This window comes from Deltaproteobacteria bacterium (genome assembly GCA_021737785.1).
Classification (GTDB): Bacteria; Desulfobacterota; DSM-4660; order Desulfatiglandales; family Desulfatiglandaceae; genus AUK324.
In genome coordinates this window covers 57,672-115,342 of record JAIPDI010000007.1, presented here as the reverse complement: position 1 = coordinate 115,342, position 57,671 = coordinate 57,672, and the positions used below count along the sequence as shown (strand labels likewise).

General features: G+C 54.4%; 54 protein-coding genes and 1 pseudogene (2 of these 55 cut by a window edge). 28 read left to right on the top strand and 27 right to left on the bottom strand.

Annotated features, from left to right (window positions below):
- The 12 genes from K9N21_05840 to rplU form a co-directional block, all read right to left on the bottom strand.
- Positions 1–2,732, bottom strand: the 5' portion of a protein-coding gene (locus K9N21_05840) for a DEAD/DEAH box helicase (GenBank protein MCF8143424.1). Its footprint begins 259 nt before the window's first position; 2,732 of the gene's 2,991 nt are visible here — the first part of the coding sequence; its start codon is at positions 2,730–2,732; its stop codon lies off the left edge, out of view.
- Entirely contained in the window at positions 2,729–2,962 is a 234-nt protein-coding gene (locus tag K9N21_05835) for a DUF3089 domain-containing protein (protein MCF8143423.1), read from the bottom strand. The genes K9N21_05840 and K9N21_05835 overlap by 4 nt, the downstream gene beginning before the upstream one ends.
- Before the next feature lie 228 nt (positions 2,963–3,190).
- Positions 3,191–4,243: an HD domain-containing protein gene (locus K9N21_05830; GenBank protein ID MCF8143422.1), complete on the bottom strand. Its 1,053-nt coding sequence runs from the start codon at positions 4,241–4,243 to the stop codon at positions 3,191–3,193.
- A 327-nt stretch (positions 4,244–4,570) separates the two neighbouring features.
- On the bottom strand, positions 4,571–5,866 hold the full coding sequence (locus tag K9N21_05825) for a class II fructose-bisphosphate aldolase (GenBank protein ID MCF8143421.1): 1,296 nt from the start codon (positions 5,864–5,866) through the stop codon (positions 4,571–4,573).
- Between the two features lie 227 nt (positions 5,867–6,093).
- Positions 6,094–7,509 carry a M48 family metalloprotease gene (locus K9N21_05820; GenBank protein ID MCF8143420.1) on the bottom strand — a complete coding sequence of 472 codons (1,416 nt, stop codon included), beginning with the start codon at positions 7,507–7,509 and terminating at the stop codon, positions 6,094–6,096.
- Positions 7,506–7,874 (bottom strand): ribosome silencing factor, encoded by a 369-nt coding sequence (gene rsfS / locus K9N21_05815; GenBank protein MCF8143419.1) that lies wholly within the window; start codon positions 7,872–7,874, stop codon positions 7,506–7,508. The genes K9N21_05820 and rsfS overlap by 4 nt, the downstream gene beginning before the upstream one ends.
- A 275-nt stretch (positions 7,875–8,149) precedes the next feature.
- On the bottom strand, positions 8,150–8,794 hold the full coding sequence (gene nadD, locus K9N21_05810; protein MCF8143418.1) for a nicotinate-nucleotide adenylyltransferase: 645 nt from the start codon (positions 8,792–8,794) through the stop codon (positions 8,150–8,152).
- Between the two features lie 20 nt (positions 8,795–8,814).
- Positions 8,815–10,071: a glutamate-5-semialdehyde dehydrogenase gene (locus K9N21_05805; GenBank protein ID MCF8143417.1), complete on the bottom strand. Its 1,257-nt coding sequence runs from the start codon at positions 10,069–10,071 to the stop codon at positions 8,815–8,817.
- Positions 10,053–11,234 (bottom strand): glutamate 5-kinase, encoded by a 1,182-nt coding sequence (gene proB / locus K9N21_05800; protein ID MCF8143416.1) that lies wholly within the window; start codon positions 11,232–11,234, stop codon positions 10,053–10,055. Before proB ends, K9N21_05805 begins: the two co-directional genes overlap by 19 nt.
- Positions 11,235–11,255: 21 nt before the next feature.
- Entirely contained in the window at positions 11,256–12,275 is a 1,020-nt protein-coding gene (obgE, locus tag K9N21_05795; protein MCF8143415.1) for a GTPase ObgE, read from the bottom strand.
- Between the two features lie 34 nt (positions 12,276–12,309).
- Complete coding sequence (gene rpmA / locus K9N21_05790) at positions 12,310–12,564, bottom strand: 50S ribosomal protein L27 (protein ID MCF8143414.1); 255 nt, start codon at positions 12,562–12,564, stop codon at positions 12,310–12,312.
- A complete protein-coding gene (gene rplU, locus K9N21_05785; protein MCF8143413.1) occupies positions 12,554–12,916 on the bottom strand; it encodes a 50S ribosomal protein L21 in 363 nt (120 codons plus the stop codon). The genes rpmA and rplU overlap by 11 nt, the downstream gene beginning before the upstream one ends.
- Before the next feature lie 375 nt (positions 12,917–13,291).
- On the opposite strand from rplU, the gene K9N21_05780 reads away from it, so the two are divergent.
- The 4 genes and pseudogenes from K9N21_05780 (at position 13,292) to K9N21_05765 (ending at position 17,304) form a co-directional block, all read left to right on the top strand.
- Positions 13,292–14,662: a TIGR04283 family arsenosugar biosynthesis glycosyltransferase gene (locus K9N21_05780; protein MCF8143412.1), complete on the top strand. Its 1,371-nt coding sequence runs from the start codon at positions 13,292–13,294 to the stop codon at positions 14,660–14,662.
- Between the two features lie 151 nt (positions 14,663–14,813).
- Positions 14,814–14,978, top strand: a pseudogene (locus tag K9N21_05775) (DUF2950 domain-containing protein).
- Between the two features lie 57 nt (positions 14,979–15,035).
- A complete protein-coding gene (locus tag K9N21_05770; protein MCF8143411.1) occupies positions 15,036–16,526 on the top strand; it encodes a transporter substrate-binding domain-containing protein in 1,491 nt (496 codons plus the stop codon).
- A 268-nt stretch (positions 16,527–16,794) separates the two neighbouring features.
- Positions 16,795–17,304 carry a zeta toxin family protein gene (locus K9N21_05765; protein MCF8143410.1) on the top strand — a complete coding sequence of 170 codons (510 nt, stop codon included), beginning with the start codon at positions 16,795–16,797 and terminating at the stop codon, positions 17,302–17,304.
- 104 nt (positions 17,305–17,408) lie between these two features.
- On the opposite strand, the gene K9N21_05760 is transcribed toward K9N21_05765, so the two are convergent.
- Positions 17,409–18,149, bottom strand: coding sequence for a DUF3047 domain-containing protein (locus tag K9N21_05760; protein ID MCF8143409.1), 741 nt, complete (start codon positions 18,147–18,149; stop codon positions 17,409–17,411).
- A 409-nt stretch (positions 18,150–18,558) separates the two neighbouring features.
- Here K9N21_05760 and K9N21_05755 point away from each other — a divergent pair, with 409 nt between their 5' ends.
- From K9N21_05755 to K9N21_05705, 11 genes are all read left to right on the top strand, one after another.
- A complete protein-coding gene (locus K9N21_05755; protein MCF8143408.1) occupies positions 18,559–19,290 on the top strand; it encodes an MEDS domain-containing protein in 732 nt (243 codons plus the stop codon).
- Between the two features lie 211 nt (positions 19,291–19,501).
- Positions 19,502–20,266 carry a DUF547 domain-containing protein gene (locus K9N21_05750; protein MCF8143407.1) on the top strand — a complete coding sequence of 255 codons (765 nt, stop codon included), beginning with the start codon at positions 19,502–19,504 and terminating at the stop codon, positions 20,264–20,266.
- Between the two features lie 23 nt (positions 20,267–20,289).
- A complete protein-coding gene (locus K9N21_05745; protein ID MCF8143406.1) occupies positions 20,290–21,756 on the top strand; it encodes an FAD-dependent oxidoreductase in 1,467 nt (488 codons plus the stop codon).
- 61 nt (positions 21,757–21,817) lie between these two features.
- Positions 21,818–22,729: a decarboxylating 6-phosphogluconate dehydrogenase gene (gene gnd / locus K9N21_05740; protein MCF8143405.1), complete on the top strand. Its 912-nt coding sequence runs from the start codon at positions 21,818–21,820 to the stop codon at positions 22,727–22,729.
- 99 nt (positions 22,730–22,828) lie between these two features.
- Positions 22,829–24,391 carry a glucose-6-phosphate dehydrogenase gene (zwf, locus tag K9N21_05735; protein ID MCF8143404.1) on the top strand — a complete coding sequence of 521 codons (1,563 nt, stop codon included), beginning with the start codon at positions 22,829–22,831 and terminating at the stop codon, positions 24,389–24,391.
- A gap of 26 nt (positions 24,392–24,417) precedes the next feature.
- A complete protein-coding gene (locus K9N21_05730) occupies positions 24,418–25,155 on the top strand; it encodes a TVP38/TMEM64 family protein (GenBank protein ID MCF8143403.1) in 738 nt (245 codons plus the stop codon).
- Positions 25,156–25,428: 273 nt separating this feature from the next.
- Positions 25,429–27,138, top strand: a complete 1,710-nt coding sequence (locus K9N21_05725) for a glucose-6-phosphate isomerase (protein MCF8143402.1) — start codon at positions 25,429–25,431, stop codon at positions 27,136–27,138.
- Between the two features lie 77 nt (positions 27,139–27,215).
- Positions 27,216–28,232, top strand: coding sequence for a radical SAM protein (locus tag K9N21_05720; protein ID MCF8143401.1), 1,017 nt, complete (start codon positions 27,216–27,218; stop codon positions 28,230–28,232).
- Positions 28,233–28,501: 269 nt separating this feature from the next.
- Positions 28,502–29,392 carry an ABC transporter substrate-binding protein gene (locus tag K9N21_05715; protein MCF8143400.1) on the top strand — a complete coding sequence of 297 codons (891 nt, stop codon included), beginning with the start codon at positions 28,502–28,504 and terminating at the stop codon, positions 29,390–29,392.
- Positions 29,392–30,198: an ABC transporter permease gene (locus tag K9N21_05710; protein ID MCF8143399.1), complete on the top strand. Its 807-nt coding sequence runs from the start codon at positions 29,392–29,394 to the stop codon at positions 30,196–30,198. The genes K9N21_05715 and K9N21_05710 overlap by 1 nt, the downstream gene beginning before the upstream one ends.
- Positions 30,195–30,986 carry an ABC transporter ATP-binding protein gene (locus tag K9N21_05705; GenBank protein MCF8143398.1) on the top strand — a complete coding sequence of 264 codons (792 nt, stop codon included), beginning with the start codon at positions 30,195–30,197 and terminating at the stop codon, positions 30,984–30,986. Before K9N21_05710 ends, K9N21_05705 begins: the two co-directional genes overlap by 4 nt.
- Before the next feature lie 68 nt (positions 30,987–31,054).
- Here the strand turns inward: K9N21_05705 and K9N21_05700 are convergent, their stop codons facing one another.
- Complete coding sequence (locus tag K9N21_05700; GenBank protein ID MCF8143397.1) at positions 31,055–31,912, bottom strand: sterol desaturase family protein; 858 nt, start codon at positions 31,910–31,912, stop codon at positions 31,055–31,057.
- A 33-nt stretch (positions 31,913–31,945) separates the two neighbouring features.
- Positions 31,946–33,373 carry an adenylosuccinate lyase gene (gene purB / locus K9N21_05695; protein ID MCF8143396.1) on the bottom strand — a complete coding sequence of 476 codons (1,428 nt, stop codon included), beginning with the start codon at positions 33,371–33,373 and terminating at the stop codon, positions 31,946–31,948.
- 516 nt (positions 33,374–33,889) lie between these two features.
- Between purB and K9N21_05690 the strand changes: the two genes are divergently transcribed.
- Together K9N21_05690 and K9N21_05685 are read left to right on the top strand one after the other, a co-directional pair.
- On the top strand, positions 33,890–34,876 hold the full coding sequence (locus K9N21_05690) for a prolyl oligopeptidase family serine peptidase (GenBank protein MCF8143395.1): 987 nt from the start codon (positions 33,890–33,892) through the stop codon (positions 34,874–34,876).
- 156 nt (positions 34,877–35,032) lie between these two features.
- The gene (locus K9N21_05685) at positions 35,033–35,467 is read left to right on the top strand and encodes a DUF2780 domain-containing protein (GenBank protein ID MCF8143394.1); all 435 of its coding nucleotides are present in this window, start codon (positions 35,033–35,035) and stop codon (positions 35,465–35,467) included.
- A gap of 99 nt (positions 35,468–35,566) precedes the next feature.
- On the opposite strand, the gene K9N21_05680 is transcribed toward K9N21_05685, so the two are convergent.
- Positions 35,567–37,243 (bottom strand): radical SAM protein, encoded by a 1,677-nt coding sequence (locus K9N21_05680; GenBank protein MCF8143393.1) that lies wholly within the window; start codon positions 37,241–37,243, stop codon positions 35,567–35,569.
- Positions 37,244–37,534: 291 nt separating this feature from the next.
- Between K9N21_05680 and K9N21_05675 the strand changes: the two genes are divergently transcribed.
- A complete protein-coding gene (locus tag K9N21_05675) occupies positions 37,535–38,365 on the top strand; it encodes a nitrilase (GenBank protein ID MCF8143392.1) in 831 nt (276 codons plus the stop codon).
- On the opposite strand, the gene K9N21_05670 is transcribed toward K9N21_05675, so the two are convergent.
- A complete protein-coding gene (locus K9N21_05670) occupies positions 38,359–39,675 on the bottom strand; it encodes a YcaO-like family protein (GenBank protein ID MCF8143391.1) in 1,317 nt (438 codons plus the stop codon). The genes K9N21_05675 and K9N21_05670 overlap by 7 nt on opposite strands.
- Before the next feature lie 272 nt (positions 39,676–39,947).
- Here K9N21_05670 and K9N21_05665 point away from each other — a divergent pair, with 272 nt between their 5' ends.
- A complete protein-coding gene (locus K9N21_05665) occupies positions 39,948–40,271 on the top strand; it encodes a hypothetical protein (GenBank protein ID MCF8143390.1) in 324 nt (107 codons plus the stop codon).
- A gap of 124 nt (positions 40,272–40,395) precedes the next feature.
- Here the strand turns inward: K9N21_05665 and K9N21_05660 are convergent, their stop codons facing one another.
- Both K9N21_05660 and cobB read right to left on the bottom strand, forming a co-directional pair.
- The gene (locus K9N21_05660; GenBank protein ID MCF8143389.1) at positions 40,396–40,713 is read right to left on the bottom strand and encodes a TusE/DsrC/DsvC family sulfur relay protein; all 318 of its coding nucleotides are present in this window, start codon (positions 40,711–40,713) and stop codon (positions 40,396–40,398) included.
- 101 nt (positions 40,714–40,814) lie between these two features.
- Positions 40,815–42,242: a hydrogenobyrinic acid a,c-diamide synthase (glutamine-hydrolyzing) gene (cobB, locus tag K9N21_05655; protein ID MCF8143388.1), complete on the bottom strand. Its 1,428-nt coding sequence runs from the start codon at positions 42,240–42,242 to the stop codon at positions 40,815–40,817.
- 400 nt (positions 42,243–42,642) lie between these two features.
- On the opposite strand from cobB, the gene dsrA reads away from it, so the two are divergent.
- The 5 genes from dsrA (at position 42,643) to K9N21_05630 (ending at position 46,894) form a co-directional block, all read left to right on the top strand.
- Positions 42,643–44,061, top strand: a complete 1,419-nt coding sequence (dsrA, locus tag K9N21_05650) for a dissimilatory-type sulfite reductase subunit alpha (protein MCF8143387.1) — start codon at positions 42,643–42,645, stop codon at positions 44,059–44,061.
- Between the two features lie 12 nt (positions 44,062–44,073).
- Complete coding sequence (gene dsrB, locus K9N21_05645) at positions 44,074–45,261, top strand: dissimilatory-type sulfite reductase subunit beta (GenBank protein MCF8143386.1); 1,188 nt, start codon at positions 44,074–44,076, stop codon at positions 45,259–45,261.
- Between the two features lie 36 nt (positions 45,262–45,297).
- Positions 45,298–45,528: a dissimilatory sulfite reductase D family protein gene (locus K9N21_05640; GenBank protein ID MCF8143385.1), complete on the top strand. Its 231-nt coding sequence runs from the start codon at positions 45,298–45,300 to the stop codon at positions 45,526–45,528.
- Between the two features lie 93 nt (positions 45,529–45,621).
- A complete protein-coding gene (locus K9N21_05635) occupies positions 45,622–46,242 on the top strand; it encodes a tetratricopeptide repeat protein (GenBank protein MCF8143384.1) in 621 nt (206 codons plus the stop codon).
- Between the two features lies 1 nt (position 46,243).
- Positions 46,244–46,894: a YkgJ family cysteine cluster protein gene (locus K9N21_05630; protein ID MCF8143383.1), complete on the top strand. Its 651-nt coding sequence runs from the start codon at positions 46,244–46,246 to the stop codon at positions 46,892–46,894.
- Here K9N21_05630 and K9N21_05625 read toward each other — a convergent pair.
- The 4 genes from K9N21_05625 to K9N21_05610 all read right to left on the bottom strand — a co-directional run bounded on the left by K9N21_05625 (position 46,857) and on the right by K9N21_05610 (position 49,686).
- The gene (locus K9N21_05625) at positions 46,857–48,044 is read right to left on the bottom strand and encodes a hypothetical protein (protein ID MCF8143382.1); all 1,188 of its coding nucleotides are present in this window, start codon (positions 48,042–48,044) and stop codon (positions 46,857–46,859) included. The genes K9N21_05630 and K9N21_05625 overlap by 38 nt on opposite strands.
- Positions 48,041–49,162, bottom strand: a complete 1,122-nt coding sequence (locus K9N21_05620) for a PBS lyase (protein MCF8143381.1) — start codon at positions 49,160–49,162, stop codon at positions 48,041–48,043. The genes K9N21_05625 and K9N21_05620 overlap by 4 nt, the downstream gene beginning before the upstream one ends.
- 6 nt (positions 49,163–49,168) lie before the next feature.
- Positions 49,169–49,363, bottom strand: a complete 195-nt coding sequence (locus K9N21_05615; protein MCF8143380.1) for a hypothetical protein — start codon at positions 49,361–49,363, stop codon at positions 49,169–49,171.
- Positions 49,364–49,440: 77 nt separating this feature from the next.
- Positions 49,441–49,686, bottom strand: a complete 246-nt coding sequence (locus K9N21_05610) for a zinc ribbon domain-containing protein (GenBank protein ID MCF8143379.1) — start codon at positions 49,684–49,686, stop codon at positions 49,441–49,443.
- A 62-nt stretch (positions 49,687–49,748) separates the two neighbouring features.
- Between K9N21_05610 and K9N21_05605 the strand changes: the two genes are divergently transcribed.
- Positions 49,749–50,606 carry a hypothetical protein gene (locus tag K9N21_05605; GenBank protein ID MCF8143378.1) on the top strand — a complete coding sequence of 286 codons (858 nt, stop codon included), beginning with the start codon at positions 49,749–49,751 and terminating at the stop codon, positions 50,604–50,606.
- Positions 50,607–50,638: 32 nt separating this feature from the next.
- On the opposite strand, the gene K9N21_05600 is transcribed toward K9N21_05605, so the two are convergent.
- The 4 genes from K9N21_05600 to K9N21_05585 all read right to left on the bottom strand — a co-directional run bounded on the left by K9N21_05600 (position 50,639) and on the right by K9N21_05585 (position 54,516).
- Positions 50,639–51,037: a secondary thiamine-phosphate synthase enzyme YjbQ gene (locus tag K9N21_05600; protein ID MCF8143377.1), complete on the bottom strand. Its 399-nt coding sequence runs from the start codon at positions 51,035–51,037 to the stop codon at positions 50,639–50,641.
- A 25-nt stretch (positions 51,038–51,062) separates the two neighbouring features.
- Positions 51,063–52,256: a hypothetical protein gene (locus K9N21_05595; protein MCF8143376.1), complete on the bottom strand. Its 1,194-nt coding sequence runs from the start codon at positions 52,254–52,256 to the stop codon at positions 51,063–51,065.
- A complete protein-coding gene (gene pyrR, locus K9N21_05590; protein MCF8143375.1) occupies positions 52,253–52,801 on the bottom strand; it encodes a bifunctional pyr operon transcriptional regulator/uracil phosphoribosyltransferase PyrR in 549 nt (182 codons plus the stop codon). Before pyrR ends, K9N21_05595 begins: the two co-directional genes overlap by 4 nt.
- A 251-nt stretch (positions 52,802–53,052) precedes the next feature.
- Positions 53,053–54,516: a CoA-binding protein gene (locus tag K9N21_05585; GenBank protein ID MCF8143374.1), complete on the bottom strand. Its 1,464-nt coding sequence runs from the start codon at positions 54,514–54,516 to the stop codon at positions 53,053–53,055.
- 235 nt (positions 54,517–54,751) lie between these two features.
- On the opposite strand from K9N21_05585, the gene K9N21_05580 reads away from it, so the two are divergent.
- The 3 genes from K9N21_05580 to K9N21_05570 form a co-directional block, all read left to right on the top strand.
- Positions 54,752–55,909, top strand: a complete 1,158-nt coding sequence (locus K9N21_05580; protein MCF8143373.1) for an acyl-CoA dehydrogenase family protein — start codon at positions 54,752–54,754, stop codon at positions 55,907–55,909.
- Between the two features lie 155 nt (positions 55,910–56,064).
- Positions 56,065–56,949 carry a branched-chain amino acid ABC transporter permease gene (locus K9N21_05575; protein ID MCF8143372.1) on the top strand — a complete coding sequence of 295 codons (885 nt, stop codon included), beginning with the start codon at positions 56,065–56,067 and terminating at the stop codon, positions 56,947–56,949.
- Positions 56,950–57,047: 98 nt separating this feature from the next.
- Positions 57,048–57,671, top strand: the 5' portion of a protein-coding gene (locus K9N21_05570; GenBank protein ID MCF8143371.1) for a branched-chain amino acid ABC transporter permease. It continues 420 nt past the right edge of the window; only the first 624 of its 1,044 coding nucleotides appear in the window; its start codon is at positions 57,048–57,050; the stop codon falls past the right edge of the window.

The window sequence follows — 57,671 nt, the reverse complement described above, 5'->3', positions numbered from 1 at the left end:
GCCACCAGGTCGATCCCCACGCCCCCGGCCTTGAGGCTCCCCAGATAGACCCGGCAGCCCGGGTCATCATTGAACCGGGCGATGATCTCCCCCCGGTTCCGGCTTTTCCCGGTAAGGGCGACAAAACCCACACCCAATTCCTTCAGGAACAGCTCCATGATGGATATCATTCCGATAAACTGGCTGTACACAACCACCTTCTGTCCGCTGTCGAGGGCCTCTGCCAGGATCTCCTTAAAGAGCTCCCACTTGCCTGATTCCAATTTGTCATAGTCATTCGCCTGTCCATTCATCAGGCAGGGGTGGTTGCAGATCTGCTTGAGGAGGTTGAGGAGGGCAAAGATGTGGATATAGGGGATGGTCTCCCCCTCGTTCTGGAGGGACCGCAACAATCCGCCACCCCTGGATGCGATGGCGTCCCGATAGAGCTTGACCTGATCCTCACTTAGCAGGCAGTTCCGGAGGTCCTCGATCTTGGGGGGAAGATCATTGAGGACCGTCTCCTTTCGTCGCCGAAGACTGAACGGCGAAATGAGCCTCCCCAATGCCTCGGCCCTGGGGCTGGCAGGGTCCGTCTCAATGGGTTTTACGAAATCGTTTTCAAAATCGCGGTCCGTTCCCAGATATCCCGGAAGGGTCAGGTCAAAGAGGGCCTTCAATTCCATGAGGCGGTTCTCGATGGGCGTTCCTGTCAACCCCAGCTTCACCGGGGCCTTGATCTCCTTTGCGGCCTGGTACGCCAGGGTTTCCGGGTTCTTGAGATTCTGGATCTCATCAAAAAACGCACCCCCAAAGGCGATATTCTTTAACCTCTCTATGTCCCTCCTCAATATCCCGTAGGATGTCAGCAGGACGTCGCCGGCATCTACCGCTGCCTCAAGGTCCCGCTCGCTGCCGTGATAGATGACCGGCCTGAGAGTGGGGGCATGGGCGCGGATCTTATGGTCCCAATGACTCAAGACCGTGGTGGGACATACCACCAGGAAAGGGCCGCACGCCTCTTCCCGCTCCTGGAGACCCACCATAAAGGCCATGACCTCGTGGGTCTTGCCCAGGCCCATATCGTCGCAGAGAAGCCCGCCAAAACCGTTTTCAAAGAGAAAATGGAGCCACTCCACGCCCCGCTCCTGGTAGGGTCTGAGCGAAGAGGCCAGGCCCTTCAGCCTCGGCAGGTCACGGCCGGGCTTGAGTTCAACCATCTTCCGAAAGAGGTCCGTATCATCATTGTCGCCCGATATGTCAACGGGACGGCCGGCCCCGGCATAGACGCGGAGGAGGTCCATTCGGGACAGCCCGATGTTCCCGGCCTCACCGGATACCGGGTCCTCTTTGAACCGGTGCAGGATGGGGGTGAGGCCGTCGAATTCCGCGGATTCACAGTCGATCCATCCCCCTGCGGTGCCGATGTACCGGAGGCCCTCCTTCTTGGCGCCCAGTATCTCCGCCAGAGAAATGGACCGGTTTCCGAATCCATAGTCTGCGGAGAGCCAGCACCAGTCCCTGCCCAGGGATGCGGGGGTGATTTTCAGCCGGTCAAAGGTCCGTATCATGCGAAGGGGCCTTAGGTCCTCATCCACCAGGGCCGAGGAACCATCGGCCTCATGGCCGAATTCCTCAAAAAAGCTGGGGACCTGTGACTTTTTCAGGACCATCCGGACCGGCGCCTGGAATTTGCGTTGGGTCAACCCTTCAGGCTCCAGTTCGGCAAGGAGACCCATTTCTTTGATATAGATCAGATTCCCATACCTAAACTTCTCCAGGTCTTCTCTTTCAAAGAAGCGGGTCTCGCCGTTTTCCTGGATCAACTGAATCAGGGGCCTGACCTCCAGGTCCAGTTGCGTATTCGGACTCACCTTGAAGATGGATTTCAACGGGACGGGGTGAATGGCGAAGTGGTGCTGATTTGGGAGAAGGTCTTGAAAGGTCCGCAGCAACGACCTGACCTTGTGGCGTGGAATCACCATGCGAAAGAGCATCTCCCCGTTGCTGTCTCTGACGCCAACGGTGAATGCGCCCGTATTCTCTTCTATGGCCGGATAGAAGGCACACCCCTCCCGGCCGAATTCGCGGTACCCATGATACGCCATCCGGTACCAGAATGATCCCTCCAGAACCTGCCTGCGCGTCTTGAAGCCCCTCTCGCGCATCAACCGTTCATTTTCCGTGAGGGTCATGAGGGCCAGGCGATCGAGAATCATGCCCCTGTTGGGAACCGCATCCCGATCCGACGTGCCCACGCAACGCTCCATAAACCTGACCCTGGCAGGTCCCTTTAGGTAAGAGCGGACCATCTCCTCCCCGGAGGCATCGATCACCCGGGTTACATGCCCTCCATTTCGATCCAGGACCTCCATGGTCACGACGGTATCCGGCCTTTCCCTGCATTTGTCCGACAGGATTTCTGCGAGACGATACCAGATGCTTGGCCTGAAATCCTCCACAGGCGTCTTTCCGTCAAGCCTTTCGGTGAGTGTCCTGGCCAGTTTGGTCAGCCTCTGAACATGGGTGCATGTCCGCTTTTTATATACGGAACAGGAGCAGAATCGCTGCCTGAGGCCCGACTTCTCATCTTCCACAAGAACGGCGATGCCCGGTCGCTTGTCCTCCGGGGCCGGGAACAGGGCCAGGCCATGGCGATGAAACTCAAGCCGGTGAATATCAGCGCTTGAAAATCCTTTGCCTGCCTGTTTGGCGATCTGCTTTTCGGCAGGTTTCTTTCTTGTCGTCGTCATAGGGCAGCATACATAAATTCAGGGTGGTCGGAAACGTCCATGTTCGGCGGGGTTTTTGCGACATGGATGGTGGGGTAGACATAAAACACATCAACAGGCTTGTCGATGCTGATTGATTTGGCAACCCAGGAATTGTCGTCCACATAGTTGGGTTTTTGGGGAATGGTCGTGCACCCTGTCAGAATGAATAGTGCTCCTATGAAGCAGTTAACAAAGTTTTTGTATCTCATCGTTCGATCCTTCCTTTGCATCTATTAGACGACAAAAATATATTTCTTGTCCTATGATATCAACCGGTTGTCACATGAAAAGAGCGACCGGGCAGGGACAAGCACGACCACGGGCAGCTTTTCCGGTACCACGTCGTTCCCGGCGAGGCTGAGCGGCTCTTTTCTCCTCTGCCCCATTCGCTGAAGACCGAGGTTAGGGGTGGTTATGATGCCGTGGGTGAGAGAACGCTACAGATCCCGAGGGGATGAAAAGAGGGTGCCCTGCCGGTTGTCGGTCGTTTCAGGCCCTTGTGAGGTCGTTTGGGCCGGTTCTATCTCGCCCTTGAGGAAGTACCTGCCGAACATCCTGTTGAAATCGGTCCAAGACCCCTCGTGCCGGTCCCTTTCCATGAACCGGCCGAGACCGTTTATCTTGGCATCGAGATCGTCTATCAGATGGAGGGCAAAGGCCTCCAAGAACTTGGGCGCCTTGGGGGACCCGAAATCGTACTGGCCGTGGTGACTCAGGATCAGATGTCTTAATCGAACGGCCAGTCCCTGTGGAAAATCAGGGAATCCCTTCAACTTCTCATCGACCATGCCCGCACCCAGTACCAGATGACCGACCAATCGTCCTTCATCCGTATAGTCGATGAGAAGATCGTATGTAAGTTCCCTGATCTTGCCGATATCGTGGAGAAAGGCCGATGTGATGAGGAGGTCCCGGTTCAGCTGGGGATAATGATCGACCGCATGTACGGCCATTCGACAGACCGACAAGGTATGCTCCAGGAGGCCCCCTAAATAACCGTGGTGAAAGGTTTTTGCAGCCGGGGCCCTTTTAAACCGGGCCATAAACTCCCGATCCCCCAGGAAACTGTCCACCAGTCCTCTCAGATGCACATCCTGTATCCCCCGGAGAATTTCCCGGAGGGCGCGGACCATGGTCGACGGATCTTCGGGACTTTTCTCAAGAAAGATTTCCGGATCCGGCGGTTCATTGAACAGATCCAGGCCGGAGACGGTGATCTGGATCTGATCACGGTAGGAACCGGCCTTCCCTTCCACCTGGACGATATCTCCCTCATGAAAAAGCCCTGAAACCGACTCAGCGTTTTCCCAGATCTTTGCCGATATCTCGCCGGTCCTGTCCGCCAGGGTCAGGCTCAAAAATGCATTTCCATTACGCGTCTTTGCCACGCGCTTTTCCTTGACCAGGTAACAGCCCGAAACCCGGTCTTCCACCTGAATGGCATCGATCCAGTGATGGGGGAAGCGATTCTCAGTCTGGTTTTTTGTCATTGTCACAACCAAAATTTTTCACACAAAGGCACCAAGACGCCAAGGTCCCGCCTTCTTACAAGGGGGTGACCGATAATAATCCACTTGCCTGTCCGAAAGCTTTAGATATGCCCCCATCCAGCATCTCCAATATCCAGTATCGAGCATCCAGAATCAAATACCAGAAGTCAGAAGTCGGATGTCAGATGTCAGAAAAAATGCACTATCCCAGCAACCATGAGCTATGAGCCGTCAGCCAGGCGCCTGTATCCCTAAACCAGCTACGAGTAACCAGTTTCAAGTATCCAGCACCCAGTATCCAGTATCGAGCATCCAGCATCCAGACCCCTAATCATCAAAATTGCCTGCACCGCCTTTTTTCGCACCGAACCCGGCGGCCCTCTCCCGTATCCTGGCCTCTGTCCATTGGGCCGGATCCTCGATCCGATTCCCTTTGGGACCCAGATCATGGGAACCTGCCTTCAAGATGGCCTCTATGCCCAGAGGAGCGGTATCCCGGGCGTTAAAAACATTGACCAGAAGGTCATAGACAAAGTCCTCCACCCCCTTTACCATCCTCTCCCGGATCTCCCGGGGAAGGCCCAGCAGCTTGTTCTCAAAGGGGAGATTGAGCTTCTTATAGTTCCCCCCCTTAAGTCCTTCTTTCTTGGCATAAGCCACCATCTGTCCCCACATCTCATCGGTCACGCCGTTGGAGGAGACCTTCAGGAATTCGCCGCTGTCGTCTAAGATGGCATTGCCGAATTCATTGACCTGCACCCCCCACGAAATCATCTGGAGGGCCGTTGCCACATTGGCCTTGGTGGTACGGGTCTGTTGGGTAATCTCTCTGAGACGTTCGGAGCTGTTGCCGGAGGTCCCATGCTGGGCGCCTGAGACATTGTATTTGGCCAGGGCGTTGTGGATCTCAACGGTCAGGGGCACCTGGATTCCCGCATCGCTTGCCTCGATCCCGTGGGTGGTCCCGTTATTGAGGGCGATCCAGTCCGGGAAGATGTCGTGGGCATTGAGACCCTGAATCAAGAACAATGCCTCGCCGGGGGTGGAGAGGCCCTCCTTCCCCTTTATCTCGCCCACCTCGGTCTCATATCCCGCCCACCGGGGCAGATAGGGACTCAAGGTCAGGCTGGCCAGAAGATTTTCATCGTCAGGCAGGTGTGATGCATCAATGGCCACCGAGGTGATGCCCGCGTCAAACATGGACGGGATCTCGGTCTTTGCCGCCTCCACGTCCTTGGCACCCTTGATGCCGTAATGATCCGCATGGATGGCTACCGGGACCGTAATGCCCAGCTCATTCATGATGGCATCCGTGTGGGTGGCCATGTTCCAGTAGTTGATTGCACAATAAGGGGTGGCGCCTCCCTCGGATTTGGCGATTTCGATGATAATGGCGGCATTGGCCCTCTGGGCCGCCTTGAGGGCCCCGTAAATCACAAACCGGTTCCGGCCGTTGGCCGCGATGGTCATGGCCTTTCCTTTTTTGGTGAGTGCCCGGTCAATCACCTTCCCGCTGACGATCAGGGCCCTGGAATGGGGGAATACGCCCTTGATGTTGGGTGGACGACCGATCTCGAGCGCCTTTTCAAATTCCTTTGAGTCATTTCCCGTATGAACAGTCATGGCTGACCTCCTTTCCTTCTAACGCGGCATCGCCGCAATCAATCCCGCCAGGGCGGGACTCACACAGAGACCAAAGCACACAAAGAATTTTTCGGTAAAGAAACGGAAACATGCCCTTTTCTCTGTGTTCTTTGCCTGCCCCGTGAAACCTTTTCTGTGTTGTTTCACTCGGGGTGGCTCCGTGTGAGTTTATAAAACAAGGCGTACTGAGATACAAAGCCCCGATTTCACGACGCTTCCCGTCCGGGCTCCTCTGTTTCTTTTTGGATTTTTTTCCGGAGGTCCGGATCTTCCCTGGCCAGCTCCCCGGCCTTTTTGAAATGGAATTCGGCCTTTTGAGTTTCCCCGATTCTCTTGAAATAGACTCCGAAATAATAGTGGGCGAGCGCCAGCCGCTTTTCCCTCCCGTACAAAAGGCCTAAGTGGTAAAATACGTCGTTTCTTACCGGCGGAAGATAGGAAAGCTTTTCAAAAAACCGGAGGGCCTCCCGATTCCGGCCGGCGCTTTCGTAGGTAACCCCCAAGAGGAAGAGAGCGGTCTTATCCCCATGGTCCAGTCTGAGGACCTTCTCCAATACGGCCTCGGCCTCTTTGTCCTGGCCGTTCATCTGATAGACCTCTCCGAGAGCCCTCAAAGCAGGGATGAAATCAGGTTGCGCTTCAAGCGATTGCTTCAGCTCTTCGATGGCCCGGTCATAACTGGATTGTTCCATATACGCCATTCCGAGGCCGAAATGGGCGAGCGGAGCAGCGGGATCCTTCTCCAGCTCTTTTTTAAATACCCTTTCCGCATCGCGGGGATCGAGGCACTTGGCCGTGATCACGGTCTTGAATGCGGGAAAGCGGGACTCGAGCAGGGCGGCTTCCCGGCTCAATGTCTTCGAGGCGTTCTTATTCAGCATTGATTCTAAGTTGGCCATCCTTTCGGGACCCGTGGGATGGGTGAGGAGATAGGCCGGAATCTTGCCCGTGCCTAAATAGCTCCCTTTCTGGATCTTATTCAGGGCGTGAATCATTCCCTCCGGATCAAATCCGGTCGGCGTCATGTACTTGAAGCTCAGTTGGTCGGCCTGTCGTTCGTCCTCCCTGCTGTAATGCAGCTGCGCCTGCATTCCGGCCGCGATGGACCCGGTCATTATAGCCCCCGCAACCTCGCCCCCGAGGAGCATCCCGGCCAGGATCCCGGCCAGCGTCGCCAGCCCGATGGTCTTGCTCTGTTCAATTCGCTGGGACAGATGTCTTGCCGAGATATGGCCGATTTCGTGACAGATGACCGCAGCCAGCTCATCGATGCTGTCCATGGCCTCTATCAGCCCGGAAAATACGAAAATATGGCCTCCCGGCGCGGCAAAGGCATTCAAGGTAGGGTCTTTGATCACATAGAAATTAAAAGGGAAGCTCTTGGTTTCCAGAGGACGGATCAGGTATTGACCCAGGTCGTTGATGTATTGATTGACAAACGGATCATCCACGAGCTGGAGCTGGGCCAGCACCTGGGCCATGAATTCCTCCCCCATCTCGCGCTCGTCTTCAATGGAAAGGGCGGACGCCTCAGACACATATGGAGACGGCGCATACGACAACAGGGACAAGGTGCATGCAAAGACAACCCCGTAACGAAGGGCGCGGCATATCCTGTTCATGGGGCAACATCCTCTGAAGCCGCACCATCCGCCTCCACCTGCGGGGCCTCGCTCCAGAGCCCCTCCAGGTCATAAAATTCCCTGAGCGGCTGGTAAAATATGTGAATGATTACATCTCCGTAGTCCAAAAGAACCCACTGGCCCTCCTGTTCCCCTTCCGCGCCATAGCATCGAAGGCCTGCGTCCCGCAGGGTCCTCTGGAGATGGCGGGCAATGGCCTGAACCTGCCGGGTGGAACTCCCGCTGGTAATCAGAAAATAATCGGCAACCGATGTGAGGGCCTCCACATACAACAGGACCGGAACCAGGGCCTTCCGTTCCCTGATGGCCTTCAGACAGAGCCGTGCTTTATCAATGGATTGCATCATTCGTAATACAGTCTTTCCGTGCCGATGACGGATACATCAATCGGCAACGGCATCCGGGTGAGAATGACATATGTGAACGCCGGGTCTATGGACGTCCATCTGTCTTTATCTGGTACCCGAACGGAAACCCGGAAAATCAAGAAATAGTGAAATATGAGAAGAGGTTCTGTTAATGTAAATTTTGTTCCATCGGTTTTCAATTTTAAATTCTTGAATATTCAATAGTGCCTGAATCACGCCAAGGCGTGATTTTCGTTCAGGCACTATCTATCTTACCGATAAAGTCCGTTTTTGGCAATATATATGCCGACACTCTCAGGGACCAGGAAGCGAATCGACCTCTTGTCCCTTACCATCTCCCTGATGCGGGTGGAAGATATATCCATGAGGGTCGTATTCACCAACCGCACCGTCTTGCCGGACGGGGCCGTAAAAAAATCCGCACCTGTTGTTGCCGGTTGGGTCCCCATCCCCAGACGCGACACTGCCTCCCTGAGCTTGACTGTCTCAAAGCCGGGACGGTTGATGATGATGAAGTGGGCATAGTCAAACAGATGCTCGTATTCCTTCCAGGTGGTGATCTCCAAAAAGGCGTCCATGCCCAGGATAAAAAAGATGTCTACGTCCGGACCGACGATATGGTGGAGTTCCCTGAGGGTCTCAATGGAATAGGAATGCCCGGGTCGCCTTCCTTCCAGGTCCATGGCTTCAAGGCAGGGAGAAATATCTGCGGCCAGCCGGGTCATGGCCAACCGGTGATTGAATGGCGTAACGGCCTCGTCTGTCTTGTGCGGGGGGGATGCGGAAGGGATCAGATATACCTTTTCCAGATCCAGCCGCTGGCATATTTCCTCTGCAGAACGAAGATGCCCTAAATGAATCGGATCAAATGTCCCGCCCAAAATGCCGATTTTCAAAAAGCCCTCCTGATGGGCCTTTAATCTCTCGTCTGGCCTTGCCCGTAGACGATAAATTTGGTGGTGGTCAGTTCCTCCAACCCCATAGGGCCGAACGCGTGCAGCTTGGAGGTATTGATCCCGATCTCGGCGCCGAGTCCCAGCTGGTTGCCGTCGTTGAACCGGGTGGAGGCGTTGACCAGGACCACGGAGGAATCCACCTCTGCCAGGAACCGCTGGGACCGCTCATAATCGCGGGTAATAATGGCCTCCGTATGCCGGGATCCATAGGTTTCGATATGATCGAGGGCCTCATCCATATCGGTAACGATCTTGACGGCAAGGATCAGGTCCAGGAACTCCGCAGGCCAGTCGGCCTCTTCTGCCGGGCGGATGTCCGGGATGATGTCCAGACATCGGGGACATCCCCGGATCTCGACGCCCGCATCCCGAAACCGCTTCACCATTTTCGGCAAAAAATTCGGGGCTACGGCCTCATGCACCAGGAGGGTTTCCATGGCGTTGCAGACCCCGGGCCTCTGGACCTTGGCATTATAACAGATCTCCTCCGCCGTTTGGACGGAGGCGGACCGGTCCACATAGACGTGGCAGACGCCTTTGTAATGCTTCAATACCGGGATCCTGGAATGGCTGGTGACGAATCTGATGAGGCCTTCGCCCCCCCTTGGAATGATGACGTCGATCCACTCTTCCAGACCGATCAGGAGGGTAACGGCCTCCCGGTCGGTGGTCGGTATGACCTGGATGGCCTTTCGGGAAATCCCGGTCTCGGTCAAGGCCTCACCCAGGATGCGACCCAGGATCATATTGGAATGGATGGCCTCAGAGCCCCCCTTCAGGATCACTGCATTGCCCGATTTGAGGCACAGGCCTGCCGCATCCACGGTCACGTTGGGTCGGGATTCATAGATAAATCCGATAACGCCCAGGGGGATCCGGACCCGGCCTACCTGAAGCCCGTTGGGCCGTTTCCACATGCCCGTAATCTCCCCCACCGGATCGGGCAGGCCCGCCACCTCCCGAAGACCCCCCGCGATATCCGCTATGACCGAGGCATCCAGGGTCAGGCGGTCGATCATGGCCGTGGAGAGGCCTGTTTCTCTTGCCAGGGCCAGGTCCTTTTGGTTTTCCCGGACGATCTCTTCCTGGTGCTCCAGAAGCCGCGTTGCCATCAGCTCCAGGGCATCATCCTTCTGCCGCCTCCCCATTCTCCGGAGCTGCCGTGAGGCCTCCCGGGCCTCCCGGGCCATATTTTCCATCATATGCGAAAGCCGCATAGTTCCTCATCCTCCATCTGATCCGCCAGGACCAGGTTGTCCCGGTGGATGATCTCGTCATCGTGCTTAAATCCCAGCCTCGCCGTAATCTCGGTGCTTTTCGCACCCATAATTGTTTTGATGTCCCCGGAATGGTAATTGACCATGCCTACGGCAATCTCCTTCCCCGACTCATTCAGGAGGAGGACCGAATTGCCCAGGCTGAATCTCCCCCTCACCTCCCGAATGCCGGAAGGGAGAAGGCTCTTTCCCTCTTTCAAAATAGCGGTTTCAGCCCCCCTGTCAATAACAATTTCCCCCTTGGGAGACTTGGTAAAGGCGATCCAGTGCTTTCGACTGCACAGGGGCCGGCCCCCGGGTAGGAACAGGGTGCCTTCCTCCTCTCCGTCAAATATCCGTTTCAGGATACCCGGCGTCAACCCGTTGGCGATAAGGGCCGGGACCCCCCGAAGCGTGACCTTCTGGGCCGCCTTGATCTTGCTGGCCATGCCCCCCCTCCCCAGAAATCCGGGGATCGTGCTGGCAAACCGTGAGATCTTACGGTCCACCTTTTCCACCACCCGGATCAGCCTGGCGTCCGCGTGGTCGCGGGGGTCCTTATCAAACAGTCCGTCGATGTTGGTGAGGTTGACCAGGAGCTGCGCATCGGTCAGGTTGGTCACCATGGCGCTCAGGTTGTCGTTGTCGCCGAATTTGATCTCGTCCACTACTACGGTATCGTTTTCATTGATGATTGGGATGATTTTCCACGAAAGAAGGGTGAAAAGGGTATTCCGGGCGTTCAGGTATCGGCGTCGGTGGGTCAGGTCGTCGCGGGTCAGCAGGATCTGGGCCACTTTGTATCCACACTGGCCGAAGGCATGCTCATAGGCCAGCATGAGACTGCTCTGACCGATCGCTGCCATAGCCTGCTGCTGGGATACGGATTGGGGCCGCTTTTTCATGCCGATCTTCTTGAGACCCGATGCAATGGCCCCGGAGGAGACCAGTATGATTTCCAGCCCCCCCCTTCTGAGGCCGCACATGTCGGCGGTGATATTGTCGATTACGCCCATGTTGAGACCGTTGGCAGAGGTGAGAACACCGCTTCCCACCTTGATCACGACCCTCTTGACCCGTTTTAGCAGCTCTTTTCTGGCTGACTTTTCCGCTTCTGTTGTCATCTCCGAACCTCACCCACGCATTCAATCTGCCAACGCTGTTGTCTGCTTCCACTTCTCCAGGATCATCCGCTTCAGTTCATCAAGCCCCTCACCGGTCAGCGCCGACACAGAAAGGGATTCCATCCCCTTCTCTGCAAGGGCATCCCGAAGGGCTGCAGGATCCCGGTGCTCCGGCCGGTAGAGGTCCATCTTATTGATAACCACGAAACAGGGTTTATTCATAAGTGACGGGGCGAATGCCGCCATTTCTCGCCGGAGGGTCAGGAAATCTTCCAGAATGTCCCGGGCAGGCGTATAGGTAATGTCCAGGATATGCACCAGCAGGTTTGTCCGTTCGATGTGTTTCAGAAAACGATCTCCCAGACCCCGGCCTGAACTGGCCCCTTCAATCAGCCCGGGAATGTCTGCGATCACCAGTGCCCTGTCGTCATCAAAGTGGATAACGCCTAAATTTGGAAATATTGTGGTGAAGGGATAACTGTCCACCTTGGGACGTGCCATGGTAAGGCGGGAAAGGAGGGTTGATTTGCCTGCATTAGGGAACCCGATCAGGCCGATATCGGCCAGGAGCTTGAGTGTCAGCCTGAAGCGTTTCTCCTGACCCGGGAGCCCTGGCTGGGCCATCCGGGGGGTCTGGCGGGTTGATGTGGCGAAATGCTGGTTTCCTCTTCCTCCTTTTCCGCCGTGAAGGAGGGTGACTTCCTGATTGTCATGGATCAGATCGGCGACGATCTGGCCGCTCGTGTCGTCCTGAATGAGGGTTCCCACGGGCACTTCGATGACGCAAGGCCCGCTGTTCCTGCCCGACTGCTGTTTCCCTCTTCCAGGCTCACCGTTTCCCGCCTTGAAATACCGGCGACTGCCGAAATGACTCAGGGTGCGGTGCTGCTTTCCGGCCCTTGCAATGACATCGCCCCCATCGCCCCCATCGCCCCCGTCCGGGCCGCCCTTGGGGATAAACCGCTCTCTCCTGAAGCTGACACACCCCCTTCCCCCATCTCCCGATCTGGCCGTAATGACCACTTCATCCAGAAAAACCATAGGGTCGCTCTACAGGGGGCCGGCGGTCAACATCTCATACAGCGTAAACGCTGACCTTTTTTCGATCCCTGCCCATGCGCTCAAAGGCAACGGTTCCATCAATCTTGGCAAAGATGGTATAGTCCTTTCCCAGACCCACGTTGTTGCCCGGATGGATTTTGGTGCCTTTCTGGCGGACCAGGATATTTCCTGCCAGAACATTCTGGCCGGCATACCGCTTGATCCCGTATCTCTGTCCGGCGCTGTCCCTCCCGTTCCGGGAGCTGCCGCCTGCCTTCTTATGTGCCATTGTTTTGTACCTCTTGCCCTGAAGCCTCCGCATGGGCCCCTTTGATATCTTCGATCCGGACCAGCGTAAATTGCTGCCGGTGGCCCTTTTTTCGGCGGTAGTCCTTTCTCCGCTTGTACTTGAAGATCATGACTTTTTTGCCCTTGCCATGGTGGGTAATACGGCCGACCACCTTACTGTTTTCAACAAAAGGCCGGCCCACCTCGATGGTTTCGCCGTCCGAGGTGAGAAGAACCTCCTCAAAGTCGATGGTTTCCCCTACCTCGCCGTCCAACCGTTCGAATCTCACCTCGTCGCCCTTGGCAACCCGGTACTGTTTTCCACCTGTTTTGATAACTGCATATGCACACATGGTACGCCCCGCTCCTTTTCAACAAAAAATGAATTTATCAATTTATAGAAACCAGTTAGCCAAGTCAAGAAGAAAATTGCAAATTCCTATCCAAAGATACTTGAAATTTCCTCCTTTGACAAGAACTCACGGGCCGTTCCCCAGGATGCCGGATGGATAAGGAGGGCTTCTGTAAACCAGACCCTCCGACCCCTTCCCGTCCACCCCCGGTGACCGTCCAAAGGACGGTGTTCCGGACCCTATGGACAGGTCCTTTGAATTAGGATAACATTAAATAATGGAAAAAAGCCATTATTTTAAAGGAGCCTGCCATTCTGTCCGGGAACGCCACAAATGATTTCAGATGCCGCTTCTTTGAGGGTTTTGAATAGGTCATTGGACTTTTCATCACATTGTTACGCCATGACGTCCGGGATCCCCCACATTCTCATACTTGCCCGATACCCTGTTCCGGGCAGGGTCAAGACGCGTCTGGTCCGGGCCCTGGGACCTGGGGGATCGGCCCGGCTGCACCGGCGGATGACAGAGCATGTGGCGGGCGTTGCCCGTGGGGTAAGAGATGCCGAAGAAACAGGAACCGGCGTGGAAATCACCATCTGTTATACCGGCGCCTCCAGAAGGGACTTCCGGACCTGGCTGGGGATGGATTTCCAATATGCGCCGCAGGGCACTGGGGATCTGGGCGCCCGAATGGCACGGGCCTTTGACAGGGTTTTTCAAAAAGGGGCCGGGCCTGCTGTTTTGGTCGGTACGGACGTGCCCGGGATCACCTCCGATATCCTTCATCAGACGCTCCAAGCCCTTCGGGGGAACGACGTGGTCCTGGGCCGGGCCGCTGACGGGGGGTATTACCTTATCGGGATGAGATCTCCATTTCCGGGCGTATTTGACCCTATTGATTGGGGAACCGGCCGGGTATATGAACAAACGCGCAGCCGTATCCGGTCTCTGGGTCTCACCTGCGCGGATCTCCCGGTTCTTCAGGATGTAGATCGTCCCGAGGACCTGGGGCCCCTTCGCACGGACCCCCGCTTCTCGGATCTGTTTTCGGGCGGGCCCTTGGTTTCCGTTATTATTCCGACCCTTAATGAATATCGCACGATCAATCGCCTGCTGGATCGTCTGCTGCTTTCAGAGAAAATCGAACGTATCGTAGCAGACGGAGGGAGCGACGATGGCACCCGTGACATGGCGGCCCGGTCCGGGGCAACCGTGTTGGAGGTATCCGGGGGCCGGGCCTTTCAGCAGAACGCCGGCGCCGCCATTGCCCGGGGGCGTATCCTCTTCTTTCTCCATGCCGATACGCTGCCGCCCGAAGGATATGCCGGCAAGATCCGCGCGGCCCTGGATGATCCTTCGATAGCAGGGGGCGCATTCCGTTTCAAGACGGACGAGGACAGCCCCGGCATGCGACTGGTCGAATGGGTCACCAACCTTCGGTCCCGCGTGGTTCAACTGCCCTATGGAGACCAGGGGCTCTTTCTCGAAAAAAGGGTCTTTGACGAGATGGGCGGGTTCCCTCCCATGCCCATCATGGAGGATTTCGTGTTGATGCGTCGCCTTCGCATTCGCGGCAGGATTGTCACGCTTTCCGATGCGGCCATCACCTCGGCACGGCGCTGGCAACATCTGGGGGTCGTTCGCACAACTCTTGTGAATCAGGTCATGATCCTGGGATTCCTTGGCGGCATGCCGATTCAGATGCTCGAGCGACTCTATAGAAATCAATCAAGGCAGAAGTCGTGATGAGGGTTGATGGTTGGGTGCGCTTCAGTTATCAAGTTGATATTCGATTTCTGCGCGGAAGCCCATTGTTTTGATGATATCTATGCCAAGGTGCTGCCCGCTGAAGAGGAGGGACAGGAATCATCCGTCCGTCGGCACCGCATACTGAAGGCTCAGGGGGAAGGACGCGCCCGGCGGCGCACGCGCGCATGGGGTCGATGGCAAAATGATCGGCGGTTTTGCGCTGGTGGCCTTTCCGATACGATATGAGATATCCGGTGTGCTGACCTTTGTCGTGAACCAGGAGGGCGTGGTTTACCAGAAGGAACTGCCATGATGCTGTTTAACCTTGATAAGAGCTGAACAAAAAGTAAGTCGAATTGAAGAATATGCGATGAGGAGTAAGATGAAACAGGAAATCGTCTCTCTGACTGTGGCCCTCAATCTGGTATTTGCGGTGCTTGCCTTGGCGCAGACGCCGGACAAACAGGCGAATCAGCCTGCCAAGAAGTTCTATTCTCTGCCGGATATTACCCAGCAGAAATTGACCGGGGATTTCGATGCGATCATAAAGCGGCGTGTCATCCGCATCCTGGTAACCTACTCAAAAACCCATTTTTTTGTTGACAAGGCAACTCAGCGGGGGCTCACCTATGACATGGGCCGGCTTTTCGAGGACAGCGTCAACAAAAAGCTCAAAAAAAAGCATGTTCGCGTCCATGTTGTGTTCATACCCGTGTCTTATGATGAACTTATCCCGGCCCTGATTGAGGGCCGAGGGGATATGGCCGTCGCCAATCTGACGATCACCCCGGAGCGCCTCAAGCAGGTGGACTTTACCGAGCCGACGAGGAGGAATGTCTGCGAGATCGCGGTCACCGGTCCCGGGGCCGAGCCGATCTCTACCCTTCAGGACCTATCGGGGAAAGAGGTTTATATACGGAAAACGGCGAGCTATTACGAAAGCATCCAGAATCTCAATGCCGAGCTGAAAAAGGCAGGCAAGGCGCCGGTGAAGGTGAGGCTCGCGCCACCCGAGCTGGAGGATGAAGACATTTTGGAGATGGTAAATGCCGGTCTTGTGAAGTTCACGATTGTGGACAACCACATTGCCGAGTTCTGGAAGCAGATCTTCAAGAATATTGTCTTGCACCCGGAAGCGGCCGTCCGAACCGGTGGGGAACTCGGGGTCATGATCCGCAAGAACAACCCGAAGCTCAAGGCAGCGCTTGACGAGTTCCTTTCCCACTATGCTGAGGGCTCCAAGACACGCAATATATTGCTGCAGAAATATCTCAAGAACACAAAGCTTGTTAGGAACGCCACCTCCAAGGAAGATCTGGCCAGGTTCGAAGCTACCATCGAGTTTTTCCGGAATTACGGAGACAAATACCAACTGGATTACCTGCTCATGATGGCTCAGGGGTATCAGGAGTCGAGACTCGACCAGAATGCGCGAAATCCGTCGGGCGCCATCGGCATCATGCAGGTGCTGCCGAGCACGGGCAAGGAGATGGGGTTTGCCGACATCACCAAAATCGAACCCAACATTCACGCCGGCGTGAAATACATCCGCTTCATGATGGACCAGTTTTACGCCAATGAGCCCATGGACCCGCTGAATAAGGGGCTGTTTACCTTCGCCTCATATAATGCGGGCCCCGGCCGCGTCTCTCAACTTCGCAAACAGGCGGCCAAGCGGGGTCTCGATCCCAACAGGTGGTTCAATCATGTGGAAGTCATTGCCGCGGAAAAGATCGGCCGTGAAACGGTGCGGTATGTGAGCAACATCTACAAGTATTACCTGGCCTACAAAATGGTCATGGAACAGAGAGCCGAGCGTGCGAAGGTTAAGGAGGCGGAAAAAAAGGAAGTGGGGAAGTGACGGTGTCTATAACTTATCGAAATAAAAAAAAGAAACTATGAGGAGGAGAGATCTGGCGTGGTTTAGGCAGTTGCCTTGATCAGAAGAGTGCCTCCTATCCGAAGCAACTTCGACCGCCTTAAAAACCCTTTTATCCTGCTACAAACCCCAAAATGTCACCGGCATCAACAACCTGTGATATCTAAATCCCGGCGGCTTGTGCGAGCCTCGTAAAAGATTCTGACAGTCAACCAACGGCGCTGGCAAATCCACCTTTTACCGTCTTTTCCTGAAATCCCGCGGCATCAACCTGATCAACGCCGATATCATTGCCAGGACCATAAACCCTGTAAATAATGAATCTGCCAGCTATAAGGCCATGATCATCGCGGAAAGGCTTCGAGAGGACCTCCTGCGTCAAGGAATTTCCTTTTGTTTTGAAACGGTATTTTCACATCCCTCCAAGATAGATTTCATTGCCAGGGCAAAATCACTGGGCTACCACATCGTCCTTGTGTACATCCATTTAGAAACCCCGGAACTGAATGAGGCCCGTGTACATCAGCGTGTCGCTGAAGGCGGCCATAATGTACCTTCTCAGAAAATAAGGAGCCGCATCCCGAGGACGATGAAACATATCGCAAACGTCCTTCCCCTAATTGACGAAGCGCGGCTGCTGGACAACTCCCTGTTTGATGCTCCTTTCCGAAAGATTGCCGTTATTGAACGCGGAGCATTGATTGAGTCAGTAAGTCCGCTGCCGGGCTGGGCCAAAAAAATATTGAAAGCCTGCAGTTGAGACATTCCTGTAGGGTCGCGGAATGCCGTTCGCGTAGTCTTGACGCCTATGCGACTTTTTTGAATGCGTCACACCCCAAACAGATCTCTTTTCACTGGTTCTACTCATGGCCTCGCATGGAAAAAGAGGATGTCGCCGTAGTAGGCGGTGGCGGATTCTCCGGTGTTGTCCGTATCGGTCATGATCGCCACCCCGGAAATCATGGGGGGTTCGTCTTTGAACACTCTGCGGTAGTCCTCGTAGATATTTCTCTCCTCGGTCAGCCATCTGTTCAGATTCTTTTCCCCGCTTTGGACCACCACCATCATGGACCGATCGGCATAAGGGTTCGGAACCACCAGCCCTTCCGGTGCATTGGACGCCCAGATGTAGTTGATGGATGCCAGTGGGGGATATGCTCCGTAAAACAGCTTTGCGGTTTCGTATTTAAGCCTTTCAAAAAAGCCCAGTCTGTCCGGATCGTATTCGAAGAGGATATAGAGCCGGGCCGGGTAGTCGTCCCCATCTTTTCGATGCACGTTCCCCTTTTGAAGCACGTTGGACACCTTCCATCGCCATTGGACAATTGGATATTCCTTGGGATCAATGGAGATCCTGCGGATCAAACCCGAGGCCGAGGCGTCGGCCTTGGCCTGAACCACCACCTGCCCATCCGCTTCCACTAATCGGTAGTGGGTGTGGATTTTGATGTCTCTGAAGTGTAAGGGCTCCCACCGGGCTGGGAGACTGTTGCCGGCTTTTTCGGTTGAAAAGGCCCCCACTTCAAGAACGGATGAAGGTTCCCCCCGTACAATGCCATACCCGGTAAAAAGAACGATCCATACCCCAATGAGAACAACTCGCATGCTGTCTATCCCCCGGTTTGGATTCATCTGTTTTCCTTTTAATGCTGGAAATTTTGGCAAATTGGGCGATCCTCGACATTTTCCCCCACTTGACATCCGTTATTATAGATAATATTGTATAGCAAAGTAAAGTTGATATAGATATTTATTGCAATGTTTATTGGAATTGACCCATTAAAGTCCGTAACCGCCCGCCCCGGTTCGGCGCCACCCTCGAGCGGGGAGTTCAGTCGATGGTTTTGGCAGGAAACAGCCGCGGGCCGAATATTGAAGGCGGTTAAAGAAAGATGCCTGAAAAGTGAGGACCCATCCCTGAAAATGACCGGGGCCGTGTTCCTGATCCTATGGATCAGCGTTAAGAGAGGAAAATGGATTTATTTCAATACCACAAGGAGGAAAACCCTGACTGATGGAGCACCTCTTGAACATAAAAGAAGCGGCCCAGGTTCTGAATGTCTCCGAGATGAGCATAAGACGCTGGACCAATTCAGGAAAGCTGAACTGCTATCGGGTGGGTGGAAAGCGGGAGAGACGCTTTCACCTGCGTAACCTGGAGGAATTCCTTCACGATTCGGAGAATCATTCATTGAAGCCCCTGGGCATTGGAGGTCACAAGGTGCCGGACGGTTCCCACATGACTCATTTTTACTCAGGGAAATGCGAAGCGTTTGCGGTGTCCATACCTTACCTGCTTGAGGGGGCTAAACATGGAGAGAGTTTGCTTGTTGTCATGCCTCCCGACAGGAGCAGCGAACTCCTGGATGACATGAAACAACAAGGGCATCCTGTCGGGGATTGGCTCAAGCGCGGACGGTTGAGTATCAGCGCCGGGATGGATTCGCCCGAGGAAATGATACAATACCTGGTAGGATTCGCAGTTAGAACCCAGAAATTCAGGATACTGGGCGACATGATATGGACCGTTCGAAAAGGCTGGGACCTGGCTGGTCTCAGGGTTCTGGAGCAAGCGCCCACCCTTATGCCGCCTATAGAAAACGGGCTCTTGCTCTGTCAGTACAGCCTGGAGGATTTCTCCGGCGCAGCCATCATGATGGCGGCCGAGACGCACCGGCAAACCATTTACAAGGGAATAATGCAAGAGAGCCCGTATTGTCTTGAAAAGACAGGCGCCATTGAATGACCCTTGTACGACAGGGGGTTCTTGGCCTTTTTGATCAGTTTTTCAAAGCAAGCACCAAAATGAAAAGCCGGAAATTCTCATTTTGCGATTGATGATGCCACATATCCCGTTCGTAGTGTCGCCGTCAGGCGATCTTTCAGGGCCTAACGGCCCCACTACGGAGCGTATCACTGCGAAAAGCAAAATGAGAATTGCTGGTAAGGAGCCGACAATGAATTTCCAGAAATCGATCATGCGAGGATTTCTATTTTATTCCCTTTTCTTTGGGCTTGTGGGCTTTGTAACGCCGGCCTGGTCGGACGTCAGAGTCGATAATACCCCCTATGCTGAATTGCTGGATAAATATGTGAAGAACGGGGTTGCGGACTACCAGGGGTTCAAGAATGAGGAGGGGAAGCTGGATCGATATCTCAAAATCCTGGAAGAGACCGACCCGAAAAAACTTCCTCGAAACGAACAATTCGCCTTTTACATCAACGCATACAATGCCTGGACCATCAAGCTGATCTTGAGCGCCTATCCTGACATAAAGTCGATCAAAGATCTGGGCAGCCTGTTCAAGAGCCCGTGGAAGAAGAAAATCGCCCGTATCGACGGAGATGTCATGACCCTGGACAACATTGAACACGACATTCTCCGGCCCCGTTTCAAGGACCCCCGGATTCATTTTGCGGTGAACTGCGCATCCAAGGGCTGTCCGCCGTTGCGGTCGGAACCTTATCGGGGAGATAGGCTGGACAGGCAACTCACCCAAATGACGGAAGCTTTTATCAACACTCCGAAATACAACCGAATTCAAAAAAACACGCTTTATGTGAGCAGCATATTTAAATGGTATTCAGAAGATTTCAACGATGACATTGTCGGGTTTTTCAGGCAATATGCCCAAGGGAAACTAAGGGAAGAAATAAAGCAGCACGAAGGGAAAATCAACGTCAGATATCTTGATTACGACTGGTCTCTCAACGGAAAATGACCCCGGAGACAAGGAGAAACACCGTGGCGGCGTATGACTATGACATCGGCATTATCGGCGCGGGGGCGGCAGGCTTGACCGTGGCCTCCGGTGCGGCCCAGTTGGGCGCCAAAACCCTTCTGATCGAGAAGGAAAAGGAATTGGGCGGAGACTGTCTTCACTTCGGATGTGTTCCCAGCAAGACCCTGATCCGGACGGCTCAGGCCTATCACACCATAAAAAACGCCCAGGATTTTGGACTCCCGGCAGTAGAGGTGCCCCCGGTGGACTTCGTCAAGGTGAAAGAGAGAATCCAGTCGGTGATCGCAGCCATTCAAAAGCATGACTCGGAAGAGCGATTCTGCAGCCTTGGCGCCAGGGTGGAATTTGGCGAACCGGGCTTCACCGACGAGCACAGTATCCGACTGAACGGGCAGAGCATCTCCGCAAAAAGCTGGGTCATTGCCAGCGGCTCGTCTCCGCAAATCCCTCCCATCGAGGGTTTGAACAAAACGCCCCACATTACCAACAAAGAAATTTTCTCCCTGGATCGTCTTCCAGCCTCCATGATCATACTGGGCGCCGGACCCATTGCCATCGAAATGGCCCAGTCGTTTTGCCGTCTCGGGACAAAGGTATCCGTGGTTCAGCGAAGCGGGCAGATCCTCAGCAAAGAGGACAGGGACATGGCCGATGAGGTCATGGGGGTCCTGGCCGCTGAGGGGGTTATTTTTCACCTGAATGTGGCGGTCCTTGACGTGGGGGATTCGGGCGGCGACAAGGAAGTCCGCATCCAAAACAAGGGAGGAGAGGTCAGCACGCTGAGAGCCGAACAGATTCTGGTCGCCATGGGACGCTCTCCCAATCTGGAGGGGCTTCACCTGGAAGCGATCGGCGTTGAGTTCGACCGCAAGGGCATCCAGGTGGACGCGCGGATGCGAACCACCCAGAAGCATACCTATGCCGCAGGCGATGTAACGGGGAAATTCCAATTCACCCATGCCGCGGGCCATGAAGGCGGCATTGTGGTGAGCAATGCGATCTTTCATCTTCCCCGAAAGGCCGATTACACGTTCCTGCCCTGGTGTACCTACACGGACCCGGAACTTGCCGGCATTGGAATGAATGAAAAGACGGCAAAAGACGCGGGAGTCGAATACACGGTATTTTCAGGGGCCTTCCGGGACAACGACAGGAGCCTTGCAGAAGGGAATAAGACAGGAAAGATCAAGATGCTTCTCGATGCAAATGAAAAACCGATCGGGGTTCAAATCCTGGGCCCTCACGCCGGCGAACTCCTGAACGAGTGGGTCGCTGTTCTGAACGGCAAGGTGAAGCTCTCCACCCTGGCCGCCGCGGTCCATCCCTACCCGACCCTCGGGGAAATCAACAAGCGGGTCGCAGGCGCCTACCTGTCTCCCAAAATCTTTTCCGATACGGTCAAGAAGGGACTCAAGTTCTTCTTTCACCTGAAGGGGAGGGCCTGTGGACTGCAAGCACGCCGCGAATAGTGGTTCAGCCTGAAATATTGCCAAGGCTCGGAAGTTCAAAGCAGAGGAAAAGGAGACTTCGATGAAAATTGCAATGATCGGACTTGGGCGGATGGGGATGAATATGGCGAGGCGGCTTCTACAAGGCGGCCACGAGGTACTGGCCTACAACCGGACGCCTCAGAAGACCGAGGAGATTGCACGGGAAGGGGCGACCCCGGCCTATGCCTTGCCTGAGATCGCTCTGAAACTCACGGCGCCACGGGTGGTTTGGATCATGCTTCCAGCGGGATCTCCCGTGGATGAGCACCTCGATCAGCTAAAGGACATTCTTTCGCCCGGAGACATGGTGGTCGACGGCGGGAACAGCTGGTTCAAGGATGGTATCCGGCGGGCAAAAACCCTGGCGGAAAAGGAGGTACGTTTCATGGACGCGGGCGTCAGCGGCGGCATCTGGGGCCTGAAAATCGGCTATTGTCTGATGATCGGCGGGACACGGGAGACTTATGAATTCCTGGAACCCATATTCAAATCCCTGGCGCCGAAAGAGGGGTATCTCTACTGCGGCCCGGCAGGTGCAGGCCATTTCGTGAAAATGGTCCATAACGGCATCGAATACGGCTTGATGCAGGCGTATGCAGAAGGCTTCCAGATCCTGGAGGCATCGCCCTACGCCGAGACACTCCACTACGCCGAGGTGGCCCACCTGTGGAATCAGGGGAGCGTGGTGCGCTCATGGCTGCTGGAACTGGCAGAGGCCGCGTTTAAAAAGGATGCAAAACTGACCGGTATCCGTGGGGTTGTGGACGACTCCGGGGAGGGTCGCTGGACCGTGGATCAGGCCATTGAAGCGGGTGTTTCAGCCCCGGTCATTACCCTGTCTTTGATGAACCGGTTTCGTTCAAGGGATGAAAATCCTTTTGCAGACAGGGTGCTGGCCGCGCTCAGAAGAGAGTTCGGCGGTCATGCCGTGGTGGCATCGAAAAAGAAATAGGACGAGCCGGGTTCCTGCTCAAAGTGGAATATCTCTTCTATGATTGTGCCTTGAATCATTGAGCGAAACCTGCAAAAGGGGTAAATGATGAGCGATTCGATGAAAAGAGATAACGGGGTTTTCGAAGCTAAGATCGAGGGGATCGCAGAGGATGTAAGGCTTCCCAAAGATCAGTGCCTCCTTGACGGGGTGCTCGAACCTTGCACCCTGGTCATCATTGGGGCTTCGGGGGACTTGACTGCCAGAAAACTACTGCCCTCGCTTTTCAACCTTTATGTAAATGAGGGGCTCCCCGCCCCGTTTCTGATCGTGGGGTGCGGCCGGTCAAAAATGGGGGATGATGAATTTCGGGAGCGTATGAAGAAGTCCCTATCAAGAAGAGGCGGGCTGGATCAGAAGAAGTGGGAGGCCTTTGCCGCCTTGTTATCCTATCACCCCATCGAATATGATGACCCCTCCAGCTATGCCCATCTGACCGAATCCCTCCGTGAAATGGAAAGAAAATACCAAATCGGGGGAAACCGGATTTTCTACCTCGCCATTCCTCCGACCCTCTACGAGACAACGGCCCGGATGCTGGGGCAGGCCTCTCTTTCAGAAGAGGACAATGCGCGAGGGACATGGGCAAGGATCGTGGTGGAGAAACCCTTCGGTCACGATCTCGAGACCGCGCGCAAGCTGGATGCCGTTCTTCATCAGCATTTTCAGGAACACCAGATTTTCAGGATCGATCACTACCTGGCCAAGGAAACGGTCCAGAACATCCTCCTGTTCCGATTTGCCAATGCCATTTTCGAACCGATCTGGAACAGACGGTACATCGATCATGTGCGCATCATGGCAGCAGAGGCCCTGGGTGTGGAGCACCGGGCGGGGTATTATGAAAACGCCGGTGTGCTGCGGGATATGTTTCAGAATCATATGATGCAGCTTCTGGCGCTTTGTGCCATGGAGCCGCCTTCCCTTTTCGAGCCTGACAGGGTCCGTGACGAAAAGGTGAAGCTTCACCGCTCCCTGCGGCCTTTTCCTGTGGATCGCCTGGAGGACTATCTCGTTCTCGGGCAATATGGCGAGGGGACCATAAAGGGCAAGGCGGTTCCCGCTTATCGTGCAGAGCCGGGTGTGAGAGCGGATTCCCTCTCCCCGACTTTCGCCATGATGAAACTTTTCGTGGACAACTGGCGCTGGCAGGGGGTGCCCTTTTATCTCTGCTCCGGCAAGCGGTTGGCTGAAAAGCGGACCGAGATCCTGATTCAGTTCAAAGAGGTTCCCCACGCCATGTTCCGCCATAGTATCGGGCCGCAGATCGCGGGCAATCGCTTGACCCTGGGCATCTACCCTCAAGACAGAATAACTCTTACATTTCACACCAAAAACCCGGGGGCGAAGGTTTGTTTGCGGTCCGTGAAAATGGACTTCCACTATGATCAACCGGGTGAGGGTCCGGTTTTGGATGCCTATGAAAAGGTGCTGCTCGATGTGATGGCAGGAGATCATATGCTCTTCTGGCGGCAGGATGGGGTGGAGGTTTGCTGGTCCTTTCTGACCCCTGTCCTGGAGGGATGTGAGACATGCGGCAACCGTGCGCAGATGCTTTTGCCCTACAGAGCAGGAAGCTGGGGTCCCGATGCAGCCTGGAAGCTTCTGAAAAGGGAATGGTAGGTGCATATTTCTGAGTTCAGGTGGAGATGAGAAATAAGGTGGATGAAATAACCAGCAAAACACCCGCAAAAAATAAAAGGGGCGCCGTTCTCAAGGCGCTTGTCTTCGCAGCCTTCATCGTTGCGGCCGTTTATGTGGTGAGGTTCACACCGGTAAAAGAGTTTCTCACCGCGGAAGCACTTGGCCGGTTTCTGGATAGTGCGGGCATATGGGCGCCCATTGCCTACATGGCCGTCTATGCCGTCGGCGTATGCCTGTTTATGCCCGGCACCCTTCTCACCGGGTTGGGGGCCGCGATCTTCGGACCCTATTGGGGCTTTCTGTATGTGTGGGTCGGGGCCATGTTGGGCGCGAGCGGGGCCTTTGTCATCGGCCGGACCCTGGGGAGGGAGTTTGCCGCGTCTCTCATCGGAGACCGGTTGAAGAAATATGATGATGCCATCGAGCGAAACGGCTTTGCAACCGTGCTCTACCTTCGCCTCGTTTATTTCCCCTTCACCCCCATGAATTTCGGCATGGGGCTGACCAAGGTGCGGTTCTGGGACTATTTTTTCGGCACGGGCCTGGGCATTATCGTGGGGACCTTCATCTTCACGTTCTTCATCGGCACGATAAAAGAGGTATGGGCCTCGGGAAACTGGGGGGAACTCATCTCTTTCAAGGTGTTTTTCTCCGTCGCCCTGTTCATCTTCTCTTTCTTCATCCCGAAGATTATTAAAAAGATCAGGGGACAGGATACAACCGGCAAAGGATCTCCGTCATGAGGCTGTTGCCGGGAACCTGAGAAAACAGTGGGGATCGGTTTAAACCGATGACAGAGATAAAAACAACCACCGTGCTGGCCGGTGACACCGGGGGAAAGAAACCCATTTGGCCGTATTCAGCTCCGAGGTTCGGCAGGGAAGCTCGGGGCGGAAAAATAAAAGCCTGAATAACTCCGGGCAGAACAAACAAAGGAGGGAAAGATGACAAAGCTTAACGCATTGATGGCAAGCATTGCAGAGAAGCGGGATCGCCTCATATCCGGATCAACGAGAATGGTTTCTCTTTTGGGTCCTTATCAGTCTGATGTGGATCATGCACTTGAGGAAATGCGGGATAAACAGATCATGAACCGCATCTGGGATCATGATTATACGATATGGGGAGATGACCCTGATGAAATTGCCAACCGGCTTGGCTGGCTTCACAGTCCGGAAACAATGGCTGACGCCGTATCGAATATTGAGGCCTTTGTGGAGGAGGTGCGGGCCGAAGGGTATGATCGGGCGCTCCTTTTGGGCATGGGCGGCTCCAGTCTGGCGCCGGAGGTGTATCGCCGGGTTTTCGGGGTCAAAAACGGATATCTCGATCTGTCCGTTCTGGACAGTACGGACCCCGGCGCAATCCTGACCAGATGGGACGCACTCGACCCTGCCAAAACCCTTTTCATCGTCTCCACCAAGTCGGGCGGGACAGTGGAAACCATGTCCTTCATGAAATATTTCTATACCCGGACGGTGAAAGCCTTGGGTGTTAAAGAAGGGAAAAGGCATTTTACCGCCATCACCGATCCTGGAAGCGGCTTGGCGTCTGCTGCAAGAGACCTGGGCTTTCGGAAGATTTTTCTCAATGACCCGAATATCGGCGGCCGCTATTCGGCCCTTTCCTACTTCGGATTGGTCCCCGCAGCATTGATCGGCCTGGATCTTCACCTGCTTCTGAAGAGGGCCGATACCATGGCCTGCAATTCCGAGGGCTGCAACTGCCCGGTGGGTGGTGATAATCTTGCCGCAAGGCTGGGAGCAGTCCTGGGGACCCTTGCAAATGCAGGCAGGGACAAGCTTACGCTGGTGACTTCACCGGCCGTCTCCGCGTTCGGCCCCTGGGTGGAGCAGCTCATCGCGGAGAGTACCGGGAAGCAGGGCAAGGGCATCCTGCCCGTTGAGGGTGAAACCCCGGGCCCACCTGCCGTCTATGCCCGGGATCGCCTCTTCGTTTACCTGAGACTCGAAGGAGACGATGCCCTTGATGAGTGGATGAAGACCGTGTCGGATTCGGGGCATCCCGTCCTGGAGCTGAATCTCGACGATCTTTATGACCTTGGGGGCCAGTTCTTCCTCTGGGAAATGGCGACCGCCGTGACCGGGAAGTTCCTGGGGATCAATCCCTTTGACCAACCCAACGTGGAGTCCGCGAAGATTCTGGCCCGCAAGATGGTGGACGCCTTCAAAAACGAGGGGAGACTTCCGGAGCCCCAGGCGACGCTCACGATCGACGGGATAACGGTTTATACTGAAAAGGGCGCGGGCAGCCTCGAGGATGCCATCAGGGCATTCATGTCAACGGCCGACCCTGGAAAGGAAGAAGCTGCAGGCCGGAGTTATATCGCCATCCAGGCCTACCTGGCGCCTTCAGCGGAAACGACCGCGGATCTTCAGGAATTCCGTACGAGACTTCAGCTGTCTTATCGCATGGCCACGACCGTGGGATACGGCCCCCGCTTTCTTCACTCTACCGGGCAGCTTCATAAGGGGGACGCTGGAAACGGTATGTTTTTTCAGATCACGGCGGATACGGTGGAAGATGTTTCCATACCCGATCAGGCGGGTGAGGCGGCGTCGTCCATCACTTTCGGTATTCTGAAAACGGCCCAGGCCTTAGGCGACCGTCAGGCCCTGCTGGATGCCGGGCGTCCTGTAATTCGTTTCCATCTGGGGAAAGATATCGCGGCAGGCTTGATGCGGCTGGTGGGGGCAGTGGCATGATGAAGGCGGTCATCTTCCATCTGGACGGCACCCCGGTGCAGAGGGAAATCCTTTAGGCCATGGAGAGAAAATGAAAAATGGGATGGGAAATTTCACCACGGGTCGGCGACATACTGGATAAGGCTCGGGAATTTGCAGGAATCAGCAGGGATGACGCCCATTTTCTGCTGAGTCTTGATGTCGAATCCAAGGAGAGCTATGCGGTCATGGAGACGGCGAACCGGCTTTCCAGAAAACAGTTTAAGGGAAAAGGAGAGAACCATCTCCATATCGGGGTGAATGTGGCGCCCTGTCCCTTCAACTGCACCTTCTGCTCGCTCACGGCAAAGGCCGGGATTTTCAAAGAGAGCGTGAATTTCTCTGAGGAAAAAATCCTTTGCTGGGCCAGAATGGGGGAAGCCCAATCCGCAGATGGCCTGAACATTATGACCACCGGTACCTTCTCTTTTGAGAGGCTGCTGGAGATCGGAAGTCTCCTTAAAAAAGTAGTCTCGGTTCCCCTGGTGGCCAATACCCGCGACATCACCCACCGGGAAGGAGAGAGGCTCCTGGAAGCCGGTTTTGTCGGGGCCTATCATGCGGCCCGCCTGGGCGAAGGGATGGATACCCCCTTCAAAAGAGAGAAGCGCATCCAAACCATCCAGGTCCTCAATGACGTGGGCTTGCTGTGGATGAACTGCATAGAGCCGGTCGGACCGGAGCACCCTCTGGATGAGATCGTGGATCTCATGTTTCTGGCAAGGAAGCATCGGGCCGTGTACAGCGGGGTCATGCGGCGAATCAATTTCCCGGGCTCTCCCATGGAAGGGTTCGGCATGATCACGGAACGGGAGATGGCCCGGATGGTGGCGGTCAGTCGCCTCGTGATGGGGGATGTGCCCCGGGCCCACTGCACCCACGAGCCGCATTCGGCATCGCTGATGGCGGGGGCCAACCTCTTTTTCCCGGAGGTGGGCGCCAGTCCCAGGGACGGAATGGCCGACACAGGGGAAGGGAGGGGGAAGAGTCCCGCTGCCTGCCGGGAGATCTTCAAGGAGATGGGATGGGATCCGGACCTGCCGTCCAACTGTTTTCAGGGTGCGGCTTCCAGTTAACCGTTCATGATAACGGGGGTGGTCATGCCCGCACATAAGAAGTCCCTGTGAGAGCGGCATGTTGCCGCGACCGTCGAGGCTTAGCCTCTCTCACAGCACCCAACCTGGACAATATCTTCGTGGTAGGAATTCCATGTGTCAGTATCTTAAGACGGTTGCACAGACAATGCTGGCAGGACTGAAATCCGACCAGCCTGATGGAGGAAGAACTCATGTCTTGGCCAAAAAGATATTTCCGAGTAGTCCTCGGAGTGGCGGCCTGCATCCTGATGATCCTCACCGCCTCTTGGGCCGACGACATCCGGGTGGGGACCTGGAAGACGCCCCAGACCATACAGCCCTTCTTCTATGGGCGGTTTGTTCCCGAAAACCAGAAGGTGACGGTCTATTCCTTCACCAATCCGGCCGACCAGAAAACGGCCCTGCTGGCCGGGAGCCTCGACATGTGCGGTACTACCCTGGCCCATGCCATTCATTCGGCCTCAATGGGTCAACCCGTGGTGGTGGTGGCGGCCCTCTGCAACAAGTGCTCGGCCCTGGTGGTCAAAAAGGGAGGGCCGGTCAAGAAGATCGCCGACCTCAAAGGGAGGAAGATCGGCTATGTGCCGGGGACCATGCACGAGATCCTGTTGAGGGAAACCCTGAGCCGCCACGGACTTTCGCCCGATAGGGACGTTCACCTGATGCGGGTGGATTTCTTCGATATGGGGATGGCTTTGGCCCGGGGGGGCATCGATGCCTTTCTTTCCGGAGAGCCGTTTCCGACCCTGGCCGTGGACCAGGGGTACGGTGAAGTCCTCTCGTATCCGTACTACGACGAATCCATCGGCACCATCAATGCCGGGATGCTGGTCAGGCGGGACACGATCGAGAATCACGCGGAACGGGTTCAAACGCTGGTGAACGCCCACGCCCATGCGACAAAATACCTTCAGACCCATCCGGACGAATGGCTGAAGCGGGCCTCCTCATTCGGTGCCGAGCTTCGCGTTCTTAAGAAGGCCGCCCCCAACATGGAATTGGCTTGGCGAATGGATGCCGATTTTATAAAAAGGGCCCGTGCCCTGGGGCAACGGATGGAAGACCTGGGGGTCATCAGGAATCAACCCGATTACGATCTGCTTTTTGACCTCTCATTTGTGAACAAGGACGTGAAATGATGGGACCTGCCGAAAAGGGAACCGGCAGCAACACATGGTGGTTTCTGCCGTGGGCCATTCCATGCCTCCTCATCTCCCTCTGGTGGGCAGTGAGCGCTACAGGCGTGATGCCCGCCTATCTGCTGCCTCACCCCCTCGATATCGCTGAAACCGGTTATGGCTATGTCTTTGGAAGGCCGGAAGGAGGCCCTTATGCAGGCCGTTTCCTCTCGGATGCCGGAGCGAGCCTTTTGAGGGTCGGATGCGGGTTTTCGCTCGCCGTGGGGGTGGGTCTCCCCCTGGGGATTCTTTCCGGTCGTTTGTGGTTCATCCGGAAGCTCTTGAGCACATCGGTGAATGGGCTCAGAGCGGTCCCTGGCATTACCTGGCTTCCGCTGGCCCTGGTATGGTTTGGCATCGGCATGAAAACAACGATTTTTCTGGTGGCCCTGGCCGCGTTTTTTCCTGTCTATTTGAATGCCGCAGCCGGGGCCGGACAGGTCAACCCGCTCCTGCTCCAGGCCGGCGCCATGATGGGGGTGAGAAGACTTCGCGGCACCTTTGCCATTCTCCTTCCGGGAGCAATGTCGCACCTGATGACAGGTCTTCGGCTGGGCCTGGGAATCTCCTGGGCCTATCTCGTCCTGGGAGAGCTGACCGGGGTCCCCAATGGCTTGGGGGCGGTCATTATGGATGCGCGCATGCTGGGCCGCATCGATATGATTGTCGTCGGAATCATTATCATCGCCGTTATCGGCCGGATGAGCGACCAACTCCTTCAGGCGGGGATGCGATGCTGCTTCAAGAGCGCCAGGAGGATGGGATGAGACCGAACCTAAGGGCCGTGCCCCTGCCGGATCAAAAACAGAAGGAGACGATTCTTCACATCAATCGCCTCTCCAGGGTCTTCCACATGAACAGCGGATATCTCCCGGTCCTGGATAAAATCAGTTTCAAGGCCCAACGCGGAGATCTGATCTGCATACTGGGAAGAAGCGGGTGCGGCAAGTCAACCCTGTTGAAGATCATCGCCGGCTTTCTCTCCCCGAGTTCCGGAAGGGTCGTGCTTAATGAAAAACCCGTTACCACGCCGGGTCCGGATCGCTGCGTGATCTTTCAGGAGGACGCCCTGTTCCCCTGGCTGACGGTATGGGAAAACATCGCCTTTGGGTTGAAAGGAAAACAGCGGGATAAAAAAGTCGGGGCGCAAGAGGTGGAGCGGTTCCTGGCCCTTGTCGGGTTGAACGAATTCAGAAATTACCTTCCCAGGGAACTCTCCGGCGGCATGAAGCAGCGGGTGGCCCTCGCCAGGGTCCTCATCCTGCAACCGCAGGTCCTTCTCATGGACGAGCCGTTCGCCTCTCTGGACGCCCAGAGCCGGGAAGAAATGCAGAACCTTCTCCTGACGCTCTGGCAGAAACTGGCCCACACGATTCTTTTTGTGACCCATGACGTCAATGAAGCCGTGATTCTGGCGGATCGGATTCTACTTATGGGCAAGAACCCGGGGCGGGTCCGTCAAGAGATTCCAGTCGATTTGCCGAGACCCCGGGAAGGAGAAAGCAGCGCCTTCCTGAACGTCACCCGAAGGCTCAACCAGGCACTCAGGGGTTAGGTCGTCAGCGCAACCGGTACGACAGAATTGAAGGGGAAGGGCTTCTGGGAAGCGACGGGAGCGATGGATCACGTCTGATCATCGCTGCTTTTGGCGCCCCTTTTGCCGATGGCGTAGCTCCCGGTGGTGCCGATGAAGGGCAAGGCAAGGAGCCAGGGGAGGGTGAGGCGGGAAGGGTCGCGAAACTGATTCAGGCCGATGGTCATCTGTTCGTGACCCTTTCTGGGCTGGGACCGGTAGGTGCCGCACAGGCGGTCCCACCACGGGAGATTGAACCCGAAGTTGGTGTTGGTTTCATTCGGAAATACGGAATGATGGACCCGGTGCATATCCGGCGTGACCACCAGGAGCCGCAGCACCCGGTCGATACCCAGCGGGATAAAGAAATTACCGTGGTTGAACATGGCCGTCCCGTTGAGAAGGATCTCGAAGACGATGACGCCCACCGGAGGGGCCCCCAGCACTGTAATGGCGACCGCCTTGATTCCCAGGGAGATGATGATCTCGAGCGGGTGAAACCGGGTGCCGGTGGTAAGATCATAATCCAGGTCCGCGTGATGCATCATGTGGAGGCGCCACAGTACCGGGACCGCATGAAACATGACGTGCTGCATGTAGATGATGAAATCCAGGATGACGACCGTCAGCGCCACCTCCAGCCAGAAGGGCCATCGGATATAATTAAAGATGCCCCAGCCCTGATGTCCGATCCATACGGAGACCCCCACAGCGCCCGCAGGAACCAAGAGCCGCAACAGGAAGGTATTGATGAACACGATGCCGATGTTGCCGAACCATCGTGTCTTTTTGGACGTGGTCAGGACCCGGCGAGGGACCACACGCTCAACAAGGGCCACAGCCAGGAATATGCCGACGAAAAAGGCTATCCTTAAGCCCGCTTCATTTGTAGTCACGAATTCCGTCATGTTATCTTCTCCCAAATGAACCTTGTCCCTTATTCAGAGAATTTCCCCCGGTTCATACAGGGCCGCATCGGCATGGCGTTGAATCAGGGATTCGGCCCTGGATCGGACCTGCTGGATCTGCACCCTGGCGTTTCCCACAAAATGCCCGGTCTCCTTTAAGATGGCCTTGAGATGGGCCTCGGTGATGCCGGCCTCCCTGAATACTTCATCCTCGGCCAGTCTCCGGGAAAGCCGGGGGGGTGTCCCCTCCTGACGCATGGTCATGGCCTCTGCCACGGCGTGCCGCTTGATGGCCTCATGGGCCGTCTCCCTCCCCACCCCTGCCTGGACCGCGGTCATGAGGATCTCGGTGCTGGCCAGGAAGGGGAGATACCGATCCACCTCCTTCTGTATGACAACCGGATAGACCCCCATGTTGCAGAGGACCGTGAGCGTGGTTTCACACAGCCCGTCCGAGGCGTATAGGGCGTCGGGCATCACGATCCGCCGCACCACCGAACAGGAAACATCCCCCTCTTCCCACTGGTCCCCGGCCAGCCGGGAGGCGCCGTCCGCATACATCTTGATCAGGGTGGAGAACCCGCAGATCCGCTCCGAACTCCGTGTGTTCATTTTGTGGGGCATGGCGCTCGACCCGACCTGCCCCTCCTTGAAGCCCTCGGTCACCAGCTCATACCCGGACATGAGCCGCATCCCCTTGGCAAAGGTCTCGCAGGCCGTTCCCATGAATGCCAGATGGGACAGAAGGGCATAATCCAATGATCGTGGGTAGACCTGCCCGGGGCTGTCGAGGACCTTCTGAAAACCGAGACTCTCGGCCACCTGGTTTTCGAGCATCCGGACCTTTTCAGGGGTCCCGAGGAGGGTGAGCATGTCAAACTGGGTGCCCACCGGACCTTTGATCCCCCGAAGGGGATAGCCATTTAAAAAAGTCTCAAAATTCAGAAGATGGACCATGAGTTCTTCAGCCCACATGGCAAACCGCCTCCCCAGGAGGGTGGGTTGCGCGGCCTGATGATGGGTCCGGGCCGTAAGGACAATATCCTGATATTCCGACGCCCGATCCATCAGGTGTTTCAGGACCGACACATAGCGGCCCAGGATGATCCGGGAGGCCTTTTTGAACTGCATCTGTTCCACATTGTCGGTGAGGTCCCGGCTGGTCATGCCCTTGTGAATCTGTTCGGACATACCCGCGGCCTTGACAAAGGCCTCTATCCTGGCCTTGACATCGTGCTTGGTCTCCAATTCCCGCTGTTTGATGAAATCCAGGTCGATGCGGGGTTTGGCCGCCTCATACCCTTCGATCACATCGGCCGGAATCGAAATCCCCAGGCCTCTCTGGGCCTTCATCACGGCAATCCAGAGTTCCCGCTCGGCCAAAATTCTCCCCTCGTCGGAAAAGATTCGATTGATCTCAGGTCCGGCATAGCGCTGGGACAATACGTTGATATTTGACATTTCTCACCTCCGGACGGTCATTTTCATCTTTCAGCTGGATGTATAAGAGATTCGGGACCCTGACCCTGCTCAGCGGGAAACCTGGAACCTCCTAAGCCTTAAGCAGTTAACAACTAAATCTCGTGCAAAACGCACAAGAAGCATTCCCTTTGTTTTTCTTTTCGAGCCTTGCGCCTTTGTTTACCCCGCTTGCCTTGTGAAACCGGCTTTTTTGCATCTGTTTCACTGGGTAGTTTCGGCAAATGGTACTGGGGCGAGAGACTCTTCGGTTCCGGCTTGTCCAGGTTAGGGGTATTCGTGGATACTATATCTCGTTTCAATTTTTCGCAACTTCCTTTTGGGTGCCTCATTCCGGTTGTCATCGCCCGGCGTGACACGGCGCGTTTCGGATCTTCGTTTTCTCCAATCAGACCCTGACAAAATAGCTTGACCGTGTCTTGAGTCTTGTTCATTATGATTCTATGGAACGGCGCAAACGGAAATACCCAATCCACAGAAAATACTGAGGTCCAAGAGATGAAATCACTGATCCTGTCCGCATGCGTCCTGCTTTTTTTCCAGGGAGTTACCGGATGTGCCAAGGGGTTGCCGCAAGACCGGGGTTTCGGGCCGGAAACCTACGAAGTTACGATGGACATACAGGCAAACGGGTTCAACAGGACCTATCAGATCCGCATCCCGTCCGGTGGGCACGCCGAAAATCCGCTCCCCCTTGCTGTGGTGATTCACGGGGCCTTCGATACCGGGCTTGGCATGGAAAAATTCAGTGGCTTCAGCAAACTGGCGGATCGCGAGAATTTCATAGTCCTCTACCCGGACGGTATGGGCCTGTTCGGTTATCTGCAGCACTGGAATGCCGGTCACTGCTGCGGGAAGGCGGCCAAGGACAAGGTGGATGACGTTGGGTTTATCGCTGCGGCCATTGACGATGCCTGCCGGCGTTTGAATGTGGATCGAACCCGCATCTATATCCTCGGTTTTTCAAACGGGGGAATGATGGCCTACCGGTTCGCCGCTGAAAGGGCAGACATGCTGGCCGGGGCGGCCTTCCTGGCGGCCTCCTTAGGGGGCAAGGCATCGGAAGAAGAACCTGATTGGCGCATTCCGAATCCCCAAAAATCCCTTCCTGTACTGATCATGCACGGTCTGGAAGATCAGGATGTTCCATATAATGGCGGCATCAGCCCCCGCAGGGGCGGTCAGCGAACCTACTGGTCGGTCCCGGATTGTGTGGATTTCTGGGTAGATCATAACGGATGCAAGGGATCTCCCAATGAGAATCGGTTTCGCGAAGGCCGGGTGATTGTCAAATCATGGGACGACTGTGCTGACGGTGCGGCGGTCTCCGTCTGGCTGATCGAAGGCTGGGGCCATGACTGGCCGGGAATCCATTTCACCGGTAGTCTTCCCGACGATGAACCTCTGAAGGATTTTGACGCCGCGGAAATCCTCTGGGATTTCTTTGAAAATCACACTGCAACCCATGCCTCGTCCAATCCTTGAAACCCAGTTCAAGGTAAGCGGCCAGAGGGATTCCCTTTGACAACGACCGAATCAATTAGGTATGATTTTTCAAACAGTTACGATTGACCTTTTTCAGGAGGAAATGCCATGAAGAACTTGTTGGGTGTATGTTGCGCGTTGGCCCTTGGACTCATGATGATCGTCTGCGTAAACCCTGTTCATGCCGACAGCTCGGGACTGATCAGTCTGCTGACCAGCCGACTCGGTGTCACCGATGCGCAGGCCGAGGGCGGATCAGGCGCCATTCTGGGCCATGCCAAACAGAAGTTGAGTGCCGACGATTTTTCGAAGGTAACCGACGCCATGCCGGAGACGGAGTCTCTCATCGAGGCCGCGCCCGAGACAGAAGGAGGAGGGGGCCTGGCCGGGAAACTCGGCAGGGCCTCATCCCTGTTGGGCGGGAGTGAAAAAACCAGTTCGCTGGCCGGGGTGGCCGGTCTATCCGACAGCTTCTCCTCGCTTGGGCTCAATGCAGATATGATCGGGCAGTTCACCCCCATTATCCTGGAATACGCGAAGAGCAAAGGGGGCGATGTGGTAATGTCCCTCCTCAAGGGGGCCTTGCAGTAGCCCCTTGGGAGAACTCTGTCTTGCCCGGGAAAGCCAGGCTTCCATTCATGAAGGCATGTCTCATGCGTATATGGGAGCGCCGGCTTCTTGTGCCCCTGGTCATAATTGCCGTCGGCACTCTGCAATATAAGACGCTGCCTGTTCCGAGTTTCTGAATTTTTCGAAACAGGAGAGGCCCTCGCTATGCTGGCCCAAGTTCATATGGCTCAGACCCAGGCAGATCCATAACTGCTCGTTTTCCGGGAAATGCCGTACCCCCTCGGAGAGGATGCGGATGGATTCGTGGAATTCCCTCTCCTTTTGCCGGATGATCCCCAGACCCAGATAGGCCCTGTCATTGGGGGCGTAACTCAAGGATCGTTCATACAGTTTTGCGGCGGTTTCATCTTTGTTTGGGATGGCCTCTATCCCGGCATAATCACCGTGACTGAAGGTCATCCCGAGCCGCGACAGAAAATCGGCATGCAGCCCGGAAAATCCTTCCTCGTCCACCAGGTCGATGGCATCCACAAAGGAGGGGAGGCTGCTGTAGAACTCTGCCCTCAGCTTCCTCCCGAAGGCAAGGATCAATTCCTGATTGAGACAGGGGTCTGTCTCGAAATACATGATATCTTCAACCTGCCTGAGCCAGATATCGTCTTTAACGCCTGTTCGCTTTACAAAATCCGCATAAAGGGCGGTTCCTGGAAAAATATCAAGTATATAAAAAATAACGCCGAGGGGCTTGATCGTATGAATCAGGTCGATGGTTTCCTGAATGGTGTCCCACGTCTCTCCCGGGCAGCCATAGATGAAATAGGCCCGGGGAAGGATGCCCCACCGAGTCGTCAACGAGAAGGCCTTTTGGATCTGGTCGGTCCGGATATTTTTCTGCAGCAGGTCTCTTATTTTCTCTGAACCGCTTTCGACCCCGTAACTGATCTGGGTGCACCCGGCCCGTCGCATCCAGGAGAGGACCTCTTCATCCACATAATTGACGTGGGAGATGGCGGCCCACGAGATCCGAAGATCCCTTTCGAGTATCCCCTTGCAGATTGCTATCACATTGTCCTTCTTAAGCATGAAGGTGTCGTCCGAAAAATAGAAAAAACCAACCCCCTTCTGATGCAGATGCTCCAACTGATCGACAAAATACCGGGGGGAGTGGAACTTGACCTTGCGACCCCAGATTCGGGGTGATCCGCAGAAGGTGCAGTTGCCCGGACACCCCCGGGTAGTACTCACATGCTGATAGATGAAGTGGTTTGCAGGATCCGGCAATTGATCGAGATCCCGAATGGGGATCGGCGCTTTGGTGTTGACAACCCCTCCCTTTTTTCTCAAGGCAATTCCCGGAATCTTTTCAATTGCCCGTGAATCCTTCTTTTCGATCGACTGTATCAGGTTAAGGAACGCATATTCGCCTTCTCCCAGGACACAGAAGTCGATCTCTTTGAAATTTTTTAGGAAGTGCTCCCACAACAAGGTGGGACCGACGCCCCCGAATACAACCCTGACCGACGGATCCACCGCCTTGGCGATCCGCGCGATCTCGATGGCCCCCCACCGATTGGCATGCAAAACAGAAATGCCGATCACGTCCGGGGCCTTTGCGGCCAGGGTTTCCCGGATACGCTCCGGCGTCCGGTTGATCTGGTGCCAGTTCAGGATCTCGCAGTCATAATGGTTTTCCCTTAGGACCGCAGCCACATAATAGAGTCCGATGGGGGGAACCCTTACATCGTCCTCATGGATCCGCTCTTCAAGGCAATAAGGGTATATAAGAAGTATTTTCAATTTTATTATCCGACCTTCAGATCCTGGGAAGAAGGAATAAGAAAAAGAATGCACGCTCTATTGAATCCCGGCGCCAGGCGGTTAAACCCCATTCAAGCTCCACCGGGATTCTGAAATATTTCCTATACGAAGCAGAGCCGCTTGTCAAAGCCGTTTTCCGCAATATGGATTTTGGAGTGTTCAAATTGACTGAATGTCAGTAAAGATGGTAATCAATGACTGCTGACGCAATCCCGCTCCGGGGCGCATGTTGTCCATCGCTCTCCCGGACCACGTTGGAGGAGATTTACCATGAACGATCTCAAGACAGCCGCTGTCTGCATGCACGCCAATCCCGGAGACATTGCCGGAAACCTCGACAGAATAGAGTCCATGACCCAAGAGGCATCCGCCAACGGCGCCGATTTCGTCTGTTTCCCTGAGTTGTCGGTAACCGGCTATATCCAGACCTCTCCCTCCCGGATATATGGGCTCCGGGAGATGGAAAAAATAGTGGATCGGCTGGTCCGGACAGCGAAGAAGACAGAAATCGTTCTCATCGCCGGACTCATTGAGGTCACGGATGAAGGGAACCCTTATATCGCCCAGATAATCGCAGGCCCTGACGGCCTGATCGGGACCTACCGGAAGACGCATCTGGGCCCCACGGAGACGGCCGTCTATTGTCCTGGGGAAAAGATCGAGGTATTCAAGGTCGGAAAGACCACGTTCGGCGTGCAGCTCTGCTATGAAGCCCACTTCCCGGAGATCAGCACCCGGATGGCCCTCATGGGGGCGGATATTGTCCTCATCCCCCACGCCTCCCCGAGGGGGGCGCCCGAGGAAAAACTGCAAAGCTGGATGAGACACCTGCCGGCCAGGGCATTTGACAACGGGCTCTATGTGATCGCCTGCAACCAGGTGGGGTCCTTCGAAAACGGCCTTACCTTTCCAGGGGTTGCCGTGGTCTTGGGGCCGGACGGCCGGGTATTAACGCAGTATGTGGGCATGAAAGAACACATCCTCTATGCTGAACTCAAAGATGAGATCCTCCAGGATCTGAGAACCCACCGAATGAAATATTTCCTTCCGGAAAGAAGGCCGTCGCTGTATGAGAAGACATCCGTCAACGGGGATCAGTGATGGGTGAAAAAGCTCTGCATGACTCTCATGAAGGTCTCCCCTTTCCAGGCCGTGGCCGGTTTGGTCTTTTCATCGGTCAGGATGGTCGAAGGGAGGAATGGGAGAAAATCCGAGATCCCGGGAATGACCACCCGAACCACCGGGAACTCCAGGACCGGATGGGTGTGTTTCAGGACGATGCAGTCGGTCCCGAACCCCCTGACGATCTCTTTGAGCGCCTCGATCTCCTCCAGAATGTCTTTCTTCCGCCACGGACGGAAGCCCGTCATCTTCCCCTCATCTAAAAAGGAGATATCGGTCGGCGAGACCCCGCATCGCATCAGGGTATAGTAGTCTTTGACCTGGGACCTGGGGACCACCGGCCTGTCAAACTGGGGCCGTGAAGTAAGAAGGGACTTCTTCCCCTGCATCCCTTCGGTGAAGCAGCGGGTGAGGGCCTCCTCCAGGGTGAAGGAGGCGCCTGCGATCAGGGATCTGTGTTCCAGCCGGTCCGGGGGGAGGTTCCGGTTGGTATAGAATACCCCGATGACCGGCAGCATGCCGTCAAAAGAAAGGTCCTTCAGGGTAACGCCGACATTGAATCGGGCATAAAACGCGATCATCCGGTGGATTAGATCGAGGTCTATTGTGCCAGTGTCGATGGACGGGACGATCGTCTCCGGTTTAACGATGTTGATCTGGGCATATCGCTCCAGGATTTCGCAGCTTGCCTGGATCATGGCCTCTTCGATGGTGTTGCCGGCGGCCATCCCGTTGGAACCGTGGATGTAGGCCACGAATTTGACCGGGACCTTGACGGTCTCTTCCCGGAGCAGGGAATAGCCGTCGACCCAGTGTCGCGCCATCTCGCAGTCCTTGATTTCGGTCAAGTGCGCGCTGCTGAGATGGCATTCCCTTCGGAGCAGCTCCTCGACGGTCACGGCCCTGTCCAATTCTGTCTGGTGAGCCCTGACATACCCCTCCATCCATTCGTAATTCAAAAAACGGACGGTATCGGGGCCGTAGATCCCCGGCAGATGAAATCGGACCTGTTCTTCAAACACCGGATAATATAGGCCGGCGCTCATCCGTTCCGCCAACTCTGCATATGCGCTTGCTTCAGCCAGTCTGTGGGAGATGCCTTTTCCCTCGCACACGATCTGGAGCGAATCGATCCAGATTCTTCCCCAGAAGAGCAAATCCGAAACCCTGACTCCGGCATATTCGGGCGCAAGTCCCAGGCGGTCGAACCCCTGCTGGATTCGGCGCACAGTATTATCCGGGGTATCGCATTTATTATATTCGTTCCGGATGTGGTTTTGAAACTTCATCGAGTTGACCCCTCCAAGGATATGAATGCCGCAAAATCATTCCAATTCCCCAATGTATATTTAGGAATTTCCACAATCGTTTGTATAAAACGACTGAAAAAGATAGTCAAATAGGGCGCAACCCTCCTGCCTGGATCGATTATCTGCCAGGCAAAAAAGGAGCGCTTGAAACGGCTTGACATCAAAGGAATCCGAATGTATATCCATAGCAAATGGATAGGTATTTGAAAAACATTATCTTTAGCGCGGGTAGAGAGGAGGGAATTAAGTAAATGGCAGATTACTGTATCAATCTCTTTTTGGATCCGGAACAGCAGAAAAAGATGGAAGAACTTGGCCTAGGCGAACATATTCAGGAAATCGATGGCAAAAAGGCCGTCCAGGTGGCTATGAGCCAGAAAGACCAGAAGAAGCTTCAGAAAGCCTTTCCTGATCTTACATTTGATTCATCCAACGCATGTGTGCTTCCGGAACAGGCCCAGATCACCCTTGCAGACATTATTTTTAATCTGAAGAGCCTGGACGTCATGAAGTTCGCCATTACCAAGCTCTATAATCCACTAGCAGGAAAGGCGCTTAGAAGCAAGACCGGCTAAAGGGATTCCCATCCCTGAAACTTAGACCATTCCAGGTTGGTGTGGAAAAGGCGCAACAGACACTCTCATTGAGACATCTCTTGCGCCTTTTTTCGGCGGGGAAATAATCCTGTTCGTTATGGAATCAGACGCAACCCGTGGGTTTTGGCAGGCCGGCCATCTTACAGGCACCCTTGCCCGGTCCAGAGGGAAATAACTCGTAGATGTATTTCAGCTTGTATCCGGTGACCTTGGAGAGGATTCTCACCATGGGGGCGATCCCATTCTTCTTGTAATAGTCCTGAAGAACATCGACCACCTTCTTGTGCTCGTCGGTCAGTTCCTCAATACCTTCCGTCGTCTTCACATAGCGCATCCATGCCTCATTCCAGTTGTTGAAATCGTCAATGAAGCCGTCTTCATCAACACTGTAGGTATTCCCCTCAAACTCTACTGTTGGCATAACCCAAAACCTCCCTTTCTTGATTAAGATGTCGTATCGTGTACCATCTTCTGAGATCCCTGTCAATCCTTTAGACGTAAGTTTATGATTATAATTCCCAATTATTGTGTTGTCAAATATTCTTTTCCCACTTTTAAAAATTTATCCGATTTTTTGTGCGAAAGGGCGGCCCCAAAAAGCCCTTTCGCCCAACTCCGATTGCCCGCCGCATGCACATGGGTGTAGGTTGCCAGGATATTCTTTCTGCAAATGCCGTCTCTCAGGCCGTCAATCCCCCGGCCTCGGTTCACCTTAAAGGCGAATTTCAGGCCCTTTTCTCCAGTAAACACAGGCCGGGAGTAGTGGAATTCATGGCCTCTTAACTCGTCGCCCACATTATAATACAGGTTGGGGCCGGCTACTCTCAGCACCGTGTATCCGTGGCCCTGAGGCCTTTTTTGAAGAATGAATTCCACCGGGAGCGCTCCAACCATTGGGTAAGACCGGTTACCCACTAAAAGCCGCTCTCCTAAATACATGAACCCTCCGCACTCCGCATAAACCGGAAGTCCCTTTTCGATTTCCGCTTTCAGGCTCATTCTGAAACCTCGATTATCCGCAAGACCTTGTGCCTGGGTCTCAGGGAATCCCCCCCCGATATACAGGGCATCCAACTGCGGCAGTTCCGGTGAGGATATGGCATCCACCTCCACCATCACGGCCCCCATGCGCTCAAGCTGCTCCAGGTTTTCCGGATAGTAGAACCAGAATGCCCGGTCTCTGATGAACCCAATTCGTGGAGATAGATCACTGGCCGCCGCCTTTGTTCTTGGTGCCAACTGTGACGTCGCGATTTCATGATCCCCGGACCGGTGCGCAATCTCCCAGATCTGATCTAACCGGAGATGATCTTGAACGATCTTCCTGGCCCATGAAACAGCCTTTTCGGCCTGAGCCCGCTCCTGAAGGGGGACAAGACCCATGTGTCGCTCAGGGAAAAAATGTTCCTTCAACTTAGGGACAGAACCGACCACAGGCACCCCACAGTACTTTTCAATGGCTGCAGTGATCAACATCTCCTGCCGTTGCCCCGCAACCCTGTTCAAAATAGCCCCTGCGATATGCACGCCCGGGTCGAAGGTCTGGCACCCCTTGACAACGGCTGCCATGGTGCGGGTTGACATGGACACATCCAGAATAATCAGGACCGGCGCACAAAGGAGCTTGGCCAGACCTGCCGTACTGGATGAGCCATCTAAATCGAGTCCGTCGTATAGCCCCCTGTTCCCTTCGATCAAGGAGAGGTCCGAATCGTCTGAGCGGAAGAGAAAAGATGCCATTATCTGCTCTTCATTCATCAAGAAAGGATCCAGATTAAAACACGGCCGGTCCGCAGCAAAGGCGAGCCAACCGGCATCAATAAAATCCGGCCCCTTTTTAAAGGGAGCGATCCTGAGGCCTCTTTCCCGCCATGCGGCAACAAGACCCAGAGACAGGATGGTCTTCCCGGACCCTCCCTTTAACGCGGCAATAATGACTCGAGGGTGCATTATTAACAAAAATCCCCTGTTTTTTACCTTATGATTTCTCTGACAGGCAACCAGAGGCCCGCCAGAAGCGTCAGATTAGGATCACGGTCGCGCAGGATTGTCAACAAAAAAAGTTATGGATTGCGTCGGCTTTTTTTTATTGACATCCTATTCCCCCTTTGATTATAAATCAAACCTTAACTATTTGAAAAACTAACTAATTAAAATTTTCACATATAAGCGTGGAATCTGCTCTGTTTCGCATTGGCAGATCCGGACAAAATTGAGGGAAATGGTTTTAGGGAATTTTTGCAGAGGGTGTGATCATTTGAGGGAGGAGGTGAGGGTAAAGGCAGTTAACTTGTAGGATTTACTCCTTAAAAGGTGCAACTTATCAAAATAGCAAAAGGAGGCACAGATAATGGCATTTGAACCAGCACAGGAACAAAAGATACTCAAGTATGAGGAGCTCAGGATTTACTCCGACGAGGAGTTGAATAATTATACAGAGGAAGAGCTCAAGAATTTCAAGATAAAGCACGAGATCCCGGATGTGGATGAACTGGAAAAGGGGCCTTGGCCGAGTTTTGTGGCCGATACCAAACGAGAGGCCCTGCACCGCAGAAAACTGGCAAAAGATCGAATGATGATTGAGGCGGATGTGGCCGAAGATCTGCTGGGACAGCTCCAGGTCTCTTTTGACGACGGCGAAACCCACTGGAAGCATGGCGGCATCGTGGGGGTGTTCGGTTATGGAGGCGGCGTTATCGGTCGGTATTCCGACCTGCAGGAGCAGTTTCCTTCCATTGCCCATTTTCACACCATGCGTGTGAACCAGACCATGAGCAAGTTTTATGATACGGATTATCTTCGATGCCTTTGCGACCTGTGGGAATATCGAGGGAGCGGTCTGATGAATATGCACGGATCCACCGGGGACATCATATTCCTGGGGACTTTTACCGAGCAGCTTGAGCCGGTTTTCTATGAGCTGGGTCACGTGCTCCAGCAGGATCTGGGCGGATCTGGATCCAATCTGCGCTCCCCTTCCTGCTGCCTGGGAAAGGCCCGCTGCGAATATGCCTGTATTGATACCCAGGATATGTGCTACGAACTGACAAACTATTACCAGGATGAACTGCACCGCCCGGCCTTCCCGTACAAGTTTAAATTTAAATTCGACGGCTGCCCCAACGGATGTGTTGCGTCCATCGCCCGATCCGACATGTCGTACATCGGGACCTGGAGAGACAATATCCGGATCGATCAGGAAGCGGTCCAGGCATATATCGGCGGCGAAATTCCGCCCAATGGCGGTGCGCACGCCGGGAAAGACTGGGGGAAATTCGATATCGAAAATGAAGTGATTAATCGCTGCCCCACCCAGTGTATGTGGATGGAAGACGGCAAACTCATGATCGACGACAAGGAATGTACCCGCTGCATGCACTGCATCGATACCATGCCCGCCGCCTTGAGACCGGGCACGGACACCGGGTGCAGCATCCTCTTCGGGGCCAAGGCGCCGATTCTCGAGGGCGCCCAGATGTCGGTCCTGACCATTCCTTTTGTAAAGTGTGAGCACCCCTACGACAACATCAAGGAGATCGTGGAAAAGGTGTGGGACTGGTGGATGGAAGAGGGGAAGAACCGCGAGCGCTTAGGTGAACTGATCCAGCGCTACGGAATCCCGAAATTCCTGGAGGTGCTTGAAATTCCTGCCATGCCGCAGATGGTGACAGAACCCAGGAGTAACCCCTACATCTTCTGGAAATCGGAAGATGTGCCGGGTGGCTTTGAACGCGATATTAACGTATACCGAGCCAAGCATAAGAGATAGGAGGTACATAGAATGGCATTATCTACTGAGAGATTAGGGCTGTACAATCCTGAAAAACCGATGCAAAACAGGCTCACTGACTTGGGGCCCAGGCACTTCTGGCAGTACTTTCCTCCTATTATCCAGAATAACTACGGGAAATGGAAATCTCATGAGATTCTGGAGCCGGGTATCCTGGTTCATGTGTCTGAAACAGGCGATAAGGTTTTTACTGTCAGATGCGGCGGCTGCCGCTTCATGTCGGTGGAACATATCCGGGAAATGTGTGAGATCGCAGATAAATATTGCGACGGCTATCTCCGGTTCACCACTCGAAATAACATCGAATTCATGACCGACAGTCAGGATAAGATGGAGGCATTGAAAAAGGATTTACAGAATCGTAAGCACGTAACCGGCAGCTATAAGTTCCCTATCGGCGGGACCGGCGCCGGAATCACAAATATCGTGCATACCCAGGGATTCCTCCACTGTCATACACCGGCGACCGATGCCTCATCCATGGTCAAGGCGGTCCTGGACGATCTGTTCGACTATTTTCAGGGCATGACCCTTCCGGCCCAGGTCAGGATATCCATGGCCTGCTGCCTCAATATGTGCGGGGCTGTGCATTGCTCGGATATCGCCCTCCTGGGGTATCACAGAAAGCCGCCGGTCATTGACCATGAGGTCATTGATTCTCTGTGTGAGATACCTCTGGTCATCGCGGCATGCCCGACAGGGGCCATATCGCCCGCCAAGACCGAAGAGGGGAAAAAGACCGTTAAGATCAAGGACGAACGGTGCATGTTCTGCGGAAACTGCTATACCATGTGCATGGCCGTGCCCCTGGCCGACAAGGAAGGCGACGGCGTGACGATCCTGGCCGGAGGCAAGATTTCCAACCGGATCAGCCCGCCTGAATTTTCCAAGGTGGTGGTCCCATGGCTCCCGAACGAATTCCCCAGGTATCCCGATGTGTGCGCGCACGTCAAGAGGATCGTTGAGGCCTATGCAGCGGATGCCAAGAAGTATGAGCGAATCGGCGATTGGGCCAAGCGCATCGGATGGGAGCGGTTCTTTGAGAAATGCGACCTCCCCTTTACCGAACATCTCATTGATGATTATCGACTCCAGTATGATACATACCGGACATCCACCCAGTTTAAATATACTGAGGCGGCGTGGGAAGTCTCAAGGGCGGCCGGCGGGATTGAATAAACAACCCGCCAATCATTAGCAAAGAGGAGTATTCAAATGGAAGATATGAAAAAGGCCATTCTGGACTTTGCCGAAAACAGCAAAAAGACGAAGTTCTATTTTAACGATATTGAAAAGGCTGTAAAAAAGGTGATGCCGGATGCCAAGGCCCGGGAAATCAAGAAGGCCGCCACTGCCCTGATCAACGAAGAAAAAATGATCTACTTTTCCACCGGCAGCAGCACCATGTATGGCCTGAAAGGTAGAGGGGTCACAGAAGACCATTAATCACTCCGTTCAGGCTGTGAACGTTAGCTGATGACAAGAGGGGTCGCCGTCCGGGACCGGGGGGCGACCTCTTCCTATTTTACGAGGTCTCAAATGAAAGAACCGCAGGGTGCAGAGAATTTTATTGCCGAGCAGAAAAAAGTGCGGGATGAAAATTCGGAATGCGCCAGTTCAAGCTATAATCTGGGTGTAGGCCTGATGGAGCAGGGCAGGCTGGACGAGGCGATCGATGCCTTTAACGATGCGATCGACAACAGCGGCAGGATGTTTGAGGGATATGTCAACCTGGGCTATATCTATTTCAAAAAGGGCGATTTGGAAATGGTGGTCGAGTCCAACAAGAGGGCCATCGAAATCGAGCCTCGATACGCGCGGGGATATGCCAACCTGGGCTTTGCATACCTTCAGATGTCCCGGACCGACGAGGCCATTGAGGCCTTGAACAAGGCCATTGAGCTGAATCCGGGCATCGTTCAGGCCTGGAGCAATCTGGTGAACGCCTATCTCCAGAAAGGCGATGTGGAACAGGCCATAGAGACAGGGAAGAAATTGGTGGACATGGCCCCTGATTTTGCCCTTGGTCACAACAATCTGGCCTCTTCATATTATAATAACAATGAATACAAGAAGGCCATCGAGCATCTGGACAAGGCCATTTCACTGGGATTTCAACCCCACCCCGAATTTCTGAAAGCGCTGGAGCCTCACCGTTAAAATGGATTTCTCCTATCTATTCGAACCTTACGAGAGCATCGTGTCAAAGGCGGATGAGTCGTTTCATCGGGCCAGAGAACAATTTTCCGAGTGCATCCGATGTGAACCCCATTGTGCGGACTGCTGCCACGCCGTGTTCGGCCTGTTTCTGATCGAAGCCGCCTTTCTCAAACGCGATTTTGATCAACTTGACGAAGCGGAACGGAAAGCGGCGCTCAAGAGGGGCCGCGATGCGGACCAGGCCCTTGAAAAGCTGGAAGGAACCCTGAGATCATTCAAAGATGATCCTCAGATGATCTCCTATTCATTAGCCAGAGCGCGAATCCGCTGCCCCCTGCTGAATGACCGTAACGAATGCGTACTGTACCCTTACCGGCCGATCACATGCCGGGTTTACGGCATTCCGACCCGGGTCCGGGGGGTACCCCGTGTCTGTGGAAAGGCGGATTTCAAAAAGGGACAGGAATATCCTGTCTTCGATCTTGACGAGGCCCATCGCGAACTCCATCAGTTGTCCAAGGAAATCTTGGAAAGGGCTGGGGGAAAAGATCTTGAAATGTCGACACTGCTTTTATCTGTTTCAAAGGTAATAAAAACGCCCTTTGAAGAACTCATCACCGGTCTTCCCGGAGGATCTGGCACAAGGACCTGACATGGTCTTTGAGATGTGCGTTTATTATATGAAATTCAGCGGGATTCTCTTCATAATAGAACGCCATCAACGGGGTATAGAGACTTTCAAGCTCATCCTCGTCCAACGACTTCAGCAGAGACAGGAGTTTCTGAATGTCACCAGGCGTGAGCATATCCTTCTCGGCCAAGATTTGAAGTGCCTCAAAGAATCCTTCAATTGCAGCCCGCAGGGAAAAATCCCCGGCCCAGACGGCTTCCCCCACGCCGTTCACCCTGTCCAACCGCATCCGAACCGTAAGGTTCAGAAAAAAATAGGCAACGGCAATGGTCGGATGGACGCCATCCTCTAAGAAGACATCCATAATCGACCGATAGTCTCTGGCTGTGGTGAGCTTGACATGGATGCCGTCATCCCCGATTTTCACCACAAAGTCTCCGGCTGCATGGCTCCAGGGAATGATCTGCTTGAAGGTGTGCACATCATAGTAGAGGGTAAGAATTCTGGATGCCTGCCTGAAAATCTCGAAAGCTTCCGCTTCGGAAGCATATCGATGACCGTTTTCAAGGTCCCAAATACAGACCTTCTGGCCATTATCCGCCCCATGCACGGCAAAATGCCATTCATGGTAGTCTTCAAACCATTCGGAAAGCATCAGGGTCAGCGTTTCATAAGATGAATATCCGTCTTGGCATACCACATCTCCTTTTTTGTAAACCTTCGGGAGATAGGAAGCATCTAAACGATGAAGCGATTTCACGATCTCGTATTCCTTTGCCAAGCATGCTCTTGCGCCTTCCGAGACGGCGGTGCTGACCGCAAATTTGATAGGCCTGTCACCAAGAAGCATTTCGACGCTCGACACATGGTAGAGGACCCCATGCTTTTCGCTCCGGATCCGCATCCGTTTGATGGTGCCGACATCATCTTCTCTCAATGGCGTCTCCTGGAGGGCATCGATCAGACGGTCCCTTTCATCTTTCAAGACGAATCTTTTGATTGCCTCGAAATAGTCTCCCAACGTCAAAAAAAGATGCGGTTCTGAAGGCGCGATCAGAAAGGGTCTTGTGAGATCTTCAGCCCCAAGGGGGATGTCCCCCTCGGGGGATGAGAATAGATCGTCTATCAAAAGGGTTGAATCATTCAGGGAAGGGTTTTTGTGCACTGTCACGCGCCGCCTCTGACCCCTATTTTCTCCAGTGCCTCAGATGCGATCCGACCGATGCTCAATTTCATTATATCTCCGTTCTCATATAGATACACCTCATCGGGTTCGTCTACGAGTTTCTCCAGTTCGCCCTTCGCTTCATGGGCCATGAGATTCCCCATGAGCCAGGCTGCATACCCGCGCACTGCCGGATCTGGATCTTCGAGGTAGACGAAGAAATGAAAGGTGTGCTTTCGGAGAAGGTCCGGCCTTGACATCGCCACCCGACCGATGGCTTGAAGGGCTTGGGCCCGCCGGGTTTTGTCGGCTAAGAACTGATATAGCTGCGCAACATATCCTGCAAACAGATCAGGCCGATGGCTGATTATTTCGCCGATCGCCTCAAAGGCCCCCCAGGTAAAGGCCGCCGTGTCCGAAATAGCGTAAAAAAGCCCCTGAAGGAGTTTTGAAACGGCGCCGGGCTCTTGCTCGGCAATGACGGCGCATGCCCGGCCTAACATCTCCGCGGCCCTTTTTCGCAAAAGATCGTCGCCCGAATAAATCAGCCTCTGAAGATTTCTAATAAGCTTCTTGTCTTCTCCCGCAATATCGAGTATCGCCTCAATCCGAAACTCCCTTACGAGCGCTTCGATCTGGCTTTTGGACAGAGGCTTCTTCCCGATTCCCGGAGACGGCTTTCTGCGCAAAACAGGAGCAGATGCGGCCTTTTTCAACTTCTGTTGAACACCGTCAGAGGTTACTTCCCGAACATCTTCATGTAACCTGATGAAAAAAAGGACCCCGGATATCCGCCTGCTGTCCATGAATCCTCCCGGAATAATCATATGTCTGGCATAATCGTAATGCTCGACAATCTCCTGCTTGTAATCCTCTTCGGGCAGGAGATTCCAGGCCAGGTCCCAGTCCATATTACACCCGAACACCAGGGCCTCGATCATGGCGGACCCCTGATTATGTCCGGTTTCGTCACAGGCATACACCGCTCCGCAGGAACAGGATCCTACCGGCATCTCCCCGGGTCTGTGAGTTGTCAATTCCTTCGGCCGTTCAATCAGAAGACCGCAGAAGGGACAGCTCGGGGGGAGAGTCGTAGTCTTTCCCATAAATTTGCTTTCAAACATGGTCGTTTAGGTCTCTTTCAGAATGGGGTACGGCAATTCAAAACTCCTCGATTCCGGATCATACTCAAATCCTACAATATCCAGCCCTGCCCGATTGGACCTGAACTCGATGAGCCAGTGTTTGTATTCCTCTCCGGCAAACTCACAACAGATCATTCCGTTCCGCGCATGCATCAACATGAGCTTTGGTACGATGTCCATCTGAAAGATCTCGCTTATTCGAGCCCGGTCATCATCACTTAATTCAGGGAGAAAGCATTGTGAGAGGGATGGATCATTCATCTGGATGGTCCTGGCAGGTCCAGGGTCATGCATTGATTGCCGCCGCCGCACGATTTGGCTGTGATCTTAGGCTGGTTACCGCCGGGACCCGCTCCGATGGAATAGTTGGTCCGGCTGACCACCCGCTCAATGGTTTCCGACTTGCATTTGGGGCAGGTCATATCCGCCTCTTCGTCCGAACCGATGAAGAGCTTTTCAAAAATCTCGCCACAGGCGGCACACCTGAATTCAAAAATGGGCATTGTTTTACTCCTATTAAATAAGGTATAGAAAGTATAGTCACCTGTCAGGACAAAGTCAAACCATGATCCTCTCATTTCATCCATGCATTGATGCGGACCTCCAGATCATCCTCGGGGACCGGCCGCTCGACTCAGGCATTCGGGAAACCATCCAAAATGCCGACGCCGTTATCCTTCCCCAGGCATGCCCTCAGCACCTCTATGAGGTCTGCATCGCCAAAGGGGCGCACCTTTTCCCCAATTATAGTGTGCGCATTCGGTATCCAGGGAAAATCGGCCAGGCACAAATGTTCAGGGACCTGGGCCTTTCCCATCCAAAGACACGGCCGTGGAAATCGGTCAGACAATTCAAGGATGCCCATCAGAAACCAACGGATATGCCCCATGGAATTCCCTTTCTCATCAAGGAAGACCGGCGCCATGAGGCAGAGGGGATATTTCTGATTGAAAACAGCCATGGATTGAAGGCCGCTCTGGAGAGTCTTGTTTTGAGGGAAGGCCCCGGCATGCAGGGGTTTGTCACCCAGGAGTATGTCCCCTGCGGAGGGACTGTCCTCAGGGCGGTGATCATCGGGAAGCGGCTCATTACCTATTGGAAACGCCCCAGTGAACCTGGACAAAAAATAACCACCATCAGCCGGGGAGCGGTGATCGACACCGACTGGCGGCCAGAACTTCAAGAAAAGGGTCGCGCATACACCCAGGAACTCTGCAAAAAAACAAAAATCAACCTGGCGGCCGTCGACTTTGTGTTCCCTATCGGCGACAAAGATCCTGAGCCACTTTTTTTGGAAATCAACTACTATTTCGGCAGACGCGGCCTGGGGGGCGCGGAGGCCTATTATCGTTTACTTTACAAGGCGATACAGGATTGGCTGGCGCACATAGGAATGGACCCGCAGGGGGTAAAGCTCATATGATGAGCGACATGAAAGCCGACAGTTGTTCCGCCTTAACCCTTCAGTGTCTTTACATATGCTTTTCGCGATCTTGGGCCGTCAAACTCACAGAAAAAGATCTTCTGCCAGGTCCCTAAGACCAGACGGCCGTTTTCAACGATCACGGTAACCGAGCTGCCGATGAGCGACGTCTTGATATGGCTGTCCGAATTCCCTTCCATGTGACGGTATTGATCGTTGGGCGGAATCAGTTCATTCAACTTTCGAATGATATCCGTACACACAGCCGGGTCAGCCCCCTCATTGATGGTCACCCCACCGGTCGTATGGGGCACGTAGACCACGCAAATCCCGTCCGCCACACCGCTCTTTGAGACTTCTGCACTCACCGGTGAGGTGATATCGATCATATCGATTCTTGAACCGGTTTTTATGCGAATAGTTGCTGGCATAGGCGACTCCTTAAAGATCTTGTTCTCAGGTCAGTATAATGGGAGAAGCGGCATCCCTCCTGCCGGAAGCATGTTCACGGACCTTTTCTTCCACGGCGTTATTATAAAAAGCGATGCTTCTCTGCAGAAGGATCTCAATGACCGGGTTGGCCTTCAGAGACGTGACTTCCTGCGTAGTGATCTGCGCGGCGGCCAGGGCCACCTTTGCCGTCTCTTCATGCCCGATCTTCAGGAATATGTATGCCATCTCTTCCAGACGGCCCTTCAGTCGTTGCCGCTCCTCTGCTGTAAAGATCTCGGCCAGGCATTTATCCTGGATCTCCCGGATCCTGGCAGATTTCTGAACCGGGGAAAGGACGATGGGACTCTCATGCACCCGGTACATCTCTTCCATAAACGGCGTCATCGCATCGAGTTCAATGAGCCAGGTTTCCATCAACGGGTCTTCCAGGAGGTCTCTGATTTCCGCATCGGTAGGGGTGTGTTCTGAAACAGCGCTTTCTGAAACCAGGTCGTAAACCAGCGGCCGTTCAAGGGGGGCCGCATGTTCCAGAAGCCTCGGCCTCAATTCAAGATAATCCTCCGGCGCATGGGAGTTGAGTGATACCTCCCTTTGGTAGGCCTCCTCCAGGAGTGTTGTTCCGTGTGCGAGCGATGTATCTACAAAGGGACCGGCCTCCCTTTGAAACCGTTCTTTCAGTTCCTTTGCGTCTCTCCTGCTTACGGTACGGAATAGGAACTCCTTGAATCCTTCTTTATCGGAGATAATCCCGAAACCCGTATCGACCTCTTTCCCTCCCCGGTGCAGGATAACTCCGACGGCCCGGAGACCCGCCCCGTTCACAGGTCCGAGATAGCACTGAGGGGGGTCTTTCCGGAAAGGCTTCAGAATGGGAGGAGAATCTTCCCTTTCAGAAAAAAACTCCTTTGTGGAGATGCCCTTTTGTTCGAGCCTGAATACGGCCCGTTTGACAGCCTTTCCGACAATTTTGTCCTGGAAAGACGCTTTCAGGGCTGACAGCAGGGGAATCACGGATGCGTCTGATGGGAGAAGTTCTATGAGACGTCGCGCAGAAAGGGGATTCGGAATCCTTTTTACAATATCCACAGGCGCGCTGATCCCCATCTCCTCAATGAGCTGGGCAACCAGGCCCTCTTCCTCCGCGCTGAGGAGAGGTGGGGATGAAGGCCTCTTCCTAGGTTTCTTTTTTCGTTTCATGCAGCCGTTTTTTCCTCAATCGCCACATGATCATCGTAGCCCTCCTCTTTCAAATAGACATTGATGGTCTGTTCAGGGGAGGTATTCCAAACCCCGCCGACATAATTGGGTGAAATCGGTAGTTCCCGGTTACTTTCTCCACGGTCCGCCAAAATGGCCAGCTCGATCTTTCTTGGGCGTCCGAAATCCATCAGGGCATCCATGGCAGCCCGAACCGTTCTTCCCGTGAAGAGGACATCATCTACCAGGATAACCCATTTGTCATCCACCGAAAAGGGGAGGTCGGTCTGCCCGACTACCGGGGTCGGGCCGATTCTCGTCCAGTCATCCCGGTACAGGGTGATATCCAGAATGCCCAATGGCGGCATCGGCACATTCAGACCGGCTATGGCCTTCTGGATCCGGGCGGCCAGAAATGCCCCCCCGGTACGGATGCCTATAAGAACAACCCCGTTTCCAGAGCCGTTCTTTTCGACGATCTGACGCGCAATCTTGTCAATACGCTCTGCCACGTCCTTTTGTTTCAATATAACCGACTTTGTCACAGCAACACCAGATACAAAATTAGGGAATCACATACCGCTTAGCGCGTCCGGCCAAAACCTTTCGCACGATAAAAGAGTTGCAATCCTGGAGAGATGTACCCTCCAGGGGGTCGGACACATTCCCAAACGTTTCTTTAGGGAAAAGTATTTTAGATACCAGTATTTTCAAGCAATGTCAAAATAAATTATTTAAGGTTTCACACCCTGACCTTTATTCTGGCCTTGCGTTTCGATTGCCCTTCAAGCCCCTTTCACTTGATATCCTTTTCCCAATCATCTCGTCGCTTCCCATACGTCACCATGGCCGAAACGGCCCGGGCCGCACGTTCAGGTCCCGGAAAGACAGGGACGCCCCGGTCCATAAGCCCTCGGATGGATGGGTCGTCGGGACTGCGAAAGGTAAACCCCACAAGCGGTTTATCCCTTGTCTGTGCCAGGCGCGCAACAGCGCTGCACTGTTCGTCCATAAGGGTCAGGACCTGATCGGCAACCTGTTCCGGGGGCAACCCCATCTGCACGAGGGCCCTTTTGACCACCTGAGCCGGGGTAAGAAAATAGATGAGGAGGGTATCGGCCCGGTCTTCCCGGATAAGAATCTCCGGAATACTCGAATAAAAGTCATTAGGATTCTTGGTAAAGGTAAGATCGACCGGATTGCCGACGCTCCCGGTACGAGGTACAAAGGGTGCCAGCTCCTTCACCGTCTTGTCTGAAAGTGAAGGGAGATTCAGACCTGCCCTGCCGCAGGCGTCGGCAGCTGCGGCCCCCGGCCCGCCTGAATGGGTCTGAATCACCACCCTCGGCCCCTTGGGGAGGGGCTGGCTTCCCAACACCCAACAGAAATCGAATAATTCGGTAACCGACCGGGCACGTATGATCCCGCTCTGCCTGAATATCCCTTCATACAGCTCATCCGGGCCTGCCAGGGCCCCGGTATGAGAAAAACCGGCGTGTTTCCCTGTCTCGGATCCGCCCACATAAAGGGCCACTACCGGCTTATGGGGGATGATGGAGCGGGCGGCTTCAACGAACTCCCTGCCCCGCCGGATTCCCTCTATATAGAGGGCGACGACCTTTGTATGGGGACAAACCGCCAGATATTCCATGGCATCAATCAGGTCGAGATCCGCTTCATTTCCCACGCTGAAGGCCGTACTGAATCCCAGGCCCATCCTGGCAAGATAATCAAACATCTGGGTAACAAGGCTCCCGCTTTGAGATGCCAGACCGATAAACCCGGCCGGCCCTTCATAGGGGATAAAGGTGGTATTTACCTGCCGGTGAAGGTTGGCTACGCCGAGACAATTCGGGCCCAGAACACGAATGCCGTATCGACGGGCGATCTCCACCAATTCCCTCTCAAGGGCAATCCCCTCCCCTCCAAGCTCTTTAAACCCGCCGGAAACGATGATCGCCCTCCGAATCCCTTTTTGGCCGCACGCCTCGATTTCAGCGTTCACAATCCGGGTGGGAAGCACTATCACCGCCAGGTCAGGGACATCCGGCAGATCGAGGACACTGGGGTAGGCCTTCAGGCCCAGCACCTGAGACTCCTTGTAGTGAACCGGGTAGACAGGGCCTTCAAAACCCGCGGCCTGCAATGATAAAAGGAGATTGGTTCCCATGGCGGTGATGTTGTTGGAAGCTCCAAAAAATGCAATACTTTTGGGATTGGCGATCTCATACAACGGACTCTCTTCAATGAATTTGATCATGTCGATTCCTTTCCAAGACACCCGCCTTTTTGACCGTTTATCACGGCTCGGGCACGATTTTTTTCAGAATGCTGGACCATAAGATAGGGGAGCCACGGTGTCAAGGGATTGCGCCTCGGGTATTGACAAAACATCCAAAAAGGGATAATGACCCTTCACCGGTCTTTATAAAGGGACACATGGATTTTGACTGGGCATGAGCAGGAAGCAAAGACCTTTTGAAAAGGAGCGAGACATGTCATACGATCTTACAGAAGAACAACAGATGCTAAAGGATACCGTGGCGCGCATCGCAAGAGAGCAGATTGCGCCGGGGGCTGAAAAGCGGGATGAGGAGGGGAAATTCGCCTGGGACATGGTGGAGGTCCTGCGGGACAACGGCCTGTTCGGGGCTGATTTCCCTGAGCAATACGGCGGCGCTGAAATGGGTCTGTTCTCCCTCTGCCTGATTATCGAGGAGATCGCCAAGGTCTGCGCATCCACATCGGTCATACTACTTGTCCATGAGCTGGGCACCACGCCCATCATGATTGCCGGAACCGACCCACAAAAGGAGAAATATTTCCCCAAGCTGGCCTCGGGCGAACACCTGGTGGCCTTCGGCCTTACCGAACCGAACGCCGGATCAGATGTCTCCGGGCTCCGAACCCGGGCGATCAGGGACGGGGACGATTATGTGATCAACGGCACCAAGATGTTTATCTCCCACGCGGATGTGGCGGATCTCGTGTGCATTGCGGCAAGGACCGATCCGTCCGCCCCCGGAACAAAGGGTACGAGCATATTTGTGGTGGAAAAGGGAACCCCCGGGTTCAGCATCGGCAAGCACGAAAACAAGATGGGCATTCGCGGATCTTCTACTGTGGAGATCATCCTGGAGGACGTGCGGGTCCCGGCGGAAAACATATTGGCCGGGGAGGGGATGGGGTTTGCCATTCTCATGAAGACTCTTGACCTGACCCGTATCCCGGTTGCGGTTCAGGCTGTTGGAATTGCCCAGGGGGCAATGGATTACGCCATTCAGTACACCAAAGAGAGGACCCAGTTCGGCAAACCGCTTTTTTCATTTCAGGGCCTTCAATGGATGATGGCCGATATGGCCACCCAGGTGGAGGCGGCCAGGCAGTTGACCTACAAGGCCGCCGCCCTTTTTGAAAAGCTACCCAAAAATCTGGACCGGCTCTCAAAAGACCTCATCCGGTATTCGGCCATGGCCAAACTCTTTGCTGCTGAGACCGCCATGAAGGTCACCACCGACGCGGTTCAGCTCCTGGGAGGATACGGCTATATCAAGGAATACCCGGTGGAGAGGATGATGCGGGATGCGAAAATCACCCAGATCTATGAGGGGACCAGCCAGATTCAAAAGGTCGTGATATCGAGCACCCTCTGAAGCCGGCACAGTTTTCTGAATGTCATTCACCGAAATTTGTTGACACACCCGACAGATGAATGGTAATAAGCTGCGACATGGGTGATCCATGTGATTGATTCCCCCCTTAAACAGGGGCCGACGTATCATCATGAACCGCGAGGGACCTTTTTCAAATGGATATCCTGATCCAGGTCATCATCACGGGATTTGCAACGGGCGGCTTATACGGCCTGATAGCGCTCGGATTTGTCCTTATCTATAAGGCGACCAGCGTCCTTAACCTGGCCATGGGGGAGTTCATGACCCTCGGCGCATTTATCTGTTTTACGGTGCTGACCCAGGTCAAGGTTCCTTTTTCCCTGGCCCTTCTTCTGACGCTTGCGGCAGCCATCGTCCTCGGCATCCTGGTGGAACGGCTTATTCTAAGGCCGCTTATCGGAGAGCCCATAATATCCGTCATCATGATCACCATCGGTCTCGGCGTTATCCTCAGAGGCCTGATGTATATGGTCTGGACGCCCACGTTCCGAAATTTTCCTGAAATCTTTCCCCCCGAGCCCCTGGATCTCAACTTTGCCGTGGTCCCGTCCGGGCTCTTGTGGGGCTTTGTCTTCGCCATTATCGCAACCACTGCATTCCTCCTTATCTTCAAGTTTTCCCGCACCGGCGTTGCCATGCGGGCCGTGGCCAGCGACCAGCAGGCGGCCCTTTCCATGGGCATCAGCGTCCGATGGGTCTTTGCCATTGCCTGGTGTTTCGGAGCCATGGCAGCAGTAATCGGAGGGATTGTCATCGGGAACATCAGCGGCATCAGCGTATACATGGGCGATATCGGGCTGAAGGTACTGGCCGTCATTATTCTGGGGGGCCTCGACAGCATCGGGGGGGCCGTCCTGGCGGGTTTCATCATCGGAATACTGGAAAATCTGACAGGCCTTTATATCGATCCGCTGGTAGGGGGAGGGGCCAAAGACGTGGCGCCTTTCTTTATCCTGGTACTCATTCTCATGATTCGGCCCTATGGCCTGTTCGGCAAGCAGCTCATTGAAAGGGTCTGAGGAATTGACGGTTGACGATTGAAACGACGGAAAGATCCTGCCGGACCGTGTATGACCCGAAACCAAGGATGAACAGCCAAGGAGAGTGTTTTTAAACGATGCGGTGCGGAGATTTTAAAGAAACCTATATCCAGGACGAGGCGATTTTTCAGTCTCTTTTTGTGAAATTCTGGTTGTGTCTCCTCTTTCTGTTTCTTCTGGGCTTGCCCTTTCTGGCCAACGCCTACATCCTCTATGTGGCCAATATGGTCGGCTTCGCCATCATCGGGGCCATCGGCCTGAATCTCCTCACCGGCTTTACCGGACAGATCTCCCTGGGCCATGCCGCCTTCCTGGGCGTGGGGGCCTATACCTCGGCCATCCTGGTTACCCGCCTGGGGTTTTCCTTCTGGCTGTCGATTCCCTGTGCAGGGCTTGTGGCTGCCTTGGCCGGATTAATTATCGGCATACCTTCACTTCGCGTGAAAGGTCTCTATCTCTGCATTGCCACCCTCGCGGCCCAGTTTATTTTCGAGTTCATCTTCACCCGGTGGGAATCCATGACCAAGGGAATCACCGGCATTCACATCCCTCCCCCGACCATCGCCGGCTTCGAATTTAAGACCGAAAGGGATTTCTACTGGATTACCCTCGTTTTTGTGGTGCTCGCTGTCGGCTATGCCAGGAACCTGATTCGTTCGCGAACCGGAAGGGCCTTCATCGCCATCCGGGACCGGGATCTT

Bases quoted from the DNA above. Each gene is read 5' to 3' on its own strand.
- cobB (MCF8143388.1), bottom strand. From the start codon at position 42,242: ATGCACCCTCGAGTCATTATTGCCGCGTTAAAGGGAGGGTCCGGGAAG.
- rsfS (MCF8143419.1), bottom strand. From the start codon at position 7,874: ATGCAATCCATTGATAAAGCACGGCTCTGTCTGAAGGCCATCAGGGAA.
- K9N21_05730 (MCF8143403.1), top strand. From the start codon at position 24,418: ATGAGAAATAAGGTGGATGAAATAACCAGCAAAACACCCGCAAAAAAT.
- K9N21_05750 (MCF8143407.1), top strand. From the start codon at position 19,502: ATGAATTTCCAGAAATCGATCATGCGAGGATTTCTATTTTATTCCCTT.
- K9N21_05665 (MCF8143390.1), top strand. From the start codon at position 39,948: ATGGCAGATTACTGTATCAATCTCTTTTTGGATCCGGAACAGCAGAAA.
- K9N21_05630 (MCF8143383.1), top strand. From the start codon at position 46,244: ATGGATTTCTCCTATCTATTCGAACCTTACGAGAGCATCGTGTCAAAG.
- K9N21_05725 (MCF8143402.1), top strand. From the start codon at position 25,429: ATGGTTTCTCTTTTGGGTCCTTATCAGTCTGATGTGGATCATGCACTT.
- K9N21_05820 (MCF8143420.1), bottom strand. From the start codon at position 7,509: ATGAACAGGATATGCCGCGCCCTTCGTTACGGGGTTGTCTTTGCATGC.
- K9N21_05690 (MCF8143395.1), top strand. From the start codon at position 33,890: ATGAAATCACTGATCCTGTCCGCATGCGTCCTGCTTTTTTTCCAGGGA.
- K9N21_05720 (MCF8143401.1), top strand. From the start codon at position 27,216: ATGGGATGGGAAATTTCACCACGGGTCGGCGACATACTGGATAAGGCT.
- dsrB (MCF8143386.1), top strand. From the start codon at position 44,074: ATGGCATTATCTACTGAGAGATTAGGGCTGTACAATCCTGAAAAACCG.
- K9N21_05675 (MCF8143392.1), top strand. From the start codon at position 37,535: ATGAACGATCTCAAGACAGCCGCTGTCTGCATGCACGCCAATCCCGGA.
- K9N21_05640 (MCF8143385.1), top strand. From the start codon at position 45,298: ATGGAAGATATGAAAAAGGCCATTCTGGACTTTGCCGAAAACAGCAAA.
- K9N21_05610 (MCF8143379.1), bottom strand. From the start codon at position 49,686: ATGCCCATTTTTGAATTCAGGTGTGCCGCCTGTGGCGAGATTTTTGAA.
- dsrA (MCF8143387.1), top strand. From the start codon at position 42,643: ATGGCATTTGAACCAGCACAGGAACAAAAGATACTCAAGTATGAGGAG.
- rpmA (MCF8143414.1), bottom strand. From the start codon at position 12,564: ATGGCACATAAGAAGGCAGGCGGCAGCTCCCGGAACGGGAGGGACAGC.
- rplU (MCF8143413.1), bottom strand. From the start codon at position 12,916: ATGTGTGCATATGCAGTTATCAAAACAGGTGGAAAACAGTACCGGGTT.
- purB (MCF8143396.1), bottom strand. From the start codon at position 33,373: ATGTCAAATATCAACGTATTGTCCCAGCGCTATGCCGGACCTGAGATC.
- K9N21_05660 (MCF8143389.1), bottom strand. From the start codon at position 40,713: ATGCCAACAGTAGAGTTTGAGGGGAATACCTACAGTGTTGATGAAGAC.
- K9N21_05770 (MCF8143411.1), top strand. From the start codon at position 15,036: ATGAGGAGTAAGATGAAACAGGAAATCGTCTCTCTGACTGTGGCCCTC.
- K9N21_05805 (MCF8143417.1), bottom strand. From the start codon at position 10,071: ATGCGGCTTTCGCATATGATGGAAAATATGGCCCGGGAGGCCCGGGAG.
- obgE (MCF8143415.1), bottom strand. From the start codon at position 12,275: ATGGTTTTTCTGGATGAAGTGGTCATTACGGCCAGATCGGGAGATGGG.
- proB (MCF8143416.1), bottom strand. From the start codon at position 11,234: ATGACAACAGAAGCGGAAAAGTCAGCCAGAAAAGAGCTGCTAAAACGG.
- K9N21_05575 (MCF8143372.1), top strand. From the start codon at position 56,065: ATGGATATCCTGATCCAGGTCATCATCACGGGATTTGCAACGGGCGGC.
- K9N21_05700 (MCF8143397.1), bottom strand. From the start codon at position 31,912: ATGACGGAATTCGTGACTACAAATGAAGCGGGCTTAAGGATAGCCTTT.
- K9N21_05585 (MCF8143374.1), bottom strand. From the start codon at position 54,516: ATGATCAAATTCATTGAAGAGAGTCCGTTGTATGAGATCGCCAATCCC.
- K9N21_05685 (MCF8143394.1), top strand. From the start codon at position 35,033: ATGATCGTCTGCGTAAACCCTGTTCATGCCGACAGCTCGGGACTGATC.
- K9N21_05620 (MCF8143381.1), bottom strand. From the start codon at position 49,162: ATGTTTGAAAGCAAATTTATGGGAAAGACTACGACTCTCCCCCCGAGC.
- K9N21_05600 (MCF8143377.1), bottom strand. From the start codon at position 51,037: ATGCCAGCAACTATTCGCATAAAAACCGGTTCAAGAATCGATATGATC.
- K9N21_05580 (MCF8143373.1), top strand. From the start codon at position 54,752: ATGTCATACGATCTTACAGAAGAACAACAGATGCTAAAGGATACCGTG.
- K9N21_05595 (MCF8143376.1), bottom strand. From the start codon at position 52,256: ATGAAACGAAAAAAGAAACCTAGGAAGAGGCCTTCATCCCCACCTCTC.
- K9N21_05715 (MCF8143400.1), top strand. From the start codon at position 28,502: ATGATCCTCACCGCCTCTTGGGCCGACGACATCCGGGTGGGGACCTGG.
- K9N21_05615 (MCF8143380.1), bottom strand. From the start codon at position 49,363: ATGGACATCGTACCAAAGCTCATGTTGATGCATGCGCGGAACGGAATG.
- K9N21_05710 (MCF8143399.1), top strand. From the start codon at position 29,392: ATGGGACCTGCCGAAAAGGGAACCGGCAGCAACACATGGTGGTTTCTG.
- K9N21_05705 (MCF8143398.1), top strand. From the start codon at position 30,195: ATGAGACCGAACCTAAGGGCCGTGCCCCTGCCGGATCAAAAACAGAAG.
- K9N21_05670 (MCF8143391.1), bottom strand. From the start codon at position 39,675: ATGAAGTTTCAAAACCACATCCGGAACGAATATAATAAATGCGATACC.
- gnd (MCF8143405.1), top strand. From the start codon at position 21,818: ATGAAAATTGCAATGATCGGACTTGGGCGGATGGGGATGAATATGGCG.
- K9N21_05755 (MCF8143408.1), top strand. From the start codon at position 18,559: ATGGAGCACCTCTTGAACATAAAAGAAGCGGCCCAGGTTCTGAATGTC.
- K9N21_05835 (MCF8143423.1), bottom strand. From the start codon at position 2,962: ATGAGATACAAAAACTTTGTTAACTGCTTCATAGGAGCACTATTCATT.
- K9N21_05825 (MCF8143421.1), bottom strand. From the start codon at position 5,866: ATGACTGTTCATACGGGAAATGACTCAAAGGAATTTGAAAAGGCGCTC.
- K9N21_05830 (MCF8143422.1), bottom strand. From the start codon at position 4,243: ATGACAAAAAACCAGACTGAGAATCGCTTCCCCCATCACTGGATCGAT.
- K9N21_05635 (MCF8143384.1), top strand. From the start codon at position 45,622: ATGAAAGAACCGCAGGGTGCAGAGAATTTTATTGCCGAGCAGAAAAAA.
- K9N21_05605 (MCF8143378.1), top strand. From the start codon at position 49,749: ATGATCCTCTCATTTCATCCATGCATTGATGCGGACCTCCAGATCATC.
- zwf (MCF8143404.1), top strand. From the start codon at position 22,829: ATGAAAAGAGATAACGGGGTTTTCGAAGCTAAGATCGAGGGGATCGCA.
- K9N21_05760 (MCF8143409.1), bottom strand. From the start codon at position 18,149: ATGCGAGTTGTTCTCATTGGGGTATGGATCGTTCTTTTTACCGGGTAT.